The organism is Rheinheimera baltica (genome assembly GCF_030731985.1).
Lineage (GTDB): Bacteria > Pseudomonadota > Gammaproteobacteria > Enterobacterales > Alteromonadaceae > Alishewanella > Alishewanella baltica.
Window position 1 is genome coordinate 1 of sequence record NZ_JAPJDY010000014.1, and the last position, 52,406, is coordinate 52,406.

At 46.8% G+C, this 52,406-nt stretch carries 55 protein-coding genes; 30 read left to right on the forward strand and 25 right to left on the reverse strand.

Going from position 1 to position 52,406, the window contains the following annotated elements; genetic code table 11:
- Positions 1-168 precede the first annotated feature (168 nt).
- The 14 genes from ORJ00_RS18265 (at position 169) to ORJ00_RS18330 (ending at position 10,592) form a co-directional block, all read left to right on the forward strand.
- A complete protein-coding gene (locus tag ORJ00_RS18265) occupies positions 169-414 on the forward strand; it encodes a hypothetical protein (protein ID WP_306140519.1) in 246 nt (81 codons plus the stop codon).
- Between the two features lie 118 nt (positions 415-532).
- Positions 533-1,321: a hypothetical protein gene (locus tag ORJ00_RS18270; RefSeq protein ID WP_306140521.1), complete on the forward strand. Its 789-nt coding sequence runs from the start codon at positions 533-535 to the stop codon at positions 1,319-1,321.
- Positions 1,322-1,361: 40 nt separating this feature from the next.
- Positions 1,362-1,706, forward strand: a complete 345-nt coding sequence (locus tag ORJ00_RS18275; RefSeq protein WP_305977753.1) for a hypothetical protein — start codon at positions 1,362-1,364, stop codon at positions 1,704-1,706.
- Between the two features lie 650 nt (positions 1,707-2,356).
- Positions 2,357-3,667, forward strand: coding sequence for a S41 family peptidase (locus ORJ00_RS18280; RefSeq protein WP_305977733.1), 1,311 nt, complete (start codon positions 2,357-2,359; stop codon positions 3,665-3,667).
- Positions 3,668-3,886: 219 nt separating this feature from the next.
- Complete coding sequence (locus ORJ00_RS18285) at positions 3,887-4,231, forward strand: 5-carboxymethyl-2-hydroxymuconate Delta-isomerase (RefSeq protein ID WP_306140522.1); 345 nt, start codon at positions 3,887-3,889, stop codon at positions 4,229-4,231.
- A gap of 141 nt (positions 4,232-4,372) precedes the next feature.
- On the forward strand, positions 4,373-4,672 hold the full coding sequence (locus tag ORJ00_RS18290) for a hypothetical protein (protein WP_306140523.1): 300 nt from the start codon (positions 4,373-4,375) through the stop codon (positions 4,670-4,672).
- On the forward strand, positions 4,662-5,282 hold the full coding sequence (locus ORJ00_RS18295) for a rhomboid family intramembrane serine protease (RefSeq protein WP_305977318.1): 621 nt from the start codon (positions 4,662-4,664) through the stop codon (positions 5,280-5,282). The genes ORJ00_RS18290 and ORJ00_RS18295 overlap by 11 nt, the downstream gene beginning before the upstream one ends.
- Positions 5,283-5,394: 112 nt before the next feature.
- Positions 5,395-5,715 carry a hypothetical protein gene (locus ORJ00_RS18300; protein WP_306127083.1) on the forward strand — a complete coding sequence of 107 codons (321 nt, stop codon included), beginning with the start codon at positions 5,395-5,397 and terminating at the stop codon, positions 5,713-5,715.
- A gap of 87 nt (positions 5,716-5,802) precedes the next feature.
- Positions 5,803-6,384 (forward strand): hypothetical protein, encoded by a 582-nt coding sequence (locus ORJ00_RS18305; protein WP_306127084.1) that lies wholly within the window; start codon positions 5,803-5,805, stop codon positions 6,382-6,384.
- 136 nt (positions 6,385-6,520) lie between these two features.
- Complete coding sequence (locus tag ORJ00_RS18310) at positions 6,521-6,907, forward strand: DUF4124 domain-containing protein (protein WP_306127085.1); 387 nt, start codon at positions 6,521-6,523, stop codon at positions 6,905-6,907.
- 502 nt (positions 6,908-7,409) lie between these two features.
- Positions 7,410-7,784, forward strand: a complete 375-nt coding sequence (locus ORJ00_RS18315; RefSeq protein WP_305977853.1) for a hypothetical protein — start codon at positions 7,410-7,412, stop codon at positions 7,782-7,784.
- A 136-nt stretch (positions 7,785-7,920) separates the two neighbouring features.
- Positions 7,921-8,184 carry a hypothetical protein gene (locus ORJ00_RS18320; RefSeq protein ID WP_305977854.1) on the forward strand — a complete coding sequence of 88 codons (264 nt, stop codon included), beginning with the start codon at positions 7,921-7,923 and terminating at the stop codon, positions 8,182-8,184.
- Positions 8,185-8,608: 424 nt separating this feature from the next.
- A complete protein-coding gene (locus tag ORJ00_RS18325) occupies positions 8,609-10,081 on the forward strand; it encodes an amidohydrolase family protein (RefSeq protein WP_306140524.1) in 1,473 nt (490 codons plus the stop codon).
- Between the two features lie 274 nt (positions 10,082-10,355).
- A complete protein-coding gene (locus ORJ00_RS18330; protein ID WP_306127088.1) occupies positions 10,356-10,592 on the forward strand; it encodes a hypothetical protein in 237 nt (78 codons plus the stop codon).
- A gap of 119 nt (positions 10,593-10,711) precedes the next feature.
- Here ORJ00_RS18330 and ORJ00_RS18335 read toward each other — a convergent pair whose 3' ends face one another.
- Positions 10,712-11,884 carry a cystathionine beta-lyase gene (locus ORJ00_RS18335; protein WP_306140525.1) on the reverse strand — a complete coding sequence of 391 codons (1,173 nt, stop codon included), beginning with the start codon at positions 11,882-11,884 and terminating at the stop codon, positions 10,712-10,714.
- Positions 11,885-12,067: 183 nt separating this feature from the next.
- On the opposite strand from ORJ00_RS18335, the gene ORJ00_RS18340 reads away from it, so the two are divergent.
- Positions 12,068-14,566, forward strand: coding sequence for a TonB-dependent receptor plug domain-containing protein (locus tag ORJ00_RS18340; protein WP_306140526.1), 2,499 nt, complete (start codon positions 12,068-12,070; stop codon positions 14,564-14,566).
- Positions 14,567-14,664: 98 nt separating this feature from the next.
- Here ORJ00_RS18340 and ORJ00_RS18345 read toward each other — a convergent pair whose 3' ends face one another.
- The 10 genes from ORJ00_RS18345 to ORJ00_RS18390 all read right to left on the reverse strand — a co-directional run bounded on the left by ORJ00_RS18345 (position 14,665) and on the right by ORJ00_RS18390 (position 25,091).
- Positions 14,665-15,435: an EAL domain-containing protein gene (locus tag ORJ00_RS18345; RefSeq protein ID WP_306127091.1), complete on the reverse strand. Its 771-nt coding sequence runs from the start codon at positions 15,433-15,435 to the stop codon at positions 14,665-14,667.
- 86 nt (positions 15,436-15,521) lie between these two features.
- Positions 15,522-16,163, reverse strand: coding sequence for a class II aldolase/adducin family protein (locus ORJ00_RS18350; RefSeq protein ID WP_306127092.1), 642 nt, complete (start codon positions 16,161-16,163; stop codon positions 15,522-15,524).
- A gap of 119 nt (positions 16,164-16,282) precedes the next feature.
- Complete coding sequence (locus ORJ00_RS18355; protein WP_306140527.1) at positions 16,283-17,173, reverse strand: ABC transporter ATP-binding protein; 891 nt, start codon at positions 17,171-17,173, stop codon at positions 16,283-16,285.
- Positions 17,170-18,024 (reverse strand): ABC transporter permease, encoded by an 855-nt coding sequence (locus ORJ00_RS18360; RefSeq protein ID WP_240474865.1) that lies wholly within the window; start codon positions 18,022-18,024, stop codon positions 17,170-17,172. The genes ORJ00_RS18355 and ORJ00_RS18360 overlap by 4 nt, the downstream gene beginning before the upstream one ends.
- Positions 18,008-19,048 (reverse strand): putative urea ABC transporter substrate-binding protein, encoded by a 1,041-nt coding sequence (locus ORJ00_RS18365; RefSeq protein ID WP_027670982.1) that lies wholly within the window; start codon positions 19,046-19,048, stop codon positions 18,008-18,010. Before ORJ00_RS18365 ends, ORJ00_RS18360 begins: the two co-directional genes overlap by 17 nt.
- 6 nt (positions 19,049-19,054) lie before the next feature.
- Positions 19,055-20,272, reverse strand: coding sequence for a toxic anion resistance protein (locus tag ORJ00_RS18370; RefSeq protein WP_306140528.1), 1,218 nt, complete (start codon positions 20,270-20,272; stop codon positions 19,055-19,057).
- A gap of 18 nt (positions 20,273-20,290) precedes the next feature.
- The gene (locus ORJ00_RS18375; protein WP_027670983.1) at positions 20,291-21,076 is read right to left on the reverse strand and encodes a hypothetical protein; all 786 of its coding nucleotides are present in this window, start codon (positions 21,074-21,076) and stop codon (positions 20,291-20,293) included.
- A gap of 2 nt (positions 21,077-21,078) precedes the next feature.
- Positions 21,079-22,620: a phosphate ABC transporter substrate-binding/OmpA family protein gene (locus ORJ00_RS18380; RefSeq protein ID WP_306140529.1), complete on the reverse strand. Its 1,542-nt coding sequence runs from the start codon at positions 22,618-22,620 to the stop codon at positions 21,079-21,081.
- Positions 22,620-23,378, reverse strand: coding sequence for a vWA domain-containing protein (locus ORJ00_RS18385; protein WP_305977244.1), 759 nt, complete (start codon positions 23,376-23,378; stop codon positions 22,620-22,622). The genes ORJ00_RS18380 and ORJ00_RS18385 overlap by 1 nt, the downstream gene beginning before the upstream one ends.
- Before the next feature lie 12 nt (positions 23,379-23,390).
- Positions 23,391-25,091: an ABC transporter substrate-binding protein gene (locus ORJ00_RS18390; protein WP_037054277.1), complete on the reverse strand. Its 1,701-nt coding sequence runs from the start codon at positions 25,089-25,091 to the stop codon at positions 23,391-23,393.
- Positions 25,092-25,181: 90 nt separating this feature from the next.
- Between ORJ00_RS18390 and ORJ00_RS18395 the strand changes: the two genes are divergently transcribed.
- The 4 genes from ORJ00_RS18395 (at position 25,182) to fre (ending at position 28,085) form a co-directional block, all read left to right on the forward strand.
- Positions 25,182-25,445, forward strand: a complete 264-nt coding sequence (locus ORJ00_RS18395; protein ID WP_027670986.1) for a DUF6471 domain-containing protein — start codon at positions 25,182-25,184, stop codon at positions 25,443-25,445.
- Positions 25,446-25,585: 140 nt separating this feature from the next.
- The gene (gene ubiD / locus ORJ00_RS18400; protein WP_306140530.1) at positions 25,586-27,076 is read left to right on the forward strand and encodes a 4-hydroxy-3-polyprenylbenzoate decarboxylase; all 1,491 of its coding nucleotides are present in this window, start codon (positions 25,586-25,588) and stop codon (positions 27,074-27,076) included.
- The gene (locus ORJ00_RS18405; RefSeq protein ID WP_027670988.1) at positions 27,073-27,351 is read left to right on the forward strand and encodes a 2Fe-2S iron-sulfur cluster-binding protein; all 279 of its coding nucleotides are present in this window, start codon (positions 27,073-27,075) and stop codon (positions 27,349-27,351) included. Before ubiD ends, ORJ00_RS18405 begins: the two co-directional genes overlap by 4 nt.
- Positions 27,352-27,377: 26 nt before the next feature.
- Positions 27,378-28,085 carry an NAD(P)H-flavin reductase gene (gene fre, locus ORJ00_RS18410; RefSeq protein ID WP_027670989.1) on the forward strand — a complete coding sequence of 236 codons (708 nt, stop codon included), beginning with the start codon at positions 27,378-27,380 and terminating at the stop codon, positions 28,083-28,085.
- Between the two features lie 48 nt (positions 28,086-28,133).
- Here fre and ORJ00_RS18415 read toward each other — a convergent pair whose 3' ends face one another.
- Positions 28,134-29,450: a TonB family protein gene (locus tag ORJ00_RS18415; protein WP_306140531.1), complete on the reverse strand. Its 1,317-nt coding sequence runs from the start codon at positions 29,448-29,450 to the stop codon at positions 28,134-28,136.
- A gap of 130 nt (positions 29,451-29,580) precedes the next feature.
- On the opposite strand from ORJ00_RS18415, the gene ORJ00_RS18420 reads away from it, so the two are divergent.
- Positions 29,581-30,033: an acyl-CoA thioesterase gene (locus ORJ00_RS18420; protein ID WP_306127095.1), complete on the forward strand. Its 453-nt coding sequence runs from the start codon at positions 29,581-29,583 to the stop codon at positions 30,031-30,033.
- Here the strand turns inward: ORJ00_RS18420 and ORJ00_RS18425 are convergent, their stop codons facing one another.
- From ORJ00_RS18425 to cyaY, 10 genes are all read right to left on the reverse strand, one after another.
- Positions 30,034-30,732 (reverse strand): hypothetical protein, encoded by a 699-nt coding sequence (locus ORJ00_RS18425; protein WP_306127096.1) that lies wholly within the window; start codon positions 30,730-30,732, stop codon positions 30,034-30,036.
- Positions 30,733-30,826: 94 nt separating this feature from the next.
- Positions 30,827-31,885: a cyanophycinase gene (locus ORJ00_RS18430; RefSeq protein WP_306140532.1), complete on the reverse strand. Its 1,059-nt coding sequence runs from the start codon at positions 31,883-31,885 to the stop codon at positions 30,827-30,829.
- Positions 31,886-31,963: 78 nt separating this feature from the next.
- Complete coding sequence (locus tag ORJ00_RS18435) at positions 31,964-33,349, reverse strand: Type 1 glutamine amidotransferase-like domain-containing protein (protein WP_306140533.1); 1,386 nt, start codon at positions 33,347-33,349, stop codon at positions 31,964-31,966.
- A 330-nt stretch (positions 33,350-33,679) separates the two neighbouring features.
- Positions 33,680-34,201: a DNA-deoxyinosine glycosylase gene (locus ORJ00_RS18440; protein WP_037054282.1), complete on the reverse strand. Its 522-nt coding sequence runs from the start codon at positions 34,199-34,201 to the stop codon at positions 33,680-33,682.
- Positions 34,182-35,261, reverse strand: a complete 1,080-nt coding sequence (locus ORJ00_RS18445; RefSeq protein ID WP_305976769.1) for a heme biosynthesis HemY N-terminal domain-containing protein — start codon at positions 35,259-35,261, stop codon at positions 34,182-34,184. The genes ORJ00_RS18440 and ORJ00_RS18445 overlap by 20 nt, the downstream gene beginning before the upstream one ends.
- A complete protein-coding gene (locus ORJ00_RS18450) occupies positions 35,258-36,376 on the reverse strand; it encodes a uroporphyrinogen-III C-methyltransferase (RefSeq protein WP_306140534.1) in 1,119 nt (372 codons plus the stop codon). Before ORJ00_RS18450 ends, ORJ00_RS18445 begins: the two co-directional genes overlap by 4 nt.
- Positions 36,373-37,137, reverse strand: a complete 765-nt coding sequence (locus tag ORJ00_RS18455; protein ID WP_305976771.1) for a uroporphyrinogen-III synthase — start codon at positions 37,135-37,137, stop codon at positions 36,373-36,375. Before ORJ00_RS18455 ends, ORJ00_RS18450 begins: the two co-directional genes overlap by 4 nt.
- Entirely contained in the window at positions 37,134-38,063 is a 930-nt protein-coding gene (gene hemC, locus ORJ00_RS18460) for a hydroxymethylbilane synthase (RefSeq protein WP_027670997.1), read from the reverse strand. Before hemC ends, ORJ00_RS18455 begins: the two co-directional genes overlap by 4 nt.
- A gap of 1 nt (position 38,064) precedes the next feature.
- Complete coding sequence (locus tag ORJ00_RS18465) at positions 38,065-38,745, reverse strand: alpha/beta hydrolase (protein WP_027670998.1); 681 nt, start codon at positions 38,743-38,745, stop codon at positions 38,065-38,067.
- A 25-nt stretch (positions 38,746-38,770) separates the two neighbouring features.
- On the reverse strand, positions 38,771-39,088 hold the full coding sequence (cyaY, locus tag ORJ00_RS18470) for an iron donor protein CyaY (protein ID WP_027670999.1): 318 nt from the start codon (positions 39,086-39,088) through the stop codon (positions 38,771-38,773).
- Between the two features lie 71 nt (positions 39,089-39,159).
- Between cyaY and lptM the strand changes: the two genes are divergently transcribed.
- From lptM to xerC, 5 genes are read left to right on the forward strand one after another with little or no spacing between them, the layout of a single operon-like run.
- Positions 39,160-39,348 (forward strand): LPS translocon maturation chaperone LptM, encoded by a 189-nt coding sequence (gene lptM, locus ORJ00_RS18475; protein WP_306140535.1) that lies wholly within the window; start codon positions 39,160-39,162, stop codon positions 39,346-39,348.
- Positions 39,335-40,591, forward strand: coding sequence for a diaminopimelate decarboxylase (gene lysA / locus ORJ00_RS18480; protein ID WP_306137258.1), 1,257 nt, complete (start codon positions 39,335-39,337; stop codon positions 40,589-40,591). The genes lptM and lysA overlap by 14 nt, the downstream gene beginning before the upstream one ends.
- A gap of 12 nt (positions 40,592-40,603) precedes the next feature.
- The gene (gene dapF / locus ORJ00_RS18485) at positions 40,604-41,434 is read left to right on the forward strand and encodes a diaminopimelate epimerase (RefSeq protein ID WP_027671001.1); all 831 of its coding nucleotides are present in this window, start codon (positions 40,604-40,606) and stop codon (positions 41,432-41,434) included.
- The gene (locus ORJ00_RS18490; protein WP_027671002.1) at positions 41,431-42,087 is read left to right on the forward strand and encodes a DUF484 family protein; all 657 of its coding nucleotides are present in this window, start codon (positions 41,431-41,433) and stop codon (positions 42,085-42,087) included. The genes dapF and ORJ00_RS18490 overlap by 4 nt, the downstream gene beginning before the upstream one ends.
- Positions 42,074-43,012: a tyrosine recombinase XerC gene (xerC, locus tag ORJ00_RS18495; protein ID WP_027671003.1), complete on the forward strand. Its 939-nt coding sequence runs from the start codon at positions 42,074-42,076 to the stop codon at positions 43,010-43,012. Before ORJ00_RS18490 ends, xerC begins: the two co-directional genes overlap by 14 nt.
- A gap of 186 nt (positions 43,013-43,198) precedes the next feature.
- Here the strand turns inward: xerC and ORJ00_RS18500 are convergent, their stop codons facing one another.
- Positions 43,199-43,645: a DoxX family protein gene (locus ORJ00_RS18500; RefSeq protein ID WP_027671004.1), complete on the reverse strand. Its 447-nt coding sequence runs from the start codon at positions 43,643-43,645 to the stop codon at positions 43,199-43,201.
- Between the two features lie 157 nt (positions 43,646-43,802).
- Here ORJ00_RS18500 and ORJ00_RS18505 point away from each other — a divergent pair, with 157 nt between their 5' ends.
- Both ORJ00_RS18505 and ORJ00_RS18510 read left to right on the forward strand, forming a co-directional pair.
- Positions 43,803-44,714, forward strand: coding sequence for a LysR family transcriptional regulator (locus ORJ00_RS18505; RefSeq protein ID WP_027671005.1), 912 nt, complete (start codon positions 43,803-43,805; stop codon positions 44,712-44,714).
- Between the two features lie 18 nt (positions 44,715-44,732).
- Positions 44,733-45,431, forward strand: coding sequence for an HAD-IA family hydrolase (locus ORJ00_RS18510; protein ID WP_306127101.1), 699 nt, complete (start codon positions 44,733-44,735; stop codon positions 45,429-45,431).
- Positions 45,432-45,447: 16 nt separating this feature from the next.
- On the opposite strand, the gene ORJ00_RS18515 is transcribed toward ORJ00_RS18510, so the two are convergent.
- Positions 45,448-46,830 (reverse strand): hypothetical protein, encoded by a 1,383-nt coding sequence (locus ORJ00_RS18515; RefSeq protein WP_306140536.1) that lies wholly within the window; start codon positions 46,828-46,830, stop codon positions 45,448-45,450.
- A 226-nt stretch (positions 46,831-47,056) separates the two neighbouring features.
- Between ORJ00_RS18515 and uvrD the strand changes: the two genes are divergently transcribed.
- From uvrD to ORJ00_RS18530, 3 genes are all read left to right on the forward strand, one after another.
- Positions 47,057-49,228 (forward strand): DNA helicase II, encoded by a 2,172-nt coding sequence (gene uvrD, locus ORJ00_RS18520; protein WP_305976778.1) that lies wholly within the window; start codon positions 47,057-47,059, stop codon positions 49,226-49,228.
- On the forward strand, positions 49,229-51,298 hold the full coding sequence (locus ORJ00_RS18525) for a tRNA(Met) cytidine acetyltransferase TmcA (RefSeq protein ID WP_306140537.1): 2,070 nt from the start codon (positions 49,229-49,231) through the stop codon (positions 51,296-51,298).
- 95 nt (positions 51,299-51,393) lie between these two features.
- Entirely contained in the window at positions 51,394-52,203 is an 810-nt protein-coding gene (locus tag ORJ00_RS18530; protein ID WP_156885952.1) for a hypothetical protein, read from the forward strand.
- A 14-nt stretch (positions 52,204-52,217) separates the two neighbouring features.
- Here ORJ00_RS18530 and ORJ00_RS18535 read toward each other — a convergent pair.
- Positions 52,218-52,406, reverse strand: a 189-nt coding sequence (locus ORJ00_RS18535) for a hypothetical protein (protein ID WP_306140538.1), incomplete at its 5' end; no start/stop codon positions are given.

The following is a 52,406-nucleotide window of genomic DNA, read 5'->3' on the forward strand; positions in this document are numbered from 1 at the left end:
GTCGCCTTCCAGCTTAGCCAATCTGGCAAAGCTGGGGGAGAAGGCTCAATGATTATCAAGGCGCTGTTGTCGCCACTTACGTGGCTGGGACGGCTTACGCTGCGCTCCAACCGCCCCAAAGCTTTGCGTTAGGTATCTACAAGGATAACTGGAAGATGGAAGCATTCAATGAAAGAAGTTAAGGATTACATTCCCCCTTTAGTCGCTCTCCTTATTCGTGCTGAAGAATTAAAAGAGAGTGAGTTAACGCAATCAGAGGTTCTAAAAATTAAAGATTCTTCTTCATATGTTGTGGTTCCAGAAGATGTTGCAATGGCAACGGCTGAGAACAGAGGCTACTCAGATATTGATTCCGAAAATGTTTGGGAAGAGTGGCAAAAAATTAGAATAGATATATTTGCAAACGATACCTAACAAGGGTTTTCAAGTCGGACTCGTAACAGTTTGCTCGGTTCCACTTCGTTTCACATTACAGCAAACTGTTTCTCGCCGCTTAAAACGGCGTTAGCCATCTCATGGAGAGACCAACCAAATGAAGTATATATTAACCATCATTGTTGCATTATTTGTGGTGGGGTGTTCGTACGAAGATATGAAAGAATCGATAGTTCCAAAAGAAGAGTCATCTTTTGCCAAGGAATATTTAGATCAACTTCGATTAAAGAATTATGAATACATAAAAGCTCAAATGCATCCAGAACTTCTTACCAAGGTAACAGCTGAAGAACTGGATAAATTATCCGGCTTTTTCCCTGAAGGTGAGCCTCTAAAGACCGAATTAATGGGTTCCAATGTTCGCACATTCAATGATGTTTGGTCGGCGAATTTTTCGTTTGAATCTAAATTTAAAGTAGATTGGTCAATATCAAGCGTTTCCATGACGAAGCAAGATGGAAAACTTTTGGTAACTGGAATTAATGTTTACCGCACTAATGAATCACAAAAGGTATTAAATTCATTTGGTAACGCAGAATTAAGTATGCCTAAGGTTTTAATATTAGTTCTAACAATCGTCACTCCAATATTCATGATTGTGACTTGCGTTTTTGTTTATCGAACCCCTATAGAGAAAAAGCGGCGCTGGTACTTGTTATCGTTTGTTGGTGTTGGTGCGGTTGCAATGAATTGGACTACTGGCGAAATAGCCACAAAAATCGCAACAATAAAATTTCTAGGTGTTGGTGCTAGTGCCGCAAGCGAATTCGCTCCGTTAATATTTACTTTTACAATACCTATCGGCGCAATAGCATTTTGGGTAAAACGTAACAAAATGATTGAGCAAACGATGGCTAACAAGGCCAGCCAACAGGACGCAGCATAGCTGCGCCTCTGCTGGCGGCGTTATAGAGATAGAAACTAGTATGAAGAATGTAATATATTTAAGTGTCCTCATCCTTATAGGTTTCAAATGTTTTGCACAAGATCAAGATACCATACTTGCGTCAATACAGACTCAACTCGCAAAACATGAAGTCAAAATTTTAGAAAAATTAGAAAAGCTAAATTTGGAAAATATAAAAAGTTTGGATGGGGATTCTTTAAGTTTCGTCCCTGTAAATAATGTAGGTTTTAGTTGTGGTGTTATCATTTCCAATACTGAAATCCCCAAAATACTCTATACAGTCCAGTTTTCTAAAGATACTGAAGAGTGGATCCCAATTGAAGGTGAGTCCATTAAGAAAAGGTACTGGGGCGTATCTCTATAACAAGCCATTCAAGCAGGACTTTTAACAGTTGGTTAGGTTCCGCTTCGCTACACATTATAACCAACAATTAAAAGCCTTTTAATGGGGCGTTAGGTGCCTGGCTAAACATGAAACTTAAGAGTTTAATTTTAATATGCTCATTAACATTTATTGGATGTGAGTCAAATAACTCATCATCTCAAGAAGTTGATGGCGTTAAAATTATCGGCCTTATCTCGAAGGCTACTGCTCGCGACTTAATCACTTTGTCAATGATGTGCTCTGATCTTAGTTGTCTGGGTAACAAGAAAGAATCTGTGCCTCAGTGGTTGAATGGTTTTTCGAAAATTGGGTATATAAGTCTAGAAAGTAAAACTGTGTATAAGGTTTGGGTTAGAGCTCATGAACATGCTTATCTAGCGCTATATTTTACGCAAAATGAAAATGGATTTGAATTGAGTAACTTCGGTTTCGGTGAATTGAACTAGCACACCTAACAAATGCATTAAAATTGACGCCTAACAGTTGGCTGGCGCTCATTCTTCGCTTATTTTAGCCAACTGTTATCCGCAATTTATGCGGGCGTTAGCAACTTATGTAACCCTACTGAAAATTGCCGCGTTGTTTCAACATTTAAGTTATAGAAAAATAATTAAATTGCAGGGAAGAGTATGAGTAAAAGATTTTATAAACCACTGATAATCAATTTAATTGCCTTTTGTGGTGCAGCCAATGCAACTGATTGCAGTGATGTCTCAAAAGTTGTCGCTAAAAAGCTTCAGGATGCCTACGTGATTGAAGCAACAGCAACAAAGATGTCTCAGTTATTAAACTCCAAAGATTTCCTTAGCCGCTGTAGCAAGCAAAAATCCGCTGAAAAAATTGCTGATTTTACGACCATAGAACTCAATAAAATCGCCAATGATAAACATCTCTCTGTTGTATATGATCCACAGTGGGTAAAAGAGCTGAAAGAATATCGAGCATCAGAACAAAATACAGCAGTTTCAGATCGCCGCGTTATGGAAACACCGACGGATAATTATGGTTTTAAAAAGGTTGAAATGCTCGAAGGTAATATAGGTTACCTTGATATAAGAATGTTCTCTGATAGCCATTTGGGCGGCGCAACACTTGAAAGTGCGATGAAGTTTTTACAGCATGCTGATGGCATTATTATCGATTTAAGAAACAATTTTGGTGGCAGCCCCTTTATGGTAAACACATTGGCCAGCTACTTTTTTGATATGGACACTGTTCACTTATTGACCTTTGAAAGCCGTGAAAACGGACGATTAACCCAAGTACAAGATTGGACTTCACCTTATGTGCCTGGTCCGCGGTTTAAAGATACGCCACTGTATATTTTAACCAGTCACAACTCTGCATCGGCGGCAGAATCTTTTAGTTATTCTATGAAGAATTTATCTAGGGCAACAGTCGTTGGCGAAGTCACTGCAGGTGCTGCCCATGCCAGAAGAGCAGAAATCATCAATAAGGATTACATCCTTACTTTACCAAGGCTTCGACCTGTTGATCCAAGGACAAATGATAACTGGGAGCGAAAAGGCGTAACTCCCAATATAGAAGCAGTCAGTGACAATGCATTTAATGTGGCCTATGCAGATGTGTTAAATACTCTTATAAAAAAAGGTTCGGACAACATTAAACTACATCAATGGGTTTATCCGCTCGTGAAAGCCGAATCGAATCGGTATGTTGTTAAGCAAGAAGATATAAACCTTATAACGGGTCAATATGGCGAACGTAAAATTTATAAAGAAGATGGGAAAGTATTCTATCAACACGCTGATGATCGACCTTTTGAAATCGAATTGATTGATCGGGAAACGATCATTTTTAAAGCATTTTCAAGCGCAAGGTTGCAGGCTGTATACAAAGACAACAAAGTAGTTGCAGTGAAAATGCTTTCTTTCGGCGAAGATGGGCAAGAATTTAAACGCACGTTGTCGAAAGCCTGAAACGTTAAGTGCCTTGGAGCAATGGTAGGTTTTGCTGGCCAGTTTTACTATAGCGCTGTCGCAATTTTAAATTCGCACAATTGGCGCTGCATGTTGGCAAATACGGCTAACAAGCAAATCTTAATCGCCCATGCTTCGCATGGGCTGCGACGTCAACCCGCTGCGCGGCTCTCCGCGCTAAATTTGGGCGTTAGCAATTCAGTGCATATAGGAAGATAGATGCCACATTTTGTAGTCGATTGCTCAGTCGAGATATTGGAAAGCCATTCTGAGGAATATATTACTGAACAAATTCACTTGGTTGCTGTTGCCTCTGATTTGTTTGATATCGGTGATATTAAAGTTCGGATAAACCCCTACAGTAAATATTCGGTGGGTGGGAAACGTGAGCTTTTCATCCACGTATTTTCGAGCATTATGCAAGGTCGCACCACTGAGCAACGAGCTAAGTTGTCACAATCGGTTGTTGAGAGGCTAGTGGCAATATTTCCGCATGTTCCAAATATTGCTATGAATATCAGTGAGTTTGAAAAGGCAACTTACTGTAATCGGAGTATGCTTTGACCAACATTGCTAACAAGGTAAGTCAGCATCGCACCTTTGGTGCTGGACTCGCTAACGCTCGCCGCTGCTTGCGGCGTTAGCAGGTGTTCGGGGTTTTAACGGTTTCAGTCAGTAGTTTTATTCCGGCTCTGCTCGCGTTTCGTGTTCTTAGCGGCAGCGCCACAAGTTAAAGTCCGCCAGTTTGCGGGCTTGCTGCAAACGGTGGTGGCTGTAGCGTTGTTCTTCTTGGCTTCGCTCAGTAGTTTTACAGGTTCCGGTTGGCTCGCCGTATCGCAGCTGGCCGGTGTAGTTTTAAATTTGCACAGTGGTGCACTTGTTCAGCTTCGCCAGTGCGGCAGTGCCGCGCAAGTTTATTTGGTTGCTGCTAACAAGCAAAGGCAAGGCGACGCCTACCGCGCGCTTGCTTTGAGCGTTAGCTTCAGGAAGAAGTATGAATTCTAATTACAAACCATTTTTTACTATTGCCATATGTATTTTAACGGTATGCGTTTCTTTTTTTGTGGCTTACCAAATATCAGGCTCAATACTCGGTAAATCCCGAATTATTTATCTTGCTGATTATGGCGGTCTAACAGTTGAAAGCATCAAAGAATTTGAGATATGGCGATTTATAACTGCGCAGTTTGTTCATGTCCATCAGAAGCATATGATGTATAACGTTTTATCTATAATGTTCTTAGGCGTTCTTCTGGAGCGTAAAATTGGATTTAGATATACGCTATCCATTTGGCTATTTGCGGGAGCTATAGGAACTCTATTTACAACACAATTTGGATCGCCGCCTTGGAATACCGGCACAGGCGCTTCGCAAGCCGCATTAGGCTTTGCGGGTTTTGCGCTAGTTTTTTATACAGTTAAGTTTAGGCGCGAATACATACTTTTAGCTGCTATCCTCTTTGCTATTTTGCCAGCACTGTATTTAGATCTTAAAACCGCAGGTTACCCTAAACCCGGGCATTCATTAAGTTTCATTATTGGTTCCGTTATAGCAGTTTGGTATTTAAATAAATCGGAACAAAAAGAAGCAAGTACGAAGTATGATCGAAGCTAACAAGTTACTAAATTTCGTTCCGGCCACAAACAGCGTGGCCTCCTCGGGACTGCCTACGCTGCGCTGCGGCAGGCCATTCGTAATACGTTATGCAACCACACGGTGAGAAGCATTGAACAAGATCAAAGAGGAATTGTTGGCAACGGATTTGGCTGACTGGCGGAAGAAGGGCATATTCATAGCCGTTATATTTCTAAATGTTTTCCCCTTCTTTATTACGTACAAGGCATCTATGCCAGACTTAGAGGCTACTTTGTGGCAGTTGCGTCACTTCGTTGGCATCGCTGCCATGCAGGCTATAGCTCAAATGTCGCTTGCATGGTACATCCTGAAAAATAAGGTACCTAATTACGTAATTGGTAGTTTTATAGTTATCGCGATGTTTTTTCAGCTCACATATGGCATGTTGGTCATTTTGCTGTCCAGTGCATAATCGGGTAGCCGGAGGTTTCTAGCCTCCAGCCCCCACAACACCCTGCATGCCGCTCCGCACAGGGCGTTTCCTGAAAATGTTTAAAGCATGATGGCCGATCAGCTCCTTCATGCCCCAATTATGGCTTCTGATTTTGCGCCACTGATCCTAAGTCCGGTCGGATACGAAACAAGTGAGCTGCACAGGCTCCTAATTGATTTTCAGGTTCAGGCCTTCACACCGTGTCCCAACTATTACGATGAGCGTTTGGTTACTATGCCGCCTGCTGACTTCTGCTTAATCACTTTTAAGCTTTCCCCTGAAGGCGCTATCGGTTTTCATCTAGTTCGCTCTTTCCAATCGATGACATTAGAAAGCCAAGGCACTTCAAGCTCAGCTTTAGGATGCTCATGTTCTGAAGTGCCTATAAATCGTGCTTTCGAAAGATCAGATTATGTTGGGCGTGTAATTTCTGCATCAGTCACACCTGATGAAGTCGTTGAAAGCCAACTAATTGCCCAGGAAGTAGAAGTACTTAAAGGTAAACCTGACCAATCTGTGTTTTTTTCAGCTGCCACCCACAACGCAGAATGTGAAGCCATTGCAGTAGTTTGTGAACAATATATAGTGTTTGAGCAATACGGAAAAAAACTTGTTTTACATAGTTGTAGCGATACAAAAATGTTGTAAAATCCAGAGCAAATTGAAGAATTGATAAATGGTAGCTAACAATACGCCACAATCGTCCATTGCGTGGCCTGTACCTAAAACCGCTACTCGAATTTCGGCCGCAGCTAGTAGCGTTAGTATTTTTATAGGATCTTGCATGAAAAAACATATGGTATTTTTATTTTTATTTTTATTTTTATTTGTTAATAATGTTCAGGCTAAAATTTATAAATGGGTGGATGCTGATGGAACTGTTCATTTTTCACAACACATTAATGATGCACCTGAAAGCCAAGAAGTTAAAGAGATTGAAGTTGGAACTACAAACACATCTCAACCTGAAAATATTAAAGCGTCCCCTGGCAAAAACAATGCAAAGAAAAAAGAAAATAATAAAATTAACTCTAAACAATTAGATGAAAAATGTGTTCAGTTATCTAGAGTGTGGGCGATGGAGCCCGATCGATTTAAAAGTCAACACCAGGATGAATATATAAGGCTAGGGTGTAGAGAAGCTGCAATGAAAAGACTCAAAAACCCATAAAACAATGAAATTTATTTATAAAAAATGAAATGATTAAAAAATAACACTAACAAAAGCTACAATAGATAAAAGTGAACTTGGAGCTAGTTTTATTTTTATTTTTAATCATTGCATCCGCTCCATTAATTTGTATCGCAGGCACCGTCACATGGATTGTGTAAGCTAAACCTAACTACAGGTTCAAACCGTTCTCTTCGCTTACTGGGATGAGCGCACGACAAGATTACTGATTTTTTAAACACCGTCAGTCCACGGAGGGCCCAGGGCAAAAAGCCCATTTTTCCGTCCACTGCCTGCGTACTTGACGCAATCGCCATGAACTGCATTTGTCTGGCGGGTAAATCGTTACCTTGCCGAAGCACCAGGCCAGAGCCGGATGACCAACAACGCGCCATGTTTGGCGGTAGACCATTACAGTAACAAATAATAAACAGAATAGCCGGGGTAGAAAAGCTGTGCACTCAGCAGGTTTTTCTACAGGCTCGTTATGGAGCATAATCGAGTGACATGGAAACTTAGTATTCAGCAGTTCTTCTGGTTAGCGCTATACGCCGCCATTTTCCCTATTGGAGTTCTAATTGCTCCGACTATTGGCAATTGGACATTTACGGTTAGTGCATTAATTTCATTGCCATTGTTACCACTTGGTGGTTTAGCTTATATGGGGCTTACCAGTTCCATAGATCCCAATTTGGCACTGCTATTTACATGGTTATTTAATTTGTTATTAGCTTGGCCAATGTATGTTCAATATCGCGCCTACAAGGCGCGCAAAAATTCAGGTTCTAAGGCTGTCGTTTACTCAGTGCTCAGAATTATTGCTATCATAATTACGCTGGTTTTGCTTTTTAGGGCATTTGTCGTAAATGCTCCATAACAAGGCACAGCGCGGTTCGCCACCCTAATGTCTTGCGTTAATGCGCTATATTTTTCTGGGCATTATTAAGGATATTTCACACATGAAGCTTTTCTAAAAAATCTTAACTATTTCACCGGTTGTTCTTGTTTTATTAATGCCAATGGTTCAGGCACAAACTACTGCCCCCACAAAGGCTAAGGAGACTGATTCTTCTACGCCTATAACGGTTATTAAAAAAACAACGGAAGTCTCAGAAATAAAACGAGCCGAGCGAAACAAGATTGATAATGCTGTTACAATTTCTAAGAGTGATAATAAGATGATAGAAAAATCGAATAAAACCAAAAACAAGCAAAAGCCTAAACCAGTTTTTACCGGTAGCGGCCCAGCAAGGTCAAGGGACAACCCTGATGGATAACTATAAAATTGTTTATGTTTTTTACACCAAAGCACCCGCTGCACTTACTATTGAGCCTGAAAAAGACGGTCTTGTACCTGCGCAGTCTGTGTACCGCTTTGCTAACAAGGATCTGTTAGCAAAGCAGACGTCGAGTTAGTCAGAATTCCTTTCGCAAGCCATGGTTACAATCAACTGGCATCCAATTCGATTGGCAATGTTCAAGCGCATCAAAATTGGATGTTGAGAAGCTATGCATTAACGCTGGCAGGAGTTACATTGCTAATTTATTTGGGTATAAACACTCGTGAGCTTTATGCTTAAACCATGCATCAGCCCTGATAACATTTGTAATCAGAGCAGTTTATCGATGCTGAACTGTAAAGAGGCATGTTGTTGCCGAAGACAGCAGCAACCTACCAGATTACGCCATAGGGAAATTTAAATGCTAACCAAAAGTTGGACGACATGGTTAAAACGTATGGGTGTCGCTATCAGTATTGGTTTACTTGCTGGAACTGCATGGTTAGTGTTTGTCATCAACGACCTGCCAAATACTCTTGAGCCTAAAACAGTTAAACCAAGCGGCGTACTTTTTGACAATGTGCGCGTGCTCTCGATGGTTGACGAAACGTCGGTAACGCAAAGTTTGCAAGCTGTGCTGGTTATCGGCGATAAAATTACCAAGATTGCGGCGGCAGGTGAGATAAATGCCCCCGATGGTGCCCTTATTATCGATGGCCGCGGATATACGTTAATGCCCGGGCTAATTGATGCGCATATCCATCTTAACGATGAGGCCGAACTGGCTGCCTACCTGGCGCACGGGGTTACAGGGTTGCGTAATATGTCTGGTTATCCATTTCATCTTCGTTTAATGGAACGTATAGCGAACGGACACCTCTTAGGGCCGGATTTTATAACTACTGGGCCCATTCTTAATAGTCGCGGCCCCAACGAGCTGGTGTTACAAACTACCGTGACTACCGCCGAAGAAGCGCGTTTAGCCGTTCGTGCCCAACACAGCAACGGATATCGGCATGTCAAAGTGTATTCAAACCTTACCCGGGCAGCCTTTGACGCCATTATTGATGAAACGGCTAGCCTGGGCATGACGGTTAGCGGACATTCACCGGAAGGTGCAAGAACAAAAGGAATACCTCACTCTACACCCTTTGAAATCCCCTGGGAGGCCTCGCTTGGACGAGGCTTTACAACGTTTGAGCACATAGAAACCCTGGTTTGGCATGGCTTAAGAGATAAATTAGATCAGCAAAAGATGCGCTTGTTAGCCGCGGCGATTGCTGAATCTGGAGAGGCCGTTACACCCACACTATATGCACATAAACGACTGGTATTAATTGCACAAACACAAGGCGCTTATTTAAACCGGCCTGGTGCTGAGATGATTAATCCGCTTGTGACATGGTTTTCCAAAAGCGCACAACAATATTGGCGTCAGGTTGACGCATCCGTTTATGAAGCGCCACATGCCGATTTTTTTCTTAGCGCCACCGGGCTGTTACATGAAGCCAGCGTTCCTTTGTTGAACGGCACTGATAGTGGCAGTTTTGGTATTATTCCCGGTGCATCGGTAGCGCGCGAGCTGGAGCTTTTAGTGGCTGCAGGTTTGTCTCCCTTTGCCGCATTAAACACGGCTACCCGGCAAAGCGCTGAAATACTTGGCTTCGAGAAAACGGGTATGATTTTACCAGGATATCGTGCAAATCTAATCCTGCTCCCCAAAGACCCATTAACAGAGGTTGCTGTCGTGGAATTTCCGGTAGGTGTAATGATCGGGGGATATTGGTTAGATGAGCAAGCACTTGACGCGATGAAAAGTTCAGCAAACAATTCTGGGGTATCATCATTTTTTCGCTCTCTGATCCGCGTCATTGAAATGAAACTTTTTGCATGACAAATTAACGCAGCTTGAGCAAGTGGCGCTTTACTCGTAGTTGTTTTAAGCATGACAGTGCAAAGGCGTTATTGTTACGTTAAAAAACTATCACCTTATTGCGCAAACTGTTGTAAATTAGCTTTTTTGCTATGACATTACGTTTTAGTTTACGGTTTTATCAATGGCGCCATGAGTATTAAACCCATTTAGCCTAATTATGCTGCCAGGTGTTATCTATGGGTTTTGTCACTGATGGTAGTGCACTATAACAAGCTAAATAAATAAGAAGTTTATGCGTAAATTTATATTACCGTGTTTAATTGTGGTTTCACTTTCTTCCTGTGCATCTCACCAAGTAGCCGAGAATGGCTGTAAATTTGTTAATGGTGCTCACGAATCAGAGCAAGAGAGAAAAAGTAATAATGAGCGCAAGGGTGAAGTGCATCGACAAGATAAGGTAGACATCATCAATGGCATTTTAGCTTTATTTGCCATTAACTTATCTGATGAAGATGAAAAGTGCATTTAACTCTCCACCCTACTCCCGGCCTTTGATAGCCGGGACAGCAGCAGGGCAATTATTGGTAGCGTAAGACGGTTACACATGCGCGCCAACGTGCTGCGCGTGCCAGTACCGTTAACGCTGATTCAACTGGCTTGCGCAAACCGGGTGAAGGCGGCGTCAAGATCAGCAATTAAATCGTCAACATCTTCCAAGCCGATATGCAAGCGGATTAACGGCCCGCTGTAAGGCCAGGTAGTGGCAGTGCGTAGGTTTTGCACCTTCATTGTGGCAGTAATTAAACTCTCATAACCGCCCCAGGAAAAGCCCATTTTAAAATGCGCCATACCCTCGATAAACGCTTCTACCTGCTGCTGACTGCCATGCTTTAAGACAAAGGCAAATAAACCGTTACTGCCACTAAAATCGCGGTTAAAAATGGCGTTGCCAGCATGTGTTGCCAGCGCCGGATGCAATACGGTTGCTACCTCGGGGCGCTGTGCCAGCCAATTAGCCACCTTAAGTGCGCTTTGTTCATGCTGCTTTAGCCGCACCGACAAGGTACGTAAACCGCGCAGTGCGGTATAGGCGTCATCGGCCGAGGCGCAGTATCCCAGCAAATAGCTGTGTTCGCGCAGTTGTGGCCAACGTTTCTCATTGGCGCTGGCAGTGCCCAGCATAACATCAGAATGGCCGACAATGTATTTCGTGGCCGATTGCACCGACACGTCTACGCCCAGCGCAAACGGCTGACATAAAACAGGAGAGGCCCAGGTATTGTCGAGGATGGTAACAATATCATGCTGCTGTGCCACCGCGCAGATTGCCGGAATATCTTGCACTTCAAAGGTAAGAGAGCCAGGCGACTCCAGAAAAATAACTTTGGTATTGGGCCGGATAAGGCTGGCAATGGCGGCGCCTATTTGTGGGTCGTAGTAGGTGGTTTCAATTCCGTAGCCCGCCAGCACTTTGTCGCACAGTGCCCGGGTTGGCTCATACGCACTGTCAACCATTAACAGATGATCACCGCTGGTTAAAAACGCTAGCAGTGCCCCACTTACGGCGGCAGCACCGCAGGGGTATAGCGCACAACCTGCGCCACCTTCCAGTTCGCAAATGGCTTGTTGCAGTGCAAAATGGGTGTCGGTACCGCGGCGGCCATAAAACGGCACTCTATTACCACGGTTCACTGTGGCATGCTTTAGCTCGGCAAAGGTATCAAACACGATGGTAGAACCGCGAACGACTGGCGGGTTTACCACATTGCCACAGTATTGTTTGGACCGACCCGCGTGTATCAGCTGAGTGTCTTTTTTCATTTTTGTACCTGCCTTGTGAACCCTATCTACTTTAGTCGCATATAAGCCATCTGGATGGCTATGCTATAACACTTTTGCCAATATGCGCTACAGTTATATCACCTTAACAGGTGCTTGCAGAACAGGCAGTTAACTGCAACACAATATAAATCCGGGGCACAACAATAATATATGGAGAACACTATGCGCGCTTTTAAACCTGCTGCACTCACATTGGCGCTGGCAACTGCGCTGGGCGCGGGGCATGCTTATGCACAGCAAGATGATAATGCAGAGGCTTCAGTTGATGAGAAAATAGAACAAATTGTTGTTACCGGCACCCGCGTGGCGGGCCGTTCCGTGTCTGATACCGCAGTACCCATTGACATTGTTGGGGCTGACGTACTGGAACGTGCGGGTAATACCGAGCTAAACCAAGCACTGTCGGTGGCATTGCCCTCGTTTAACTTTCCCCGTCCGGGGCTGGCAGATGGCACAGACACCATTAGACCGGCAACGTTACGTGGTTTATCACCGGATCAGTCACTGGTGTTAGTTAATTCAAAACGCCGCCACGCCGCCTCTTTGGTTAACGTTAATGGCACCGTGGGCCGAGGCTCGTCTGCGGTGGATTTAAATACCATTCCTACAGCCGCCATTAAAGCGGTTGAAGTGCTACGGGATGGCGCCTCAGCGCAGTATGGTTCTGACGCCATTGCCGGGGTATTAAACATCCGGCTGCGTGAAGCCAGCGAAGGTGGCAACGTAACGGTATCGTACGGTGTACGTGACACCAGCTATAGCACTCCTACCTCAGCGCCCCCTGCCGGCGCTACCTGGAGCTCACCTAACCCGGTGTCGCGCTCACTGACCGACGGTGAAACCCTGACATTTTCCGGCTGGAAAGGCTTTGATCTAGACGGCAAAGGCTTTGTTACGGTGTCGGCAGAATACAAAGACGCCGAACGTACCGAACGCGGCGGCTGGGATTACCGCCAGCAGTACCCAAAGATAAACGATGAATTCGATCCAAGGGAGCAAACCATTGAACGCTTTAACGCCTGGTATGGCGAACCACAGTTAGAGCAAATGACATTATTTGTGAATGCCGGGCTTAATGTTGGCCCAGGCAAACTATACAGCTGGTTTAGTTATCAGGACAGAGCAGCAAAATCGGGCGGCTTTTATCGGCGGGCACAGGATGATAGAAATGTCATTGAAGTACACCCCGATGGTTTTTTGCCAATTATTGCGCCAGATGTAACAGACAGCAGTGCCGCTGTAGGCTACGAATGGGATAGTGGTGACTGGAGCTTTGATGCCTCTGTGGTATATGGCTATAACCAGATGGAATTTACCATTGAAAACACGGTAAACCGCTCAATTGGCCCTACCAGCAAAACGGTATTTGATGCCGGTGGTTTTGACTACGACCAGCTGGTGGGTAATTTTTCTGCGGTAACCAGCTTTGATGTTGCTGCATTAGCGTCACCGGTCAATATTGCGACAGGGCTTGAAGTACGCCGCGAGAGCTACAGTATCTTTGCCGGTGAGCCAGACTCCTATCGCAACGGCGGTGTGCTGCTACCAAATGGTAACCCTACCCAAAGTGGTGCTCAGGTGTTTCCGGGGTTTCGGCCTGCAAATGAGGTAGATGAAAGCCGCAACTCGGTAGGTGTGTTTGTTGATATGGAAGCCAATATTACCGATCAGGTATTGGGCTCGGTGGCGCTGCGGGCAGAAGATTATTCTGACTTTGGCAGCAACCTAACCGGTAAGCTGGCACTGCGCTGGGACATTACCGACAGTTTTGCCCTACGCAGTTCTATGCAAAATGGCTTTAGGGCGCCGTCGCTGCAGCAACAGTACTTTACCAGCACCTCGACTAACTTTATCAACGGTGTGCCTTTTGATATTACCACCTTTCCGGTAAACAACCCTGTGGCGGTGGCATTGGGGGCCAAGCCACTGGATGCTGAAGAGTCAACCAACTTCTCCTTGGGTACGGTATTTCGGCTGGGGGATGTCTCCATTACCCTGGATGGTTACCGCATAAATATTGATGATCGTATTGTATTGTCAGAAAACCTGACGGCGGCAAACGTACGGCAGTACCTGGTAGATCAGGGGTTTATCGGCATAGGCGGCGGGCGCTTCTTTATCAATGGCGTAGATACCGAAACCACTGGGCTTGATCTGGTGGTAAATTGGAATCTGCCTACCGACAAGACTGGTGATTTTGATGTCACCATGGTGGCAAACGTTAACTCAACCGATGTTACCGCAATACCTGAAACAGCAGAGCTTAGCGCACTTGACCCGGCACCGGAGCTGTTTGGCCGTATAAACGTACTGACGTTTGAAGAAGGCACGCCAAAAAACAAACTTGGCGCTATTGTAAACTGGAGCCTGGAACAATATGGCATTACGCTGCGGGCCACCCGTTATGGTGAAGTACTCACACCGGGAACTTCAGCAGAGCGCGACTTTACGCTTAGCCCGAAAACGCTGGTGGATATTGAGGGCCGCCTGCAACTTACCGACGGCTGGCGTTTAAGTGTGGGTATTGATAACGTATTTGACCAATACCCCGATGCGTTTCCAACGTCGCTAAATGGTACCGGCAATACATCGTTTTCGAACTATTCACCCTTTGGCCGCTCTGGCCGCTTGCTGTATGGCAAGGTAAGTTACAACTTCTGATAAAGAAGGCCGCTATCAAACAATAGCGGCCTTTTTGTAGTATAAATCTGTATCTTGGTTACACCGATAAGCAATATTCACATTAACAGCGCACTGCTTTAGATTAACCCGGTTACCTCGGCAGTAGTAATTAACTTTTCCAATTCTGGCCGGGCAAAATAGTATCCCTGGTAGTAACGAATACCCAGCCCCAATAAACAGTCAAGCTCGGCCTTGGTTTCCACGCCCTCGGCCAGCACCATAGTGCCTTGCAGTTCACATTGGGCAATGGTTTCCTCAACAATAAATTGCTTAGCGGGGTTTTCTTCAATATTGCGAATAAGCTGCATATCCAGTTTTAAAATATGCGGCCGCAGTTCAATCAGCCAGTCGAGCGTGGCAAAACCTGAGCCGTAGTCATCAATGGCGGTTTTAAAACCACGTTTGGCATAACTGCGGAATATCCGGTTTAAATGGTCTTTATCCGGAATTTGCTCGCCTTCGGTAACTTCAAACACCAGCTTGGTTAAATCAAACCCGTATAAATCAGCTGCTTCAATCGTCGCTTTTATACAGGTTTCCGGGTTATATACTGCATTGGGTAAAAAGTTGATATTCAGATAAGTACCACAGCCCAACTTAGCGGCAGTTTCAATCGCCTTTACTCGGCAAGCCTGGTCAAAATAATACTTATTGTCGTCGTTGATACGCTCAAACACCCAACCCGCGCCCTGGCCTTCAGGGCCACGCACCAGCGCTTCATAACCGCAAATAACCTGGTGTTTCCAATCAATAATAGGTTGAAATGCCATGCGGATTTGAAAACCTAAGGATTGGCCGCTTAGGCAGTCGCTGCAAGTTTGTTGTTTAATTTGCTCAGGAAAATCCATCAACAACCTTAATGCCTAAAAAAAAATGGGTTACTAAACTTTAGCGAGTACTTGCCGCATTTACCAACTATAAATGGGTGATTTCGTTAATCAGAGCCCATGTCGAGACCAAGCGCTACCGCATAACACGCAATCAACCTTTGCCCGGCTTGCTCAGCGTTGCAACCAAAGGCCACCACGCCATCTTCATGGCCGGCCATGGTAAAAATGCCTTGCTGTAATACATTTGTCTCTGCAAATAGCCGTGCCACTTCATCAGCCATGGCTACGGTACCATAAGGCACGTCTGCCCGGGTTTGAGGTAAACCAAGTTTGCTCGCCAGCTGCCATATTTGCGGGCAGTGAGCATGAATTACAAAGTTAATATTGTTACTAAGCTGATACAACTGGCCGTGAGTCATGGCCTCTGAGGAGGGTTGTGTCGCCCCACTGGCGGCTATCTGGTTTTGTTGAGGCTGACAAGCGGTTACCAACGCATAATCGTTGGCTGCCATATTCGCAATGCCGCCGGTTTGGGTACCGCTAATAATAAATTGATTATCACTGCCAAAACGCTGGCTGATATTGCCAAAACCATAGTTGTCATAGCGCGTTGGCGTTTGGCCCAGCATCCCCAGCTGCAGCATAATAGTGCGCCAGCTGTTAATTTCCAGCACATCAGCCGTGGTTAGCACTGTTTGCTGGCTAAAATCCAACTGAAATTTTATAACCCCTTCGAGCTCTGTCATTCAAAAACCTGCGTTAATTACACCGCGGCCATTATAAAGCGCTCTAACACTGCATCCCAGCCGCATAGCAGGCTGCATAGCCATGACACCCAACTATGAGGCCGGCTATGTGAAGCAGATTAAGATTGGTTTTCTTCCCGGGTCAGAGTTTGAAATGAGTGAGGATGTTTTAAGTTGAAATCACGCACATGGCAACGATTATTCGGGCTAAAGCCATTGGCTCTTACCTGTTCAACGAAGGCTTTGAAATATGCGCTAGATTTTTCCGTGGTTGGCAATGCCTCTCGTGCCAAACGGTAATCGCCGACAATTTTTGCGCCCCGGGCCACTGTAGGCTCTTCACCGCGGTCATCCGTATAATATTGTGATAACACCAATAACCTCGTGCCGATATAACACGCTTCGTCCAGATCGTGGGTAACGAAGAAAATGGTGAGTTTGTGTTCTTCATGCAGCTCCATCAGATAGATCTGCATTTGTTCGCGGGTATCCGGGTCTAAGGCGCCAAAAGGCTCGTCCATCAACAACAAAGGCGGCTTGCTCATCAACGCTTGGGCTATAGCAACCCGCTGCTGCATGCCACCGGATAATTCGTGCGGAAATTTACGCATGGCATCAACCAGCCGCAACCGCTCTAACATACTAATCGCAAATACTTCATCGTCTTTGTCACGCTTCCACGGCAGATACCAAGCTTGCTTACTTAACCTAGAGCCAGCCATAACATTATCAAACACCGTCATATGTGGAAATAACGAATACTTTTGATACACAATGCCACGATGCGGATCAGGGTGACGCGCCGGTGCACCATCAATTATAATGCTTCCCGCGTCGGCAAACTCTTGCCCTAACAACAAGCGTAATAAGGTACTTTTACCACAACCACTGGGCCCAACCAGAGTACACAATTCACCCGCAGCTACTTTCAAATCGATATTATCGAGTACCAGCTTATTGCCGTATGATTTATAGACATCTTCGATACTAAGCTTATTATTCTGATTCACTTACTATTTACTCCGGCGTACCAAGGATATAAGCGCCGCGCCAACACGCGCAAAGCCCAATCCAGTAAAAAGCCAATCAAGGTGATCCAGGCTACATAGGGAATAATAATATCCATCGCCAGATAACGCCGCACCAAGAAGATGCGATATCCCAAACCATCCGTCGACGCAATCGCCTCAGCTGCGATTAAAAACAACCAGGCTGCGCCCAGACTTAACCGGAACGTATCCAATGCGCGCGGCATAATTTGTGGTAATGCAATACGATATAAGTACGCCAACTGCGTACCACCTAAGGTTAGTGTCTTTACCAGTTGCTCTCTTGGAATGGCTTTGGTCGCAATAAATACGTCCCGTGTCATTAATGGAAAGGTGCCGATAAAAATTAATGCTACCTTGCCAACCTCATCCACACCCAGTGTAATAAACAGCATTGGCAGTAATGCCAGCGGCGGAATCATAGAAATAAAGGTAATAAAAGGGCTGGCGCTAGCCTCCAAACCACGAAAGGCGCCCATATTTAGCCCCAACCAAAGCGCAGCAACAAAGGCCAGACTACAACCCAATGCTAAGCGCGTTAAACTCGATAGCGTATCCGCCCAGAAAACATACTGGCCATTGCGCGGACTTGGCTGCATGACCAACGGCTGCATGGCTTCTACCATCTGACTGAAACCAGGTAACAGTTTATCGTCTGGGTTGTCCAACTTTCGTGCATGCGAAGCATACGCATACAGCGCAATGATCAATATAAAAGGTAACAGGCCCAATACCAGCTTATGCCAGTTGCGTGGTGTGGCATGCACACCAAACAACCGCGCAGGCTGCACCGGCTTATAATTTGCCGTCACGCGCCATCTCCATATAACTGGCGTCGAAGCGCAGTTTTACATTCTTGCTGTTACCTAAAACCTTACCGTCCGCAAAACTGATGCCCACGTGGTCAACCGTTTTAGCACCAACACCGAACAGGCCTTTGGCAAAACTGAATTGCCTTACGCTGTCCATGGTCTCAGCGAGCTTGCTGTTGGTTGCCACAGCAACGGCATCGGCTGGCTGATAAAACATCTGCGTGGTTTGCAACTGTGCATTAAATTCAGCATCCGTTGACCCGGCAGAGCGTGCCATCGCGCTTATTGCCTCTTTCTGCGCTTTGCCGCCGCCACTCATCACTGCCATTGTTTCATACCAGGCACCTGTTAACGCTTTTTTGAACCGCTCATCCGCTGCGGTTTTCACCAGCGTCAAATCGAGAATTTCTGCCGGAATTTTTGCAGAATCAAACAGTAAATTGGCATTTTTCACCTGTCTGACTTGCTGCAGTGGCGGATTCCACGTCACAACAGCAACGTCTTTTTGTGCCACAAAAGCTGAGGCAATATCAGCGTCTGAGGTATTTACCACGCGGATATCACGCTCACTCATACCGTGCATTTCCAACGCGCGCGCTAATAAATAGTGTGAAACCGACAGCTCTACCAGTAAAACATCTTTGCCTTTTAAATCGGCAACAGTTTTTGCATTGCGCATCACAATACCGTCGTTACCTGCCGAGTAGTCGCCAATAATAAGTGCTGTAGAATCAATACCACCAGAAGCGGGTATGGTTAACGCATCCATATTTGTCATAGTACAGGCATCAAACTGGCCCGCCGTGTACAGATTGATCGACTCAACGTAGTCGTTCACCAACGTCAGCTCAATTTCTATACCATATTTATCTGCCCATTTTTTCAGGATGCCAGACTCTTCTGCGTAAGCCCACGGCTCCCAGCCTGTGTAATGTGACCAAGCCATTTTAAATTTATCCGCAGCCAAAGCACTGCAACTGGCCAGCAACGCTGTGCCCAGTATAACGGAACGAAATAATTTCATCGGGTGTTACTCCTTGTTATCCAACTCAAATAATTGATCAATCTGGCTGCCTAAACCCAGTTTGGCTTGCGAATCACGGCCTTTTAACAAAGACTCAATACGCTCTGCATTAGCAAGATTTGCCTGCTCCATCTCGGTAATATTCTGTTGCATCTGTGGCAGGGCGTCACGGCGGAACTGCTGAATGTCATCCAATGCTGCAGCAATATCGGCAAACGCTGTGCGCAGCACGGCAATATCTAGCTGTGTTGCAGCGGCTTGCTTATGGATAGCCACCCCTTGGGTGCGTAATTTACTGGCCGTGCCAGCAATTAACTTATTAGTGGTTTCGTTAACTGCAGTAACTTTAGCCAGTGTAATACGCTGATTTTCTAATGCCAGCGCTAATGTTACCGCCGTTTGCAGCGCCGTTACCGTAACATTCAGCGCTCGCTGCACACCACGAATTAACTCTTTGTTGTTACGGATGATCACTTCGACGGTGAGCACAGCTTGCTGTGCTACGGCTTGCTGTTGCTGCAAGTCCATAATGCGCTGACGCAAAGGGAACAGCAGTTCTTGCTCAATAAACGCGTAGCGCGGATCATCTTTTAGCAACTCGTTGAGCCTGGCACTAAGCTTCAAATCAATTTGCTGGCCCAGCACGACGGCTTGAGCCAGTTTTTTGGTCAATTGTTGTAAAAACTTCTGATCATCTGCCAACGTAATGTTGTCACGTTTCAGTTGCTCTGCCCCTTTATCCAGAGCGTCAATAATGTTGTCAATCACGCCACTGGCAGACTGAAACTTTGAAAAGTAACGCCGCATTGCGGTGCCTACGCCGGGGACCAGCGACAGCAAGCGCCGTAAACCTGACATGGAAAAATCGTACTGATTCGGATCAAGGTCTTCTACTGTGTCACGCAGGTCCAGCAATGACTTTGCCACAGGCCCGCCATCTTCACTGTTGCGCGCCAATGTTGCTATTGGCTGTTTTAAAATCTCAGAACGGCGCGAGGCTTCTTGCTGTAGCTTTAAGCCCATGGTTTCTACAGATTGTACCGCTTGCTGCTTTGCCGTTTCATTGTCGACATCAACAGCAAACAACTGCGCAACAACCTGATCCGCAGCTTGAATAATATCAGCTGGCACTTGTTGCTGCGCTGGCGTATCGACTTCAGCGCTAAGCATGTCGGCAGTCACGGCCTGCAATGCAGCATTTTCACTTACATCTGATGTTGTCATATCTCTCTCCATTAATGCTTATTGGCTGGCATATTCTGCCAGGCGCAGGCCCTGACGATGCAACTCAGCAATGGCAGACTCTGTATCTGAGTCTGCCATACCACGCTCTACTTTCGTTCTGGCTAAACGCTGTGTTACATCATCCAGCTGGGTTAAAGCTTTTTCGTTCAACAACAACAGTTCGCTGATTTGTGCCAACGTGCTGTTAAAGCCTTCCAATCGGCTTAACAAAGCAGGCCGCTCTGGTGCCGATGCTGACAGGCCAGCAATACGTTGCCGCAGTCTGTCGGCGTTAATAGCACCCAGTGCCTTTTGCGCGATCATGGCATTGCGTATATTATCCAAGCCACTTAAATACACTTGCTCTGCTACTCCCAAGTAACGGGCGTAAGTCAGTTCTGTTATGGCAAACCTATCAGCTAACACAGCAACAAAAGTGGAGAACTTCACATCAAAGGTATCCACTTGCTCTGCTGCTAACGGCAAATCCAGCCCGGCCAACTCTTGTTTGATACTGCTAATGACGTGTTGACGGCGTTGCTCCATCTTGCGCGTGGCTTGCATTAAAATGTTTTTGGCATGCTCATCTCGACGCCAGCCAAATTCGGTGGCAAATGCCGTTACCGCCGTTGCAGCACCAAAACCAACAACACCCAGCGCCAGGCCGCCAAAACCAAACAGCGCACCGGTAACAACCCCTAAACCACTTAATACTGCTGGATAGAGCACAAAAGGGCTTATCGCCGCTTTTTGTGCTACAGCACGTCTAATTTGCGCGGGTTGAAATAGGTCTTTTGCCGCCATGCTTACAGCTGCTCAGTTAAGAAAATTAGCTCAACCCGTGGCAGGCGATAAAAATAACTTCGCTCGCTTTCACCCGGTTGTCGTGCCAGCGGCTGCTCACCACCGACCCCTTGCGCACGCATTCGGTTTATAGCAAAACTATGTGTCAATTCTAAATAACGAGCAACGGCATCAGCTCTGTCTTGCGATAACTGTCGGTTTGCAGCAGCATCACCCCGCACACCTGAATGACCGCGGATATCAATATAAAAATGTGGATAATGTGACAAGGTTGCAGCAATTTCATCAAGCCGGGTTTTGTCATCTAATGACAACACATCACTGCCGGAAGAAAAATTGATTGCCCGCAATTTTAATGTGCCAACTTCTCGCATATTCTGCCACTGCGCCGCACTTAAAGCGGCATAGTTTTGTTTTGCCTGCGGTAGTGCATCAGCTGCGCCAGTAAAACCGGCGTTACTTTGTAAATGTAACTGATGCACAAAGCTGCTGTTTAGCAATCGATACGGATCTGCATCCGGCAGTGGGTTACGGTTCAAATCACCATAATCTGTCAGCACTGAAATGACTGATTCAATACTACTTATCGCCGCTTCTTTTGACGGTACCTTGGCATCATGCGCCATCCAGGTTAGTGCATTGTCCGTTAGAGATGCCCAGGCAACACCTTTTACCATAGTGTCAACGTCAGCTTCTGCTAAACCAGTATGTAGAACAAGTTCTTGCTGCAACAGCTTGGGTTCATCCCGATAACGTTTCAGCACGCGAAAATACTGTTGCAAAAACACACTAACCAACTCAGGCTTTTTCGCCACCAGATCACGCTGAGCAACCAACACATCAACGACCATGCGCTCAGTTTGCTCAGTACCTATAAGACGATGAAACTGTTTGTCTTGCAGCGCGCGACTAACATCTGGCTCCCATAGCACGGCTACATCAACCTGACCTTGCTGTAATGCTTGTAACGCTTGGGCTGAACCATCAGTTGCTACCAGCCATGGCTTTGACTTTGCCAGCGGCGGCAGATCAAAATGCACCGCAAGCGACTTAGCCAAAAACTCACTGGGCGATGATGGTGTAAGTGCAACCTTAATATCGCCGGTTTTTAAGTCATTCAGCGATGCAAAACGCGTTTTACGCGCAATGATCGCATCACCACCTTTGGACTCGTCAATGACACTGACAATAACACCCGGATAGCGAACCGCGGCGCCGGCAACAATGTAGCTATCCACCGTTGCCACGGCAAAATCGATGTTGCCCTGTTGTAATTGTTTCATTCGGCCCGGATAGTCGGCACCATCATCAACGCACTCGAGCACATAACCGAGCTCGCGCAGGCGCTTTTTCAACTCAGCTGAACACAGAGGGTAATAACCAACCCAGGAGTCAACCGCAATACGGATGCGATCTTTTGCACCGGACGCATCAGAGCTGGCTTTAAAAGCATTTTCCAGATGTTGCTCTTTAAACAGGTAGTAACCACCGATTGCAATAGCGCCGAGCAGAAACAACACCATAGCCGAACGAGCGTGGTTCATTAGTTTTCAGATCCGTTGTAATCAAGCAGATTGTAATCATCAGCTTCAGCCAAAACTTGCGCCAGACCAGCGTCCAACTCTGCTGGGTTGCTAGCTGCCGCATAATAAGTTTGCCCCGGAATGTTTAAGCTATGCCCTTCGCCAATACAAAAACCTATGGTATGAATTTGAACGGGTGACTCACGCAGGATTTTCCTGACAATCGGTTCAGGGTCTTCGTTGTTACTGGCTTCACCATCGGTAATAATAACTAAATGGTATTCACCATACCCCAGCTGCTTTTGCGCTTGTTTAGTCAAGGCTTCATATCCAGCCTCGGCTGCTGAGCGCAAGGGAGTCCCTCCGTTGGCTAGCACACGTTTAACCGACTCTATTAGTTGGCTTCTGTTTTGCCCTAAGGGCACTCGTTCCTGAGCGCCGTAGTGGTCAAAAACATATAAGCCGATATTCGCTGTTGACGGAATGTTTTGAATAAATTTGTTTATGGCGGACTTTGCGACGTCAATTTTTTCCTGCGATGACGCACACTTACTATCCGACATAGAACCGGAACCGTCAAAAACCAGATAATAGTTTTGTGTCAGTAAATTATCTGCTAAAGACTGATTTTGGCTCGCTGCCGGCCAGTCATAACGAGTGGCCGCTAAGGCGTAGCTTTTTTGCTGTGCCGTTTCTTCGACAGTATCTTGTGCTACAGGCTCAATAGCAGGACCACAGCCAGCAAGGCATAAAGCAGATAATAATAGTGCTGTTCTCATTTTCATCCTGCTCTACAGTGGTTTAAACACGTCAGCTTCAGCTTCAACCTGAATAATGCGAAACACCACCCGCATATTAGACCGCCATTCCTGCTCCGTTTTCGGTGCACAAGGTTCGTCGCCGCATATGCCCGTTTTCGGCAACGCAATGCCGTGCCCAACGGTAACAAACTGGCTGGAATCGAGCGCCAAACCCTTGGTATTGGCATAAGCTATAATTTCACTGCGCACACTTTGTGCACGGCTGAAACTGAGGTTTTTGGCAGACTGTTTAACCCGCCCCAACACTAACGCGTTTTCATCAGCCTTTTTCTGGCGTAAGTAACCCATGGGGTCGGTATGACCTTCTACTGTAATAAGTGCTCCGCCATAAGTAGAGGCTAAGTTTATAACTTTATCAAAGGCTTCTTTATAAAGATCTGCGCTAAAAGCATTTTGGTTTGGTGCAAAATACACCTCAAAAGAATATAACTCACCTTCAGCAAGTGAACCTTGTTGTTGCTTGCGTGATACAACAGCGGCAGCAGCGTTTTCATTAAATCGTACTGACTCGACCGACTTCACTGCACCAATACCAGTGCGCAGCAACTCATAATTCCAATTGTTTGCTGTCAAAGACATAGCGCCCGTTGCCATTTGTAAGGCTTTTACACCCGCCAGTGACTCCTCGGCAATGACAGAAAAACGACGCAAATCGTTACTACTGGAAAAAAAAGCTTTATTACCATTAAACAAAGCCAGCGCTGCGTCTTGATAAAGCCCCTCAGCATCAGCCGTTGCAGTCTCTGCATCCAATAACAACCGTGCTGATGCACGCAGGAAGCTGTTGTAGTCTTGTTTCTGTTGATTCCGCTGAGCAACCAACGTGGCAACCTGCTCCTGGGCTTTCAATAAAGTACCGACAAAAGCCTGCACTTGCGCTGGCTGTTGCTGCAGATAATCACTGCGCACGGCGTAAACATCAACGATCACTTTGTTGGCAGTTTTGGTTGACAGTAAAATACGCGCGCCCTTTACTGAATCCTCTGAGCCAGTGCCGACAGCACCATTTGACGTTAACGCCAGCGCATCGGGCGTAATAACAAAGGCAGCATCTATCTCTTTAGTTCGCAACGCCGCGGCTGGTGAATTATTGGTACCTGTTAAATCTGCAACCCAACGCAGGTTTACATCTTTTACTGACATGCCAGCATCTTGCAAAATGCGCGTTAGGTAGTCGACATGAGGGCCATAGGCTTGCAACACGATGGTTTTGCCTTTCAAATCAGCCACGGTACGAATGCTGTCTTTTACGACAAGGGCATCGCCGCCTGCCGAGTCAGACAATTTAAAAATAACAACCGGCTTTGTTCTGGTATCTTTGTTTAATAAGTCTGCCGCCATGTTCAACATGCCCATAGTACCGCGCAGATAGGGGGTTTGCCCGCTAAGATAATTCGATAGCTGCGTGGCGAAAACATCTTCACGCGCCAAATTGAAATCTAGCCCGGCAGCGGCAAACAAAGATTGAGGTGTTGATTTTTGACTATTGCCATTTGCATATATGGTGGCCATATCAGCACCCCAACTGATAATGGGTAGCTGCTGTTGGCCAGACTTTACTGTTGCTACCGGCGTTTTTACCACTTCCTGTAAAGGTTTAGGTTGAATATAATCCACCGCGAATACCGGTACGCACACCAGCGCCATTAACATTACACTTAACAATCTCATGGGCAGATTTCTCCATATTAAACCTATACCTTGCTATAAAGATGTGTACCATGTATTTTAAATGTGGTCAATGTTATTCAGGTGTGTATCATGAGCAACAAATTGCCGCATTGGAACTGTGTCGCGTCACGTCTGGTAAAGGCTGAATTGCAAAAACGGGGTATCAAATACGCTGAGCTAAGTAACTTGCTGGCCAATATAGGTATTGAGCAAACTCCTGCCAACTTACGCTCAAAACTCAGTAAAGGCATTTTTTCTGCCAGCTTATTGCTGCAAATATTTCATGTCATTTCAGCGGATATTAACCCAAGTGAATTGGGCGTCATTTTATGTGGCTGTGAAAAATCAAACTAATTGGCACAGCTGTGCATATCTCCTTTTATTTAGCGCTTTGGCAAAACTGGTCAGCGCGCAACAGAGCTGTATAATGTTGTCATTCTGATCGAAGTGGCATTTATGTCGTATTTATGCCCTTTCGTTGTTAAAAGGCCACTATGAAATATAAAGATCTGCGCGATTTTATTGCCCAGCTGGAACAGCGCGGTGAACTTGTTCGAGTTACCGTCGAAGTGGACCCGGTGCTGGAAATGACCGAAATTGCTGACCGCACGCTGCGCGCCGGTGGCCCGGCTATTTTATTTGAAAACCCCAAAGGCTATTCCATGCCGGTATTGGCTAACCTGTTTGGTACCCCGCAACGGGTGGCACTGGGCATGGGCCAGGAAGAGGTTTCTGCGCTGCGGGAAGTGGGCAAGCTATTGGCGTTTTTAAAAGAGCCAGAGCCGCCAAAAGGCTTGAAAGACGCTTTCAGTAAATTGCCTATTTTTAAGCAGGTGCTGAATATGTCGGTAAAGCAGGTGAAAAAAGCCGCCTGTCAGCAAATTGTGTTAAGTGATGAACAGGTTGATTTAACTCAGCTACCGGTAATGACCTGCTGGCCTGGTGATGCTGCACCGTTAATTACCTGGGGCTTGACCGTAACAAAGGGCCCACATAAAGAGCGTCAAAATCTGGGCATTTACCGTCAGCAAGTGCTGGGCAAAAATAAGCTGATTATGCGCTGGTTATCGCACCGCGGCGGCGCGCTGGATTTTTATGAGTTTCAAAAGGCCAATCCGGGACAAAATTATCCGGTATCGGTGGCCCTGGGAGCCGATCCAGCCACCATTCTGGGGGCGGTAACTCCGGTGCCAGATACATTGTCAGAGTATGGTTTTGCCGGTTTGCTACGTGGCGACAATACTGAAGTCGTAAAGTGCATCAGCAATGATTTACAGGTACCCGCCAGCGCTGAAATTGTACTGGAAGGCTATATTGCTCCGGGTGAAATGGCGCCCGAAGGGCCCTATGGCGATCACACTGGGTATTATAACGAGGTAGACAGTTTTCCGGTATTTACCGTAACCCATATAACAATGCGCAAAGACCCTATTTATCACAGCACCTATACCGGCAGACCACCGGATGAGCCGGCTATTCTGGGCGTGGCGTTAAATGAAGTTTTTGTGCCCATACTGCAAAAACAGTTTCCAGAAATTACCGATTTTTACCTGCCACCGGAGGGCTGCTCGTACCGGCTGGCTATTGTGACCATGAAAAAGCAGTACCCCGGGCACGCCAAGCGCGTAATGATGGGTGTTTGGTCGTTCCTGCGCCAGTTTATGTACACCAAGTTTGTGATTGTGTGCGATGACGATATCAATGCCCGTGACTGGCAGGATGTGATTTGGGCCATTACCACCCGTATGGACCCGGCACGCGATACCACACTGATTGAAAACACACCTATAGACTACCTTGACTTTGCCTCACCGGTCTCTGGCCTGGGTTCAAAGATGGGCATGGACGCTACCAATAAATGGCCGGGCGAAACCAACCGCGAATGGGGTGAGCCCATTGTAATGGACCCGGCTGTTAAGCAACGCGTAGATGCGATTTGGTCTACCTTGGGTATTACGTTGCCAATAAAGGACAGCAAATTGTGAGTTTTTTGGTCACTATTGCGCCAGCGCAGCTAAGTTTTACTGTGAAACCGGATGAAACCATCCTAGACGCTGCACTGCGTAACGGTATCGACTTTCCTAATCGTTGCCGCCAGGGCGTATGCACCAGCTGTGTCTGCAAATTAAAAAGTGGTGAGGTGCGTTATAGTGAACCGCAGCCGCTAACTGAGCTGGACAAACAACAGCAGTTTACTTACTGTTGTTTAGCCTACCCCTGTACCGATCTGGTTTTACACCATCCTTTTATCCAAAGCTAAGCGCTGAGGTTTTCGCGAAGAATATTATGACAACAATTTCCTGTAACGTAGATGTAATTGAAGCCTTAACCCCCACGGTTAATCGTGTGGTGTTAACGCCGGCTGAGCCGGTAACATTTGAAAGCGGCCAGTATTTACAACTTTACCTGAGCGACAGTGACAAACGGCCTTTTTCAATTGCCAGCACCCCCGCACAGCCGCAACTGGAGCTTCATATTGGTGGCGCGGTAGCCGATCAGTATGCCAGCCAGGCACTGGCGCACCTGTTGCAACAGCACCAGTTAAAGCAACCGGTGCAAGCAGAAATTGGCCTGGGTAATGCGCAATTTCGTGCCGACAGCGAGCGGCCACTAATTTTAGTCGCAGGCGGTACCGGGTTTTCTTATGTCTACAGCATTGCGCAAAGCATCGCGGCGACAAAAGTAGACCGACCGGTATTTGTTTACTGGGGCGTGCGTGAGCAGGCCGCGCTGTACCACAATGCAACAATGCAGCAGTGGGCAGCACAAAACAGTAAATACCGTTTTATTCCGGTCGTACAACAGCTGGATGAAAGTTGGCAGGGCCGCAGCGGCATGGTGCATGAAGCCGTGCTGGAAGATTTTGTTTCCTTAGAAGCCTACGATATTTATGTTGCTGGCCCGTTTGCCATGGCTGGCGTAGTGCGTAGCGCCTTTATTGAACAAGGTGCACATCGGGAACATATGTTTGGCGATGCCTTTGCCTATATCTAAAAATACAAAACGCCCACAAGGGGCGTTTTTATTATATACAGTAGACGGTTACATAAACTGTTTTTTCATTTCTTTTGCTGGCTGATAGTTTTTTGCTATCGCCTGCTCTAACAATGCCATACCCTGCTCACGCTGACCATTAATAATCAAGCGGGTACCCGTCCAGGCCATCACTTCAGCATCTTGCTGGCTTAACAAATAATTTTCCCATTGAGCATCATAAGCCGCCATTACACGCTGCGCGTCCAAATTACCATTTTTAGCTGCCTGCTCCCACCAAAACATGCCAGACATAGCACGAGAAGTTTGAATAGACGGTGTAACATAAACGCGCCGAGCACCATCAGTAGATGAACGCGCTACACGATATACATCCGTTTCTACTTTGCCTTTCAGTTTTAAACCTACCAGGCTGGTTAACTCACTACCCGGTTCAAAATCAGCTTTGATTTGTTCAGTAATCGTGCCGTCTTCAGCTACCCTGACAATCGCACGCCCCCAAAAACCATCAAAGTCAGGACGAAGCACGGCATGCTTGGTATAAATACTAAAATCTGGCGTTGCGGCTAATGGCATATCAGGGTCGTACCAAAAGCTGTTCGGGCTTTGTATTTCAATTAACGACAACAAAGTCCCAAGCGCCAGCTGATACTCTGGCGCACCTAAAGCGGCGTACTCCCACAACTTATGCTGTTCCATCATGTTTTCTACAGCGGATAATTTAACGCCACCATCGAAGGAGTAATTTAACCGAACGTTCATCAGATGCTTTTGCCCACTGGGCTCAAAACGCCAGCGTTTCAGCGCCTGAATTGACGACTTTTCAAACACCTTCTTTGGATACGCATCCATGGTGTCCACCGCGGTAACTTCGCCCTGCTCATCAACTAAAAAGCGCAACGCTACATAACCAAACTGCCCTTGCCGCGCAGCCTCTATGGGGTAGTCAGGATGTACACGCCGAATAGGTTCAGGTGCGTTAGCATTGCGAGATTTGGTTAAATCTGTCGCGACAATAGCCACGCGTTGTTTTAACCGTTCAAACTCCTGATTGGCCAGCTCCAATTGTTGCTCACTGGCTTGCGCAGCCAAACGTGCCAATAAGTTTTTTGCCTGCTCATGCCGCAAGTCAGCGGCAAGCATAAAATAGGTTAGTGCTTTGGTCAGGTCTTGCGGTTGCCCTTCAGCCTGGTATGCCATAACACCTAAATTAAAAGCTGCCAGCTCATTGCCCAATGGCAACAACTCAGCAAACTGTTGCTGCGCATCAATATAGTTTTTTTGTTCATAAGCTTTTAACGCGTCCAACATGTCAGCTTGCACAGCGCCACAGCTTAGCAGCGCCAGCCAAATCCACTTTTTCATCCGGTTCCCTTAAACTGATTGATTTTATTAAGCTTGCTAGCAATTTACCGAAAAAGTTTTATTTTGCAAATATTGATCACTGTATGTTACAAAAAACTTCAGCACTAACACTGGTTTGGCCAGTTTTGATATGCCACAATCACTTCACCTGAATCAAATACTAAGCCAACACATGACACACAAAACCCTGATTAAAGTGCGCGGGTACCATTTAGATATTTACCAGCACGTGAATAACGCCCGCTATTTGGAGTTTCTGGAAGAAGCGCGCTGGGGCTACCTAGAAGACAGCGGCGATATTGAGTGGTTTGCCAAACATAACCTGGCTTGGGTCATTGTTAATATCAATATCAATTACCGGGTAGCCGCCACCATGGGCGATACACTCGAAGTGTTTACCCGCTTTAGTAAAGTAGGCGGTAAAAGTGCCGTTGTAACACAAGAAGTGCGTATTGCCGGTAAAGATGCCGTTGCCGCCGATGCCCAGGTCACCTTTGTTTGCCTGGATCAGAAAACCGGTAAAGCAGTAGCGATTGAAGGTGAGCTAAAAGCCCGCTTAGAGCAGCATATAGCCGACGCCTAGCTAGCGTTTAATATGTTTTTCCAGCGCCTGTTTTAGTATAACGCTGGACGCATCTTTATCGCCGCATGGCACCCTTTTAGCCTCCATCAACTGCTCGAAACCGTCCAGATCAGGGTCGCCAATAACACAAACCCCTTCCCTGATGCGAACCATATGCTTAGCCGGATCACGGCTTAGCAATTGATGGCGCTTTTCTACCGTTATTTTGGGCTGTTGCTGCGCCTGTAAAAACTGTTGATAACTTGCTGCAGCGGTTTGTTCAATCGTAACAGGGTCGACGGTTGCGGCACGGTTTAATGCACGCTGTGCCAGGCTTAGTTGCAGTGTCGTTGCCGCTTGCTCTGTATGTTTTTTTTCTGGTTGGTCAACGATATCAGGTAATTTTTCAGCAACAACAGCGCTACGGGTATCAACTTTCTTTGCTGACTTTTCCACCACAGCGGGAGCTGTGGTTGTCGCGACAGGTTCAGTTTTATCACTGCTTTCAGGCACGGACAATGCCTGCGCTTTTTGTTGCAATGGCGGTGGCGGTTGGTACAAGTACGACACTGTTGCTTCAGCGGCAGGCGGCTTAGCCAACGGTGTAAATCGGGTTTGTAATAATGCAGTCAAAAATAGTAAGTGCAATAGCAACGCCAAAGCTAAAGCTCGGCCATAGGCTTGTAAAAAGACTTTTACTGCGAGAATAACACCTGACAAAAAATGACTGTCCCTGCTTTGCTTTAGTCAGCATCAGACCAGCGGGACAGTAATTAATTCCGTTTGCGCTTAAACATAAGGCTTATTGGTGTTATCAGTATGGATTTAGCGGGCTATAAAGCTGGGCTCGATCTCCATCTAAACTTAACCGTATCGGGCTCACATTAGACTGATGCCGCAATAACTGGTAGTTATCACCTGGCACTAAGCGGTAACGCAGTAAGTCTGTTACCTGAACCGGTTGCCCACAGCGGGTTTGCTGGTAGCTCGATTGCGTGTCAGCGCGTACGATATAGACTTCATGCTCGCCAAATACCTCGGTATCGCCAGAACGTTCCACCCACATTGCCGTGCGCTCTGACACGGCAATGCCTGTTAGATTTTGCGGCTGATGATGACCCAAAAACACCATAAGCCGCCCCATCCTATCGCGCTGCTTAAAATGGGTATCGGTAATGGTATTGGCCAGCATAGGTGCGGCTAAAAAGTCTGGGCTAAATTTAATGTTTTCATGACAAAAATCTTGCGCTACCTCACTTGATACCGCGCTGCCCACACCATCTGGGTTATACACGACGCTGCCCAGAATGGCATTGCCGGCAGACGTACCGCCAATAATGGCGCCGCGGTTATAGGCATTATGCAGTGCTTGCTGTAATGCGGTATCTTGCCAATTGGCGATATACGTTGACTGATCACCACCAGCAAACCAAATAAACTCGGCCGTACGCACCGCCCAGCTGACATATTCACTATTAGCTTTATCTCTGCTATCGACCAACAATGTCTCTACCGACGCTGCCTGCAGCAAATGCCATAAATAGTCGTTATAGCCATCCTCGCCTTGCGTTCTTAGTACCAGAACATTGCCGCCTTGAATATGCGGCCGCACTTTATCAATAAAAACACTGTCTACATCGGTACTGCCTCCCATTAAGATCACGCCTGCTTGTTCGGGTGATAACGGCACACAGACATCTTCGGTATAACCCACAGCATAACGCTGCAGTGACGCGGGTTTTGTCGGCCGGGGGCCAAAACCGCATTGTTCAGCATTCGCTATCGCGTCCAATGCATCATTGCTCACGCTATCTTGTCCTTGTTGAGTGCATCCAAACAACAACACCATGCACAGCGGTAATATCGCTTTCATTTTGACTCTACCTTTTTGTAAATAAAAGTCTGTCGCCTTGCGGCGACAGACTGTACTGCACCTTATCAAACGTTATGTTTAATATGGATTTGTTGGGTTGTAGAAGTTACCACTTCGACCGTCGATACTCAGCCGGGTTGGGCTTACACTAGTACTGTTGTTCAGCAGGTTATAACTTTGACCTGGTAACAGTTTGTAACGCAACAGGTTATTAATGATGACCGGTTGACCGCAATTGGTTTGCTGGTATTGCGTTTGACTGTCAGCCCTAAGCACATACGCTTCATTAGAGCCGTCAATAACACCCTGACCATTTGCCGTAACAAACATTGAAGTGGCTTCAGACACGGCGACAACCCGTCCTGTGCTGCCTAAGTGTGCCTGAAACACAGCGGAACGCCCCATACGATCACGTTGCCGAAAATGGGTATCGGTAATAATGCCGTTCAACAGCGGTAGATTAAGGAAATCATTACTGATATTGATCGTTTGGTGGCAAAAGTCGGTAACCGCTTCCGAGCTGATTGCGCCTGAAACACCGTCCGGATCGTAAATAAACTGTCCAAGTACATGATTACCCGCTGAGGTACCACCAATTGCGCCGCCTTTGTTATAAAGGTGCAGTAGCGCATCTTCAACTTTGGTACCCTGCCATTGATTAAGGTAGTCGGACTGATCACCGCCAGCAATAAACACGAACTCTGCAGCACGAATGGCCCAATCGACATAGTCGCTATTGGCCTTAGTACGGGTATTAACAATCAGCGTTTCTACCGATGCCGCATTAGTTAATCCTTGCAGGTAGTCGTTGTATGCATCAGTGCCTGAGGTACGTAGTACAACAACATTACCTCCCTTAATATGCGGTTTAATACGATTGCTAAATGCCGCATCAACATCTGCGCCACCGCCCATTAGCAGTACGGCAGGCGTGGTTAAACTGACGCAGGTATCCGCGCTGCTACCAACCAAAGTTGCCGTTAAGCCACCCGGCTTAGACGGCCTGGCACCGTAGTTACAGCTGCCTGGCTCTGGCTCACCGCCGCCACCGCTGCCTGCGCCATTGAAGGTGACAGACAATTGATAAGCGCCGGTACCGCTATACCGGGTAACTTTGATAAAATGCTGGCCAGCAGGTGAAGCGCTATAGTTACCACTATCAGGATTAGAACCACTTTGGCCGGAAGCGATATAGCTGCCGCTAGAGCGATATAAAAACCAATCAAAATCGGCATTATTACCATGACTCAAGCTAACGCTAATATCACCTGTCGATGTGGTGTCAAATGCGTACCAATCGCTGTCAGTCCGGCTACCAATATCGCCTTGCACAGCTACACCACTGCATAGCGGGCCATTAGCCCTGCTTTCGCTATTATTATTTTCACTTTCTTGTTGCAGACAGGCCTGCGCATTGCCACATAGCAATAGCGCAACTACGCCCAATAGACTTAGTGCTTTCATTTTTACTTCCTGCTTATTGTTTTTTTTCAAGGAAATGGCCAAACGGCCGTATTATTCCGCACAGCAAAACGCTGAGCAGAAAATTAGGGATAAATCAGAGGGGAAATGCTATTCGTCGAACCACTCAGACAAATGATAGTCTGTTGAACAGCCATGCAGGTTAGCAGGTCGGGCGACCCACTGCTGAGATGTTCCAGCGCTGCATAGTAATAAAGTCATAGCACACATACATGACAGTTCAATTACTAATCAATATTGTTCTTACGCCGAAATCTGTCAAGAAAATAAATGTCAAAACGCGTAAATAATCAAACACAAGCCTGAGGTGAACTACAACAAAAAGGGTTTAAGTTGTTGCCATACTTTGAGTTTATGGGCAAAGCTCATCGCTGCATACGCTGGACTGGTTGAAGGCAAATTTAGTAACTGTATATGCGAGGGCAGCGTATTTCGTGGCAGCACATAGCGCTTAAAACTTTGCCAGGCTTTAGCGCCATTAAAACCAATAGCAACTAACTGGGAATGGGTTGCAAAAAAACCGGCAAAATCGTTTGGCTGCTCATCTCGAATTGCACTGTCCAGGCTGCCACTTCGCTGACAGCTGGCAATAACGTCCCACAATGCTACGCCGCGTGTGTTAAGTGCTTCAACTTTATCTTGATAGGAAAGGTTGGCAGAAAAACCGCCAATTTCGGCCATTATTGGCCAAAATTGATTACGTGGATGGGCATAGTACTGCTGTTCAAGCAATGAGATGGCACCAGGCATACTGCCCAGCACCAGCACCTTTGCTTGAGACGTGCTTTGCGCTGCCAGCCCATTTAATGCAGGTTTATCCAAGCTTGGGTTCATATTGCCGCGCTTTATTCCAGGCCAGCTCGGCTTGTTGCACTTCACCTTCTTGCTCTGCCAGATATGCTAACAGCGCATATAAGTAACCATTGCTGGCATTATCACGTAACCAGTGTTGCACCTGCTTACGAAGTTTTAGTACCGATTTACCTAAGGGTATTTGACGGATATAAGGCAATAATTGCGGCAGTTCAGCAAGTTGCAGCTGGCTCACCAGTATTTTTTCCGCCGCCTCATTTTGACCATTTTGCGCCATAGCCCAGGCTCGGCCAATATTTGCTGCGGTCGATTTTCGCTCTTTAGCGGGTAAATTAGTCCAGTAGTCTGCGTTTTCATCAAAGCGTTGCTGCTGGCTTAGCTGACTAATAGCAGCAGGGTAAATATTAAACCGTTGTTGCCGCCACTTGTCCTTATCGAACCATTGCTGTTTTAGCGCTAGCGGTACCATTTGCAGCAACTGCTGCCACTGCCCAGCCTGTTGCAACGCGTGTAAATAAAGCTGCCCCAGCCCCTTGTCGTCGTTATCTGCCGATACTTTATCCACCAACAGCGCACTGGCCTGTGCCGGTTGCCCCTGCTGCAATAGCAAATCGGCTTGTAAAAACAACGTCGTGTTATCGTCTACCGGCAATGCCGCAACATGGCTATTGGCCAGCGCAACATCTCCAGCATAAAAAGCCGCATAGGCAGCAAGTAAACGCTTTTCGTCCTGCATAAAATCGTCGTAACAGGCTTTTGCTAAATGCTGACTTGCCAGCTGCCACTGCTGCTTCGCGTATGCTTGTATACCCAATACATAAGCCTGCTGGGCTTTTCGTTGACGGCGCCAGCGTAAAAAGTTAAACGACACATGTTGCAGCCGCAGCAGTTTGCGCAGTAGCAAGCCGGCAAACCACAAGGCAGCCATTGCGACTAAAACAAGCAATGCCAGGCCGAGCAAGGTAGATTCAAATACCTGCCCGGCAACAATAATTTTGATGTAGCCAGCGTGATTTATTAGCGTCGGACCAAACCACATGGCTGCCGCCAGCACACCAATCAGCAGCAAGACACGGATCATAATGCCTCTCCTGCCAATTGTTGTTGATACTGTTGTAGCTCTGCCAAACTGGTTAACGCCTGAATGACCGGCGGTGTAACATCAATGGTTGCCAGCTCTGTAAGCACAGCACTAAACTGCTGAACGGCGTGGTCATCAGCGCTAAAGTAGCGTTGCAGTTTGTCGCTAGATTGCTGTAAAGCAGCAACATAAACCGTATGCTGGTGTTGCATCATCGCCAATTGCGCTAACTGCAATTGCTGCTGCATTGCAACACGCAACATAAGTTGTTGTTCTGTAGTTAAATCAAAGTAGTCTTCTGGCACCGCGCTTCTGGGGTTCAGTAGGCCTTTCCAGGTATTGTTCCAATGAAAGGCCAAGGTTTCCCGCCACTGTGCTAATTCGGTCGATGGTGCTTTAGGCTCTGCCTTGGTTGATACCTGCAACTTCAACGGCAATTCCATAACGTATTTTTGCAGCTGCTGCAGCTGCACATGCGCCTTGCTGACATCAGGTAATACAATACGGCTAAGCTGCTCCGTATCGGCCGCAATAGCTTGTCGCACTAGCATTAAAGAAGGATCGTCCAGCTTAGCTAATTTTTCATCGGCACTGGCCAGTAACGCCCGGCTGGTGGCAAAATCTTGTTCCAGCCAGACTTTTTGCGAGGCTATCTGTAACAAATACTCAATTTCAGCCAGTAACCAATGTCGTGGCGGTGCACTATCTCGCTCTTGCACTAACTGACGTAGTGCCTGAATTTGCGCTTGGTTTTGTGCCGCTAATTGCTGCTGTTGCTGCTGTAAGCTTTGCTCCAACTGCATTAAACGTTGTTGCTGTTCACGTTGCAGTAGCTGTTGCAACTGATTGTTTGTCTCTTGCTGCTGCAAACTTTGGTCGGTTAAGCGTTGCTGATTTTGCTGCAGTGTATTCGTTTGCTGCTGCAGACTCTGCCATTGTGGCCATAGCCAATAACCACCAGCCCCTACTAGGCCACCCAGTGCTAACACCAGCAATAAGCTTAAGCCACTGATAGCACCACCGCCGCGTCGTGGGGCCGGTTCAGCATCTATTTTATGTTTTAATTGCTGCAATGGCGCATCCATTTCTGACGCGCGCTCTAAGCTGTCACTCATTGATATTCCCTCTGTAACTGGCTGATAGCCGCCAGTAATGCGCTGTCATTAGCATTGTCTGCCAGTGTAATTCGCTCTGTCGCGATACCCAGTGCTATTGCACTTTCCTGCATCCGCGGACTCACCAGGATCCAGTCACATTGCTGTAACCAATGCTGGTTGGCGCTGGGCACCAGATTAAACAGCTGCTGTAAAATTTCGTTGCTTGTTGCCACAATACAACGAATGCCTGCCAGCTGCCACTGCTGACACAACAAGGCGCCATCTAACGGCAGTGGCTGGCGTTTATAACTTTGCACGTAGCGTACGCTGGCACCACGTGTCACTAACGTTTGTTTGATCAATTCACGCCCGGCATTACCACGTACCACCACCAACTGCTTGCCACTCACGTCATGCAGTTGAGGTAACTGCAACAAACCTTCGCTGCGCTGATCCTCTGGCACTATAACTTCGCGGCCTAACCAGCGGTGCAATGCCAGTGCCGTTGTCTGTCCTACCGCAAACAAAGGCGCTGTGAGTAAGGCGCCATCATATTGATTTTGCAAACTGTTTACTGCACTAACACTAACAAAGATAACCGCGGCCGCGTTTTGCAGCTGTTGCTGATCTTGTTGCTTTAAGCTGACCTGTGCCGTGGTAATAAGGGGCTGATACAAATAGCCTACTCCAAGACTATCTAGCGAGGCCAACAAATTGTCAGCCTTACCTGCAGGCCGGGTAATTAAAAACGGAATGCTTTCTAACATGGCAGTTGTCATGGTGCAGCCTGATATACCGCCTGCAAAATACGATCTGCACCGTGTTGCAATAAATGCTCACCCAGGCTAACACCTAACTGTTCTGCTTGTGCCACCGGACCACGAACGTCATGGCGGATAATCTCACTGCCATCCAGCGCACCAACTAAACCGCGCAACCATAAGGTGTCACCGTTAATCTCTGCATAAGCACCAATCGGCACCTGACAGCCACCCTGTAGCGTTCGATTCATCGCACGCTCTGCCAGTACACAGCTTCGAGTAACACTATGTTCTAACGGCGCCAGCAACTGCTGCAGGGCAATATCGTCGCTACGACATTCAATACCTACCGCGCCCTGACCATTGGCAGGCAGACTGGTTTCAATGGGCAGTAAACTGGCAATACGCTGCTCAAAACCAAGTCGTATTAACCCTGCCGCGGCCAAAATAATGGCCGCATATTCGCCGTTATCCAACTTCGCTAAGCGGGTATTTACATTACCGCGTAAATCACGCACGGTGAGATCGGGGCGCAGAGCTTTTAACTGACACTGGCGGCGCAAACTGGACGTTCCTACTACGGCACCTGCGGGTAACTGGGCAATACTGCTAAACTGATTAGACACAAAAGCATCCTGCGGGTTCTCTCGCGGACAAATAGTGTGCAGCACTAATCCATCAGGGAACTCTACCGGCACATCTTTCATACTGTGCACCGCAATATCGGCCCGCCCTTCGAGCATAGCCTGTTCTAACTCTTTAACAAATAGCCCTTTACCACCGATTTTGGCCAGTGGGGTATCCAAGATTTTGTCACCTTGTGTCGACATTGGCACCAGCTCAACGGTTAACTGTGGATGATGGCGTAACAGTTCTGTTTTTACATATTCAGCCTGCCATAAGGCCAATGCGCTTTTACGGGTGGCGATACGAATAGTGTTCATATTAACTTTCTGCCTGTATCAACAAACGTCGCTGGATAAAGCTGCTAATGTCTGCCACTTCTTGCGCGCAAACACTGTGCGGCATTTTGTATTCGTGCCAGCTGGGGTTAAAACCGGCATTTTTAAGCACGTGATACGCCTGCTGCCCGGCAAATAATGGTACAACCGGGTCCTGGCTACCATGCGCGACCAATACTGGTGTCGACTTATTTACACTATTGGCTTCTTCTTTTATTTTTTCCGGCGCGCACATATACGTAGACAACGCCATGACTCCCGCCAACTTATAGGGTAACCGAGCTAACAAATGCAGGGCTATTACCCCACCTTGACTAAAGCCAGCCAGAATAATACGTTCACTGCTTATGCCGTCACTAATCAGTTTATCTAGTAGTTGCTGGACAGCCGCAGCCGATTCGCGCACTCCCTCTTCGTCTGCCCGGCTGGTTAACTCCATGGTTTTAATATCATACCAGGCACGCATACGCATGCCGCCATTAACCGTTACCGGACGCTCTGGGGCATGCGGGAATAAAAACCGAATGCCCGCATCAGCCGGCAAACGTAATTCAGGCACTATCGGCGAAAAACCATGCCCCGAATCACCCAGCCCATGCAACCACACCACAACAGCGCGAGTATCGCCCTGTGCTTTAACATCAACAAAAGGGAGTAAAGCCATTACACAATTCCAAAAACAATAGCGCTTAAGGCGCCAGATTCAGTGGTACGCCAGCCTGTTTGCTCGCGGCATCATTTACTAATTGCCAAAACTCAGCACCGGTACGGTTATCTATCCATTGGCCATTTTTCCATTCAAAATGATGCCCATTAAACTTAGTGGCAACCCACAGTTGCTGCAGCGGAGGCTGCTTATTGATGATAATCTTGCTACCATCAGCAAAGCTAATGCTAAGCAGGCCGCCATGCGATTCATAATCCAGATCGGCATCAGCGTCATCAACGGCTTGTTCTACTGCCAGCAACACACTATCGGTCAAATCATCATATTCTAGGTCATTCATCTGCTTCACCTGTTTGCTTTTATCGCTAAGGATGCGATTATAGAGCGCAATCACCATAAAAAAATAACATCATGCATGCTTTTACAACCAAAGGTCCGCTGTTAACTATTGCTGCAGTAATTCTACTGTGTAGCCTGCTAAGTGCTTGTGGTCAAAAAGGTCCACTTACCTTACCACAACAGGCGCCAGAAGTGGCAGAACCGCAGCAAAACACACCCATTTCCACTCAACAAACGGATGAACAACGTGGACCACTTTAGCTACCAAAATAACCGCTTATTTGCGGAACAACGCGCCCTGACCGACATTGCAACCGAATTTGGCACACCCTGTTACGTTTATTCCCGCGCGACCATAGAGCGCCATTATAAAGCATTTGCCAGTGCGGCAGCACAACACCCAAGCAGTTTGGTGTGCTATGCCGTTAAAGCCAACAGCAACCTGGCCATTTTAAACCTGCTGGCAAAACTGGGCAGTGGCTTTGACATCGTATCGGGTGGCGAGTTGCGCCGCGTTATTGCCGCCGGCGGCGATGCGAAAAAAGTGGTGTTTTCTGGTGTGGCGAAAACCGAAGACGAAATGCGCTTTGCCTTGGGGCTGGGCATTAAATGCTTTAATGTAGAGTCCATTGCCGAGCTGGATCGCCTGCAACACGTTGCCAGCAAACTCAATATGCCAGCAGCAGTTTCTATAAGGGTTAATCCGGACATTGATGCCAAAACACATCCGTATATTTCTACCGGTTTAAAAGCGAATAAATTTGGCATCGACATCCTGCTGGCTCGAGATATTTACCGTAAGGCCGCCAGTTACAGCCATTTAAATGTGGTGGGTGTTGATTGTCATATTGGCTCACAGCTCACAGAAACACAGCCTTTTTTAGAAGCACTGGAAAAGCTGCTTACGTTAATTGATCAGTTGGCCAGTGACGGTATAGTGCTTAAGCACATCGATATTGGTGGCGGCTTAGGCGTAACATACGATAAAGAAACGCCACCATCACCGGCCGACTACATCAGTAAAGTGGTTGAACGGCTTAAAAGTTACCCGCAACTTGAACTGATTATGGAGCCCGGCCGTGCCATTATGGCAAATGCTGGCGTGCTATTAACCAGGGTAGAGTTTTTAAAACCGGGGCAAGAAAAAAACTTTGCCATTGTTGATGCCGCGATGAACGATTTAATCCGCCCGGCACTTTACAGTGCCTGGCAAGCCATCGTGCCGGTAGATATTAATGCCGCAGCACCCGCGGCAATATATGACATTGTTGGCCCAGTGTGCGAAACCGGTGATTTTCTGGGTAAAGATCGTGAACTGGCTATTGCACAAGGTGACTTACTTGCCGTGCGCTCTGCCGGAGCCTATGGCTTCACCATGAGCTCTAATTACAACAGCCGCCCACGCGCTGCCGAAATTCTGGTAGATGGTGGTAATGTGCATTTAATCCGCGCCCGCGAACAATGGCAGGATTTATGGCGTGGCGAACAAATCGTCACCGATTAAGTAGGGGCGCAGATGTTGTTACATTTTTCTAAAATGCATGGCTTGGGTAACGACTTTATGTTGGTCGATGCGGTAAGCCAAAATGTGTTTCTGACCAAAGAGCAGATCAAAGCCTTGGCTAATCGCCACACCGGCATTGGCTTTGATCAACTGTTAATGGTGGAGCCACCGTACGATCCGGAATTAGATTTTCATTACCGTATTTTTAATGCCGACGGCTCTGAAGTTGAACAGTGTGGCAACGGAGCCCGCTGCTTTGCCAAGTTTGTCCGGGCTCGCGGTTTAACTAACAAGCATAAAATTGGTGTTAGCACCAAGTCTGGCAAGATTATGTTGTATGTTGAAGCCGATGGCCAGGTAACGGTTAACATGGGCGAGCCACAATTAGACCCAGCCAGGGTTCCGTTTAAAGCGCAAAAACAGGAAGTTACCTATATTTTGCGTGCCAACGACCACACAATACTTTGCGGTGTTGTCTCTATGGGCAACCCACATGCGGTAGTCGAAGTGGACGATGTGGTAACCGCACCGGTGCAGATACAAGGTCCGCTGTTTGAACTGCATGAGCGCTTTCCGGAACGGGCCAATATTGGTTTTATGCAAGTGATTAACCCTGGGCACATTAAACTTCGGGTGTGGGAACGCGGTGCAGGTGAAACTCAGGCCTGTGGCACCGGCGCTTGTGCGGCAGTAGTAGTGGGACAATTACAAAAAAAACTACAGCAGCAGGTGCGGGTAGACTTACCCGGCGGCAGCTTGCATATTCGCTGGAATGGCCCTGGCCAACCGCTGAAGATGACTGGCCCGGCTGAGCATGTTTATGATGGACAAATATTGCTATGACAGACAATGTGATTAAAGAAACCGATTTACTGGCCGCACACGTGGTGTACGACTATTTGCAGGATCACCCGGAATTTTTTCAACAATATCCACAATTGTTGGCTAATTTACGGCTGCCGCACCAACAGCGTGGCAGTGTTTCACTAGTAGAGCGTCAGCTGGAACTGCAGCGGGAAAAAATACAAGCATTGGAAGATGACATTACCCGCCTAATGTCAGTTGCCCGACAAAACGAGCAAATCTTTCTGGCATTTAACCAGTTGCAGGCACAACTGTATCAAACAACCACCTTGCAACAGGCACAAGCTAACCTACAACAATTTACGGCAGCCATGCCGCAAGTGCAGGCATGCCGATTAGTGCGTTTTAGTGACGAGCAAAGCACACATCCGTTTCAAATGTTGCTCACGCGGCGGTTAAATCAGCAGGGTGTTTACCTTGGCCGGTTAAACAAAGAAGAACAACAAGGCTTGTTTGGCGACAACATTCATTCTGTTGCTCTGGTGCTTATTGTTACGGCAGAACAACCGCAGGCCTTACTCGCCTTTGGCAGCGAACAAGATGACCATTTTCAGCCGTCTATGGATAAGCTGTTTATTAGTCACCTGGCGACCATTTTGTCGCAACTGTTACCCGGTTATGACGCAGCCTGACACCACCCTATCGCCGCAGTGGCAACAGCCGCTGCAGGCGTTTCTTCGCTATTTACAGTATGAACGCGGCTACAGCAGTAAAACGCTGGACAGTTATCAGCGCCAGCTACAACAGGTCGCGTTAAGCCCTGCAGCAGCAGACTCGCATTGGTTAGTGCTTAGTGAAGCACAGTTAAAACAGCATGTTATTCAACTGCGTCGCAGTGGTGCCAAACCACGCACCATTGCCCTAAAAGTGGCAGCACTACGTAGCTTTTACCGCTTTATGCAGGCGCAAGGTTTGCGGGCCGATAACCCGGCACAATACTTGTCTGTGCCCAAGGCAGCACGCAGCTTGCCAAAAAATCTTGGTGTTGATCAACTTAACCACTTGCTGAGCTTTGACAGTCACGACGATATTCTGGCCTGTCGTGATAAGGCCATGCTGGAGCTGTTTTATTCTTCCGGTTTACGTTTAGAAGAACTGGTGAATGCCAACATTGATAATATCGACTGGCAGCAACAGCTTTTGCGTGTTACCGGCAAAGGCAGCAAGCAACGTATTGTGCCGGTGGGTAAAATAGCACTGACGGCAGTCAAGGCGTGGTTGGCACAACGCCCTGCGTTTACAGCACAACTGCCAGAGGCAGATACTAAAGCGTTGTTTCTCAGCAAACAGCATAAACGTATTAGCGCCCGACACGTGCGTGAACGCGTGCAACTCTGGGCAAAACAGCAAGGGCTAAACCAGCATGTACACCCGCACATGCTTCGCCACTCGTTCGCCAGTCATATGCTGGAATCCAGCCAGGATTTACGCGCCGTGCAGGAACTGTTAGGCCACGCCAACCTTAGCACCACTCAAGTGTATACCCATCTGGATTTCGCCCACTTAGCTAAGGTTTACGATAATGCTCATCCAAGGGCGAAAAAGAAGTCTGGCTAGTTAACGCAACTCGATACAGAACCGTTATATCCTAAAGCAACCGTTGAAGCCCTGGACGGGCGGAAACGAGCCCCATGGATGGGTTGACGGCGTGTTGCTGTGGGTATAGCGGTTCTGGTTACACATCCAATTTCAACAGCAATAAAAACGCCCGGCAGAACCGGGCGCTTGGTGTACTTTACTTTCTTAGTTAAAGCGTTTGGCCAGCAGGTTGTCCAGTGAGGCTTTACCAGCGCCACTAAATAGCAGGGACACACTAGCAGCTAACAGAGCTAAACCAAATTCGTAGCCGTTGTTGCTCATAAACAAGCCGTTTGGCAGGTGTACTGCCACTATCGCCACCACCATTGCGAGGCTAAGCGCAAGTGCCGCGGGACGGGTTAACAGGCCCAGCACCAGGGCGATACCACCAAAAAACTCTGCAGCACCGGCCAAAAATGCCATCACAATGCCCGGAGATAAACCTATGCTGTCCATCCAGCCTCCAGTGCCTTCGAGACCATAGCCACCAAACCAACCGAATAACTTTTGTGCTCCATGAGCGGCAAAGATAATACCAACCGGAACTCTTAGCGCTAATGCAGCAATACCCGCATTTGATGTTAAAACTTTCTGAATCATTGAAGTAGCCATAATATCACCTATCAAATTGTTTAAAGTTAAGTTTACTGCCTGTCGACAGCAGCCTTGTGTCGATGGAGTAACTATAACGAGATAATTCCAGCTGTAAAAACGCAATGTTTTGACTACACTATTCAAAATATTTGAATCAAGCCTGGGTGATACCAACATGCAAAATGTATTGAGCTTAGACGCACTGCGCGCATTAGACGCAATAGACCGTAAAGGCAGCTTTGCTGCTGCAGCTGAAGCGCTGTACAAGGTGCCGTCAGCACTAAGTTACACTATCGCCAAACTGGAATCTGACTTGGGTGTAGCATTGTTTGACCGTAGCAAGCAGCGTGCACAACTCACACCTGCCGGCCAATTATTACTTGATCAGGGCCGTACGCTATTGCATGCAGCAAATCAGCTACAAAATGCGGTAAAACAGCTTGATACCGGCTGGGAAACTGAGCTGGTTATCGCCAAAGACAGCATTGTGCCTAATGCCCCCGTGCTTGATGTCATTAACCGATTTCTTCAACTGGGCAAAATTACCCAAGTAAATCTTAAAGAAGAAGTGATGGCAGGTGGCTGGGAAGCACTGCAAACTGGCCGCGCCGACATTGCTGTGGGTTTATCTGGCGACTTTGCCAAAGGGCAGTTTACCGTGCTACCACTAGGCGAGGTCGAGTTTGTGTTTGCGGTAGCTCCGCATCATCAACTAGCCGCATTAGACCGGGTGGTAAGCCAGGAAGATGTACAGCAACATACGGCGATTATCGTCGCCGACTCAGCTATCGACGCAACCAAGCGCTCATCTGGCTTGTTTGACACCCGCCAGCGTGTCACTGTAAGCAATATGCAGGCTAAAATAGATGCGCAAAAACAAGGCTTAGGTATTGGCTTTGTGCCGCGACATTTGGTTGGCAATGAGCTTGCACGTGGTGAACTGATTGCCAAAGCGTGCAGTATACCCAGAGCGAATATCCAGTTATATCTGGCATGGCAAAAACAAAGCGAAGGCATGGCACTGAGCTGGTTTAGCCAACAACTCGCCGCAGTAGCATGGCAGCATGTTTTGCAGCTGTCACACTAATACTTATTAGGTAGCACTATGCAGTTATTTAAAGGGTTGAGCCCCATAAGGGTATTATCTTTCGATTTAGACGATACGCTTTACGACAACAAGCCGGTCATCGCCGCGGCTGAACAGGCCATGTTAAACGCATTGGCAAAGTATGCGCCGTGCACAGTGACGACAGATAGTGAGTTCTGGTGGCAGCAACGGCGTTTATTGGCAAAGGCCACACCTCAAATACGCCATGATATTGGCCGTTGGCGATTACTTGGAGTAGAAGCCGGTTTAGTTGCATTGGGGCTGGCACAGTGTGAAGCCGGTGAAATTGCCGAGCTAGCCTATGACGCCTTTCTTACCGAGCGCACCAGAATAAGTGTGCAACCTAAGATAAAGCAGTTACTTAGTGCACTAGCAAAACAATATCGGCTTATCGCCATTACCAATGGCAATGCCTGTATCCAAAAGATGGGTATCGGTGAATTATTTGAATTCAGTTTACAAGCCGGGCCAGATGGCCGAATGAAGCCTTATGCCGACTTATTTCTACTCGCCGCCGCACGACTAAAGGTTCCACCAGCGGAAATTTTGCATATTGGCGACAGTCACCGCGCCGATGTTCTGGGCGCGTTAAACGCCGGTTGTCAGACAGCCTGGTTGGATCATCATAACAGCCAGGTGCCTGTGTTGCCGCATATCAGAATTCAGCACATTAATGAACTTACTGCACTAATCTGATCACCGGCACTTTGCGCTACTGCGCGGCATCTTTTAACGCTTGCCTGTATTGCCTTGAGTAGTCGGCGGCATCCGCTGGATTTAGCCCTATGGAGTAGTGCGTTAACAGTTTAGACAGAAAGCGAGCATCAGAAAGTAATTGATTAAGGTTTTCAATTAACTGATGCGTTTCAACAGTGTTGTTGCAGGCAAGATATACCGGCGTCGTTTTGGCCGTTTCTTGCAATATAAAGCTACTAAAATCACTGGCATTAGCGACGTCATCCAGGCTAAATCTAAACATCACCGGGTATATCCACAGCCCGTCGACTCTATTGCGCTGTAACAAACTGACTGAACTATCAAAACGCAATAGAGGTAAAAAATGGTGCTGCTGTTCAATGGCATTGGGTACCGAGACATCTTGCTTCAGCGCTTCTAGCGTTGCCAATCTTGTCATTGGTGCGTGCCTGGCGATGTTCTGAAACGACAACTCCGCCCCTGCCTCCAACAGCGCCGTCAAGGTGCCAACAAGGGGGTTTGTCTTTGCAACATAAAGCCTGGGTCCTAAGTAAACCTGAGTGGGTAGTGAAAAAATCAAATGATCACGATCAGCTCTTTTCCGATAATTGACGATGCAAGCGGGTAGCGGTTGCTGCAATGTTGCTGCAGCATCCGCTGTCGATGTGACAACAGACGTTAGAAAAGACTGCGGTAATTGCTGCTGCAATAATGAAAAAAAACCTAAGTCTTCTGTAGTTTCCTGCAACAAGTATTTATCTGGATTAAAAGACTTTGCAATCAATTGAATTTTTACAGGCCTAGCAGACTCATCGAGAAGTTTAACTTCAGTATTGGCATGGCTTTGCGCCAGTTGCTCGATGCCATCCTTTAACCCATTGGTCTTCATTGCTAAGCGAATATACCGACCGGGATAAAGACTGTGCCGATATAACTGCGACTTAATGTCGTGTTGAAATACACCACTACTGACTTCGACAATAACGTCATATCGTTTTGCCTGAAGTAAAGACAGCACATTACTATCTACTGGAATGCGATCCACATCACTGTCAGCTAAAGTATAGGCTCTGGGCAGTTGTGCAATTTTGGCACCTGACAGCAAATCCACATCTTGCAGAGACAATGCGATAAGTGATGGTACATAGCTCACAACAATCTGGCTGAATATCCAGGAGTTTAAAGATGGCCTTGTAGTCAAAAGCAAATCTGCTTCAGCAGAGTTTCCGCTAGTAACAATACGGATATCCGCATTACTAATCTCAGCAACGCGCTGTATCAGCTTAAGTTGCTTTTGAGTTGAAATTTCGATGCCCGGCGTGTCAAACGCCAGTGTAAGCGTCGCCGCCTGCACTTGAGAGAAAACAATGAGCAGAGCCAAGAGTAACGTTCTAACCAATTTATCACCTTGATTTCTAACGTTGCCGAGAGATAGCATGAGCTGTTTCTAATAGTAGCATCACGCTGGCTGTTATCCTTCCCGATTCTGTAAAAAGCTGCAATGTGATAAGTGCGGTACTGATTTTGAGAGTAACTGGTTATTTATCCACTAAATTTCCAGCTTAACTTGGCGCCTCGCTTTTGCCTGCTATAATGGCGACCATTGTTAATAGCGAGACGAACTAATGGATGTATCTTACCTGCTCGACGGGCTAAACGATAAACAACGCGACGCAGTGGCCGCGTCACCGCTGCACATGCTGGTGCTGGCTGGTGCCGGCAGTGGTAAAACCCGCGTACTGGTACATCGCTTAGCCTGGTTAATGCAGGTAGAACGGGTAGCGCCTTTTAGTTTGCTGGCGGTGACCTTTACCAATAAAGCCTCGCAAGAAATGCGCAGCCGTATTGAAAGCACCATTGGTGTTAGTTTAAACAACTTGTGGATGGGCACCTTTCACGGCTTATCGCACCGTATGTTGCGGGCGCACTATCAGGAAGCGGGCTTACCACAGGGCTTTCAGATCATTGACAGCGATGATCAGTATAGGCTGGTAAAGCGTGTACTAAAAGCATTAAACCTGGATGAGAAACACTGGCCACCCAAGCAAATTCAATGGTTTATTAATGCCCGCAAAGATGACGGCCTGCGCCCTGGGATGATTGACGCAGCAGGTGATTTTAGCCTGCAACAAATGGTAAAAATTTATGCCGCTTACCAGGATATGTGCGACCGGGCAGGCTTGGTAGACTTCGCAGAAATACTGCTGCGCAGCTTCGAGTTATTAAAGAAAAGTGCCGAAGTACGTGGCCATTATCAGCAACGTTTTCGCCATATACTGGTAGACGAGTTTCAAGATACCAACGCTATTCAATATCAATGGCTGCGTCTGTTGGCCGGTAGCACGGCCAAAGTGATGATTGTTGGCGATGATGATCAGTCTATTTATGGTTGGCGTGGTGCCCGGGTAGAAAATATTCAAACCTTCCTAAAAGATTATCCTGATGTAGAAACAATCCGATTGGAGCAAAACTACCGCTCCACCGAAACCATTTTAAAAGCTGCCAATGCGGTTATTGCCAACAACACCGGTCGGCTTGGTAAGGACTTGTGGACCGATGGTGCACAGGGCGAGGTAATTTCTTTATATACCGCTTTTAATGAACTGGACGAAGCGCGTTTTATTGTTGGCCGAATTCGAGACTGGCACAAACAGGGCGACAGGCTAAGTGAAGCCGCCATTTTGTATCGTAACAATGCCCAATCGCGGGTACTGGAAGAAGCGTTAATTCAGGAAGGTTTACATTACCGTATTTACGGCGGCCTGCGCTTTTATGAACGGCAGGAAATTAAAGATGCACTAGCCTATTTGCGCCTGTTGCATAACCGTCAGGATGATGCTGCGCTGGAGCGTGTTATAAACACTCCGGTACGCGGCATTGGTGATACAACCTTAAATAAAGTGCGTGAATATGCCCGCAGCCAGCAACAAACACTATGGCAAAGCTTACAACAAATGCTGGCACAAAAGCAGTTAGCCGGCCGTGCTGCTACCGCCATCGATAACTTTATGCAATTGATAGAACAACTTGACTCTCAAGTAGTGGATTTGCCACTGCATGAGCAAGCCGAACATGCCATTAAACAAAGCGGCTTGTATGCCATGTATCAGGCAGAAAAAGGCGAAAAAGCCGAAACCCGTATTGAAAACTTAAACGAATTAATTACTGCTTGTCAGAATTTTGATGAACGTCGTGCTGAAGATATGACGCCCCTAGCGGCTTTCTTGTCTCAAGCCGCGCTGGAAGCCGGCGAATATCAGGCAGAGGAACATTCCGATGCTGTACAACTGATGACACTACACAGTGCCAAAGGGCTGGAATTCCCGCTGGTGTTTATCTGTGGCCTGGAAGAAGGCATGTTTCCCAGCCAACAAAGTGGCGATGACCCAACTCGGTTAGAGGAGGAGCGACGGCTGTGCTACGTCGGCATGACACGGGCGATGAAAAAGCTGTACTTAACCCATGCCGAAAGCCGCCGTTTATATGGTCAGGAGCAATACCACAAACCATCGCGGTTTATTCGTGAAATTCCAGCAGAGTATCTGGAAGAAATCCGTCTTACAACTCAGGTGAGCCGGCCGACACAGTTTAACCGTTTTGGCAGTGCAGCCTCACATGTTGCTTTTGAAAATACCGGTTTTAAGCTAGGGCAGCGTGTACTGCATGATAAATTTGGTGAAGGTACAGTACTCAATTATGAAGGTACGGGCAGCCAATCACGCATTCAAGTCAACTTCGATGGCTTGGGCAGTAAATGGTTGGTAACGGCTTATGCCCGGTTACAGGCAGTAGGTTAAATGCCACTGCCGGCATTATTAACTCAGCTACAACAATGGCAACGGCAAGCCTCGCAGTTGCATATACGCTTGCCGATAGTATGGCAGGGCGAGCAGGATACAATGCTCGATGTATCTCGGCAGCTACTTGGCTTAATCAACTATAAAACACTGTATTGGATAGGTGAGCAGGCGCCCACTGATGCTACAAACTTAACCGGCAAACACAATTACCAGCTGCTTGGCAGTGAATGTGATGTTTTGGTGATCAACGCATTCAATGGTTTTCCTGCAGATTTAATTGCAGCGTCTGCCGGATGCATAAAAGCGGGCGGCATTTGGTTACTACTTTGTCCACCTTTTTCATCTTGGATAATGCAGCCAAATACGGCACACAAAAGCCTGCTACCTTATCCAATAAACGCCAATAATCATGTTGGGCAGTTTTTACCTTTCTGGCTACAGCAATTGCAGCAGCAAAATGTACTTATTTTGCATAATGAAAACCTGATACAACAACTTGACTGGCCGGCCTTGCCTGCATTAAAAAACGTTCCACCGCCTTGTATTACCGACGAGCAGCAACACGCAGTTGCAGCCATTATGAAAGTGGTTACTGGCCATCGCCGTCGGCCATTAGTATTAACAGCAGATCGTGGACGCGGTAAGTCAGCTGCTTTAGGTATCGCTGCGGCGCAGCTTGCGGGAGAAAATAAACACATACTTATTACAGCACCATCACCGCAGGCTGCGCAAACCGCGTTAAAGCACTTTCAGATGCTAGCCACGGCTGATCAGCAGCATCAATTACAGTTTGTTCCCTACGATGAGCTGTTACGCAGCGCCTTTAAGACAGATTTGCTGCTAATAGATGAGGCCGCTGCAATTCCAGCTCCCGTGTTGCAACAATTACTTGGCCGATTTAGCCGTATCGTGTTCGCAACGACAGAGCACGGCTACGAAGGTACAGGTCGGGGATTTCAGCTTCGCTTCCAGCAATATTTATCAGAACAATGTCCTGGCTGGCATAAACTGCATATGCACCAAGCTATTCGGTATCAAGCAGCCGACCCATTAGAACAGTTAACCTTTCACGGTTTCTTGCTGAATAAAACCAGTAAGCAGCCTTCATACGCGCCCAATGGCGTTATAAAGTTCATCTGTTACAGCGCAATAGACTGGCTTACTCATCCAGATAAATTGCAGCAGGTTTTCGGTCTGCTTAGCCTCGCGCACTATCAAACACAAATAAAAGATTTAGCCGCTTTGCTAGATAACCCTCAACTTACTGTAATGACATTACAGCAGGAAGATCAACTGCTAGCTTGCGCTTTGATTAGTCATGAAGGCAACTTACCCGCTGAGCTTTGCACGAAAATTTATCATGCGCAGCGCCGGGTACAAGGGCACCTGCTAGCCCAGAGTTTAGCGTTTCATCTTGCCCAACCACAATTAGCAACAACGACGTTATGGCGAGTCATGCGCATTGCTGTACAACCAACACTGCAGCGACAAAAACTCGGCGCCATGCTTCTCGAACAGCTTTATCAAACAGCAAAAATAGCTGAGATAGATTATCTGGGCACTAGCTTTGGGGCCACAGCCAATTTAGTCAAATTTTGGCAGCATTCATCATATCTGCCGGTAAGATTAGGCTCAACCTTTGACAAGGCTAGTGCAGAGTATTCTATTCTTATGCTTCGCTCAGTAAGTGCCTCGCCGGATATACCTTTAAATCTACAACAGCGATTTGGCCATCAACTATATCGAGCCCTTGCGCAATATCCTTCACTTAGTAGTAAGTTAGCATTGATGTTAGCTCAACCTGAAAAACAAAAACCGTTAACTCACAATGAACTTGAACAATTAAGTTTATTCCGTGAGGGAAAACGCCCGTTCGAACTAATAAGACCGCTGTTACTTCAATGGTTCGACCAACAAAAATACCAGCCAGACTCACAGTTACATCAGATTCTTTCGGCGTTATTATGGCAGCAATCAGATTGGTCTGTTGTCTTACAATGCTACTCGTTTGTCAGCAAAAAAGAATGTATTAATCATATTGTCACGCTACTACGTAAATATGATTGATAAAATTAACATTTCAGACAGATCAAACCAGTAAAACCTTTCTTTTTTTATCCAGTCAGGCTATGGTGCCGCCAACATTTCGTAGGTATTTTTATATGTTTATTGTGTTACCGCTACTTAGTGCGCTTTCATCAATGCCAGCCATTGCCAGCAGCTATTCGTCATCAGAAAAACGCACCTTACAATCGGCTATCAGTAGTGCACTTCACTCAGCAGAAATTAATCGTTTTTATCAACAATGCAAAGAACCTGCAAAGGCAGGCGAACCAGAACTTGTCATGAGAGATAAATCTGAATCTAAGATGTTGGCATTACTACAAGAAAGAGTTGGCAGCCAAAATATCGAGCAGTTACTTGCTGCAGATAACATGCTAACAAGGCGAGCTAAAAGCAGCATCGTTCCACCTAAAGACTGTATGGATGGTAAAGGCCTACAGGTATTAATGGACAGCTATGAAGTCGCTTTATTCTCCCTAGAAATTTCTATGCCCATTGAAAATGGCCTACGTAGCAAAACAACGTCAGCTAAAGTACGTTCAAACGCTGAGCAAAATGCTGTAAAACAACTTATTGCCAGCAGTCACGCCATTGCATTAGTCAGTGTTACGGATAAAAACTTGCTAAATGCTGTTCAACAAGCCAACTATTTACACCCTGACTACGCAAGCAATTACGTTTTCAAAGTACAATATGGTTGGCGTAGTAATATCTCACAATATCTTGGCATGCATATTCAGCTTTCCGAGCGTGAATTTAGTTCAACAGCGAAAGAATGGCTGATATTTTTAGATAAAAATGGCCACTTTATAAAAGCAATTTCATCGGATAAAGCCAAGCCTTACCTATCGATATTGTTAAATGCAGAATGGCGATATGATATACACGGCAATCTGCTTCGAAATTAATAGATTAGCATTAATTAATTAGCCCGCAATGCGGGCTTTTTTGTATCTAAGAAGCCAACTGACGGTGCTTTATAAAGATTGTTAAGCCATGACAGCCTGAATTGAAATTTATCATCACTAAATATCAGGCATAAAAAAACCCCGCTCGATGAGCGGGGCTTAGTATTAGGAGCCTGGCGGTGAACTACTCTCGCATAGCGAAT

Coding starts and splice junctions, on each gene's coding strand:
- ORJ00_RS18265 (WP_306140519.1), top strand. CDS start 169: ATGAAAGAAGTTAAGGATTACATTCCCCCTTTAGTCGCTCTCCTTATT.
- ORJ00_RS18270 (WP_306140521.1), top strand. CDS start 533: ATGAAGTATATATTAACCATCATTGTTGCATTATTTGTGGTGGGGTGT.
- ORJ00_RS18275 (WP_305977753.1), top strand. CDS start 1,362: ATGAAGAATGTAATATATTTAAGTGTCCTCATCCTTATAGGTTTCAAA.
- ORJ00_RS18280 (WP_305977733.1), top strand. CDS start 2,357: ATGAGTAAAAGATTTTATAAACCACTGATAATCAATTTAATTGCCTTT.
- ORJ00_RS18285 (WP_306140522.1), top strand. CDS start 3,887: ATGCCACATTTTGTAGTCGATTGCTCAGTCGAGATATTGGAAAGCCAT.
- ORJ00_RS18295 (WP_305977318.1), top strand. CDS start 4,662: ATGAATTCTAATTACAAACCATTTTTTACTATTGCCATATGTATTTTA.
- ORJ00_RS18305 (WP_306127084.1), top strand. CDS start 5,803: ATGATGGCCGATCAGCTCCTTCATGCCCCAATTATGGCTTCTGATTTT.
- ORJ00_RS18310 (WP_306127085.1), top strand. CDS start 6,521: ATGAAAAAACATATGGTATTTTTATTTTTATTTTTATTTTTATTTGTT.
- ORJ00_RS18320 (WP_305977854.1), top strand. CDS start 7,921: ATGCCAATGGTTCAGGCACAAACTACTGCCCCCACAAAGGCTAAGGAG.
- ORJ00_RS18325 (WP_306140524.1), top strand. CDS start 8,609: ATGCTAACCAAAAGTTGGACGACATGGTTAAAACGTATGGGTGTCGCT.
- ORJ00_RS18330 (WP_306127088.1), top strand. CDS start 10,356: ATGCGTAAATTTATATTACCGTGTTTAATTGTGGTTTCACTTTCTTCC.
- ORJ00_RS18335 (WP_306140525.1), bottom strand. CDS start 11,884: ATGAAAAAAGACACTCAGCTGATACACGCGGGTCGGTCCAAACAATAC.
- ORJ00_RS18340 (WP_306140526.1), top strand. CDS start 12,068: ATGCGCGCTTTTAAACCTGCTGCACTCACATTGGCGCTGGCAACTGCG.
- ORJ00_RS18345 (WP_306127091.1), bottom strand. CDS start 15,435: ATGGATTTTCCTGAGCAAATTAAACAACAAACTTGCAGCGACTGCCTA.
- ORJ00_RS18350 (WP_306127092.1), bottom strand. CDS start 16,163: ATGACAGAGCTCGAAGGGGTTATAAAATTTCAGTTGGATTTTAGCCAG.
- ORJ00_RS18365 (WP_027670982.1), bottom strand. CDS start 19,048: ATGAAATTATTTCGTTCCGTTATACTGGGCACAGCGTTGCTGGCCAGT.
- ORJ00_RS18370 (WP_306140528.1), bottom strand. CDS start 20,272: ATGACAACATCAGATGTAAGTGAAAATGCTGCATTGCAGGCCGTGACT.
- ORJ00_RS18375 (WP_027670983.1), bottom strand. CDS start 21,076: ATGGCGGCAAAAGACCTATTTCAACCCGCGCAAATTAGACGTGCTGTA.
- ORJ00_RS18380 (WP_306140529.1), bottom strand. CDS start 22,620: ATGAACCACGCTCGTTCGGCTATGGTGTTGTTTCTGCTCGGCGCTATT.
- ORJ00_RS18385 (WP_305977244.1), bottom strand. CDS start 23,378: ATGAGAACAGCACTATTATTATCTGCTTTATGCCTTGCTGGCTGTGGT.
- ORJ00_RS18390 (WP_037054277.1), bottom strand. CDS start 25,091: ATGAGATTGTTAAGTGTAATGTTAATGGCGCTGGTGTGCGTACCGGTA.
- ORJ00_RS18395 (WP_027670986.1), top strand. CDS start 25,182: ATGAGCAACAAATTGCCGCATTGGAACTGTGTCGCGTCACGTCTGGTA.
- ubiD (WP_306140530.1), top strand. CDS start 25,586: ATGAAATATAAAGATCTGCGCGATTTTATTGCCCAGCTGGAACAGCGC.
- fre (WP_027670989.1), top strand. CDS start 27,378: ATGACAACAATTTCCTGTAACGTAGATGTAATTGAAGCCTTAACCCCC.
- ORJ00_RS18415 (WP_306140531.1), bottom strand. CDS start 29,450: ATGAAAAAGTGGATTTGGCTGGCGCTGCTAAGCTGTGGCGCTGTGCAA.
- ORJ00_RS18420 (WP_306127095.1), top strand. CDS start 29,581: ATGCCACAATCACTTCACCTGAATCAAATACTAAGCCAACACATGACA.
- ORJ00_RS18430 (WP_306140532.1), bottom strand. CDS start 31,885: ATGAAAGCGATATTACCGCTGTGCATGGTGTTGTTGTTTGGATGCACT.
- ORJ00_RS18435 (WP_306140533.1), bottom strand. CDS start 33,349: ATGAAAGCACTAAGTCTATTGGGCGTAGTTGCGCTATTGCTATGTGGC.
- ORJ00_RS18440 (WP_037054282.1), bottom strand. CDS start 34,201: ATGAACCCAAGCTTGGATAAACCTGCATTAAATGGGCTGGCAGCGCAA.
- ORJ00_RS18445 (WP_305976769.1), bottom strand. CDS start 35,261: ATGATCCGTGTCTTGCTGCTGATTGGTGTGCTGGCGGCAGCCATGTGG.
- ORJ00_RS18450 (WP_306140534.1), bottom strand. CDS start 36,376: ATGAGTGACAGCTTAGAGCGCGCGTCAGAAATGGATGCGCCATTGCAG.
- ORJ00_RS18455 (WP_305976771.1), bottom strand. CDS start 37,137: ATGACAACTGCCATGTTAGAAAGCATTCCGTTTTTAATTACCCGGCCT.
- hemC (WP_027670997.1), bottom strand. CDS start 38,063: ATGAACACTATTCGTATCGCCACCCGTAAAAGCGCATTGGCCTTATGG.
- ORJ00_RS18465 (WP_027670998.1), bottom strand. CDS start 38,745: ATGGCTTTACTCCCTTTTGTTGATGTTAAAGCACAGGGCGATACTCGC.
- cyaY (WP_027670999.1), bottom strand. CDS start 39,088: ATGAATGACCTAGAATATGATGATTTGACCGATAGTGTGTTGCTGGCA.
- lptM (WP_306140535.1), top strand. CDS start 39,160: ATGCATGCTTTTACAACCAAAGGTCCGCTGTTAACTATTGCTGCAGTA.
- dapF (WP_027671001.1), top strand. CDS start 40,604: ATGTTGTTACATTTTTCTAAAATGCATGGCTTGGGTAACGACTTTATG.
- ORJ00_RS18490 (WP_027671002.1), top strand. CDS start 41,431: ATGACAGACAATGTGATTAAAGAAACCGATTTACTGGCCGCACACGTG.
- xerC (WP_027671003.1), top strand. CDS start 42,074: ATGACGCAGCCTGACACCACCCTATCGCCGCAGTGGCAACAGCCGCTG.
- ORJ00_RS18500 (WP_027671004.1), bottom strand. CDS start 43,645: ATGGCTACTTCAATGATTCAGAAAGTTTTAACATCAAATGCGGGTATT.
- ORJ00_RS18505 (WP_027671005.1), top strand. CDS start 43,803: ATGCAAAATGTATTGAGCTTAGACGCACTGCGCGCATTAGACGCAATA.
- ORJ00_RS18510 (WP_306127101.1), top strand. CDS start 44,733: ATGCAGTTATTTAAAGGGTTGAGCCCCATAAGGGTATTATCTTTCGAT.
- uvrD (WP_305976778.1), top strand. CDS start 47,057: ATGGATGTATCTTACCTGCTCGACGGGCTAAACGATAAACAACGCGAC.
- ORJ00_RS18525 (WP_306140537.1), top strand. CDS start 49,229: ATGCCACTGCCGGCATTATTAACTCAGCTACAACAATGGCAACGGCAA.
- ORJ00_RS18530 (WP_156885952.1), top strand. CDS start 51,394: ATGTTTATTGTGTTACCGCTACTTAGTGCGCTTTCATCAATGCCAGCC.